A 57,671-nucleotide genomic window follows, 5' to 3' on the forward strand; every position below is an offset into this window, starting at 1 on the left:
CTCTCCATAATAGGTGAGTCGATTAGCTCGACTTTGTTGCTGGCGTCAAAAATTTGACGTTTATAATGAACGGTTAAGTTCAAGTTTGTTTTCAATACCAACAGGTGTCGGCGTAAGAAAACGTTTTGCTTCCGGCACCGAAGTGCGTTCCGCTTGTTAGTTGACGTTTTGCTGTTCAGTTTTCAAGGTTCATTTTGTGTCGCGTGTTTTGGCGACTCACTTATAATAACAATTCCCCAGACTACTGTCAACTGTATTTCAATGAAAAACTCGATTTCTTTTCTTAAATCATAATTGGAAACTATACAAATATAAACTTCTTCTATATATAGTAGCAATTATAGATAATCGACCTTTCTTTCATCTATATACAGAATGTCAGCGGGATTATTATTTTTAAGATTTTTACCGTAAAGTACAGCTTACTAGTCATTACTAATTTAAAAGACTCTTAATTCATTTTTCCAACTATCCAGACAATTCATTGAAGGGTAGTATGAATTCAGAAAGAGGGGTTAGAATGCGAGACAAATTTTCATTTCATCCTGTTGTATGGACTTTGTTAATAGGAACAGTATTTGCAAGAGGGGCTAGTTTTATGGCTTTACCGTTCCTTGCTTTATATTTATCAAACACACACGGGATTCATCCAATATGGATTGGTGTAACAATTGGACTTTCTCCATTGACTGGCACACTTGGAGGATTCATTGGAGGCTATTTTTCAGATCGCTATGGTCGTAAAAAAGTAATTCTGTGGACCATATTCGTTTGGGGATTGGTCTACTTTGGATTTTCCCTAGCTACTCATATCGGAACGTTTATGGTTTTAAATGCGTTGAATGGTCTTTGTCGCTCGTTTTTTGAGCCATCCTCCCAAGCCATGATGGCTGATTTAACTTCAGTTGATAAAAGGAAACGCGTTTTTTCATTACGTTATACAGCAATTAATATTGGTGCTTCTCTTGGCCCACTTCTTGGGGTTTACGTAGCTCAGTTTTCTACTTCACTTCCTTTTTTATTGACAGGGATCATGTACCTTCTATATGGAGTAACTTTATTCATCATGTTACATCGTTACTCAATCACACATTCAATTCCTGTTCATCAACTTCCCATGTTGGATTCACTTATCGTGATCTGGAGGGATAAAACCTTACTTCTATTTATTATTGGTGGAGTATTGGTCAATGTCGGTTACTCACAAATTGATTCCAACTTACCTCAATACATACAAAATTCTTTTTCAGAAGGGGTAGCTCTTTTTGCTAAACTGATTGCATTAAATGCGATTCTGGTAATCATTTTGCAAATTCCTTTAAGTTTGGTATCAGAAAAGTGGCCAATTCTTCGGGTAATGATTTTAGGAAGTGTTTTGTTCGCAATTGGTTTTGCAAGTTTCGGTTATGTTACGACAATTTTTGGTTTGATGATAGCAATGGCTGTTGTCACGATTGGTGAAATTTTCATCTTCCCTTCCACGAGTGTGTTTATTGATCAAATTGCACCTGATAATCGAAAGGGTACTTACTTTGGAGCTGGTCAATTTCGATCAATCGGAAACTTTACCGGACCAGTACTTGGAGGATGGTTACTACAAGATTTCGGGGGTAAACTATTATTCTCGGTTATAGGAATCATTATTTTATGTAGCATTATCTTTTACTCACTCGGTTATAGCAACATACAAAAAAAGGACTAAGGCGCATTTGCACCTCAGTCCTTCTATTATTCTTCAGATGTTTCAGGATCAGTTGGTAAGCTTTCATTTACTTCAGTTGTTAACTCTGATTCTTCACCCTCAACAACTAAAGTAGTTCCTTCTTCACCATCTTCATCAAACTCTTCTTCATCTTCAGCTTTTTCTACTTTTGCGACAGTCGCCACAAGTTCTTCTTTTCCTAAACGAATTAAGCGAACCCCTTGTGTGCTACGTCCTGTAATTGAAATGCTGTTAACATCCATTCGAATTAACATCCCATTAATCGTAATGAGCATTAAATCTTCTGAACCATCAACCGCTTTCACAGCTGATAATGGACCCGTTTTATCGGTGATTTGGCTTGTTTTAATACCAACACCACCACGAGATTGTAAACGATATTCTTCTTCAGAAGTACGTTTACCGTAACCATTTTCAGTTACAACTAATACTTCTTGACCTGGTTCCAAAATTTCCATACCAACTACATAATCATCTTTTCTCAAACGAATTCCTCGAACTCCAGAAGCTGTACGTCCCATTGAACGAATATCAGTCTCTTCAAATCGTACGAGCATTCCTTTTCGAGTACCAATAATAATGTGTTTTTTGCCATCAGTTAATCTGACGGAAATTAGCTCATCGTCATCTCTTAATGAGATAGAAATAAGACCATTTGCACGTATGTTAGCAAATCCACTTACTGGAGTACGTTTTGTAACTCCTTGAAGCGTCGTGAAGATAAAGTATGCATCTTCTTCAAATGATGCCATTTGAATCATCGCTGTTACTTTTTCTTCTTTATCGACACCAAGCAAGTTCACAAGCGGCAGTCCTTTAGCTGTACGGCCATACTCTGGAATTTCATAGCCTTTTGCACGGTATACTTTACCTGTATTCGTAAAGAACAAAATCGTATCATGCGTTGAGGTATAGAGTAAATGTTCAACGAAGTCGTTTTCATTTGTCCCCATTCCTTGTACGCCTCGACCACCACGTTTTTGGCTGCGGTATGTATTGACTGGCAAACGTTTGATATAGCCGTTATGCGTTAATGTCAGTACAGAATTTTCACGTGGAATTAAGTCTTCATCTTCCATCATTTCAGCTCCACCAGCTGTGATTTCAGTTCGACGTTTATCGTTAAAGCGCTCTTTAATTTCATTCAACTCTTCACGAATAATCTGTATAACTTTAAATTCATCAGCAAGAATAGCTTTCAATTCAATAATCAGCTTTTGTAATTCCTGATACTCGGCTTCAATCTTGTCGCGTTCTAAACCTGTTAAGCGTTGAAGTCGCATATCAAGAATAGCTTGAGCTTGTCGATCAGATAAATTAAATTGATCAATCAAACCATTTTTTGCTTCGTCACCAGTTTGTGATCTACGGATTAGTGCAATAATTTCGTCAATATTATCAAGTGCTATACGAAGACCTTCTAAAATATGTGCACGATCTTCTGCTTTGTTTAATTCAAATTGAGTACGGCGTTTGATAACCACTTTTTGATGCTCTAAGTAATGGTATAAAATTTCTTTTAATCCAAGTACTTTTGGTTGACCATCTACGAGAGCAAGCATATTCACACCGAAGCTTGATTGAAGAGACGTTTGTTTATATAAGTTATTAAGTAATACATTAGCATTTGCATCTTTACGAACTTCAATAACGATACGCATACCATTACGGTCTGATTCATCGCGAAGATCGGTAATTCCATCAATCTTTTTATCACGAACTAGTTCAGCAATTTTTTCGATAAGACGAGCTTTATTTACTTGGTAAGGTAGTTCATGAACCAAAATTACTTCTTTACCACTCGATTTTTGTTCTATTTCAACTTTTCCTCGAATGATGACAGAGCCTCTACCAGTTTCATAAGCACGGCGAATCCCGCTTCTCCCTAGAATGATACCGCCTGTAGGGAAGTCAGGACCAGGAATAATTTCCATCAATTCTTCAGTAGTTATTGCTGAGTTTTCTGCAAGAGCCAATACACCATCAATCGTTTCTCCTAATTGGTGAGGCGGAATGTTTGTCGCCATCCCTACCGCAATACCAGAAGCACCGTTAACTAATAAGTTAGGGAATCGGCTTGGTAGTACAACCGGTTCTTGTTCTTGACCATCATAGTTATCTTTGAAATCAATTGTATCTTTATTAATATCTCGAAGTAATTCCATCGCAATTTTAGACATGCGTGATTCAGTATAACGCATTGCTGCTGCTGCATCTCCGTCTACCGATCCAAAGTTTCCGTGACCATCAACTAGCATGTAACGGTAACTCCAATGTTGTGCCATACGTACCATTGCGTCATAAATTGAACTATCACCATGGGGATGGTATTTACCCATGGCATCTCCAACAATACGAGCTGATTTCTTATGTGGTTTGTCTGATGTGTTCCCCATACCTTGCATCGCATATAAAATACGACGATGAACGGGTTTCAATCCATCACGTACGTCAGGAAGTGCTCGTGAAACAATAACACTCATTGCATAATCAAGAAATGATGTTTTTATTTCAGTGCTGATATTAATCCCTTTTACTCCACTGTTCGGAATATCTGTCATGCAGGTAACCTCCCTTCACTTGGTCTAAATATCTAAGTTTTTCACGTAAATTGCATTTTCTTCAATAAATAGACGACGAGGTTCTACTTCATCTCCCATTAATCGACTAAATGTATCATCAGCATCAATTGCATCCTCTAAATTCACTTGTAACAATGTACGAACTGAAGGATCCATCGTTGTATCCCATAATTGAGTGGCATCCATTTCCCCTAGACCTTTGTAACGCTGAATACCAGGTTTCGGATGTTTAGGAAGTCTTTCTAAGATTACTTGAAGTTGTTTATCAGAATAACAATATTCAACATTTTTACCTTGTTTAATTTGGAATAAAGGTGGTTGAGCAATATATACGTAACCCGCTTCAATTAAGGGACGCATAAAACGGAAAAAGAACGTTAATAGTAATGTACGGATATGAGCACCATCAACATCGGCATCGGTCATAATAACAACTTTATGATAACGAGCTTTTTCAAGTGTAAATTCTTCTCCGATTCCTGTTCCCAGGGCCGTAATCATGGCACGAATTTCTGCATTTCCTAATATACGGTCAAGACGTGCTTTTTCAACGTTTAATATTTTCCCTCGAAGTGGAAGAATTGCTTGGAAGTGACGATCACGTCCAGATTTTGCAGAACCTCCGGCCGAGTCACCCTCAACAATGTACAATTCGCTTTCTGCTGGAACTCGTGATGAACAGTCTGCTAATTTACCAGGAAGACTTGATACTTCTAAAGCAGATTTGCGACGTGTAAATTCACGTGCCTTTTTCGCAGCAACACGTGCACGAGCTGCCATTAAGCCTTTTTCAATGACTTTACGAGCAATTACAGGGTTTTCCAACATAAAACGCTCAAATCCGTCAGAAAATAAAGAGTTAGTAATCGTGCTAACTTCAGAATTTCCTAATTTCGTTTTCGTTTGTCCTTCAAATTGTGGATTCGGGTGTTTAATTGACACAATCGCAACTAAACCTTCACGCACATCGTCACCAGATAAGTTAGTATCGGCGTCTTTTAACATATTGTTTTTACGACCGTAATCATTGATTTCGCGAGTTAACGCCATTTTAAAGCCAGATTCGTGCGTTCCGCCTTCATAGGTATTGATGTTATTCGCAAATGAGAAAATATTTGATGAGTAACCATTGTTATATTGCATGGCAATCTCAATAGATATTCCATCTTTTTCGCCTTCAATGAAAATAGGTTCATGTATAGGCTCTTTGGATTTATTTAAATGTTCAACGTACGACTTAATACCACCTTCATAGTGATAATTGTTTGTACGAACATCATCTTCTCTTTCATCGGTAATTTTAATACGTAATCCTCGGTTTAAGTATGCTAATTCACGTAAACGATTAGCCAAAATATCATATTCATAAACAGTGGTTTCCGTAAATATCTCTGAATCTGCTTTAAAACGAATCGTTGAACCTGTTTTATCAGTTTCGCCAATTACAGATAATTCTTGCGTTACGTCTCCACGCCCAAATTTGATGTAATGAAGTTTGCCATCACGATGAACATAAACTTCTGTTACTTCAGAAAGTGCATTAACAACAGAAGAACCTACACCATGAAGTCCACCTGATACTTTGTAACCGCCACCGCCAAATTTACCGCCAGCATGCAACACCGTCATAATAACTTCAACAGCAGGACGTCCCATTTTCTTTTCAATATCGACAGGAATCCCACGACCATTATCTTCAACTTTAATCCAATTGTCTTTTTCAATTGTGATATTAATTTCATCACAATAACCAGCTAATGCTTCATCAATGGCATTATCCACAATTTCCCACACAAGATGGTGAAGACCTTTTGAACTCGTAGAACCAATGTACATTCCTGGACGTTTACGTACCGCTTCTAGACCTTCTAATACCTGTATTTGATCAGCATCATAAGATTGCAGTTCTTTTTCTTCCATCGCCATTAAGCTCACCTGCTCTTTCCTACTGTTTTCTAGCTATTGTTTGAAGGGATTGTCCCTGGAATAAGATTAATTTTTTTTATAATGTTCTGCGGACTCAGAGGTGATGCATATATTAGAAAAGGCGTGATGATTAAAGACTTTACACGAGTTGTGTCGGTTAAGACTCGTGTTCGTGAATGTCGAAGCCACGCGTTACGCTCTGCCTCATCCTTTATCTCACGAAAATCTAAAATCGTGAGGATTTCGCTGTACTTGACGACAATTGATTTGCCGATAACCACATACAAAAAACTCACGCTCCCTCATCAACATGTCCTTGAGTCACATTATAAATTGCTGCTTGTGTAATTGTGTCGTGATTTATACCATCCACACTAGTTGTCGTAACAAACGTTTGAACTTCGCCTTGAATGGTATTTAATAAATGTGACTGCCTATAATCATCAAGTTCAGACAATACATCGTCTAACAGTAGCACGGGTGATTCCCCGACTTCTTGTTTGATTAATTCAATCTCTGCAAGCTTAAGTGACAGTGCGGTTGTTCGTTGTTGTCCCTGCGATCCGTAAGTTTGCACATCATAGCCATTGACAAAAAATTGTAAGTCATCACGATGTGGACCTGTTAAAGTCACACCTCTTGCTAACTCTTGGGATTTACTGGCTTGTAGTTTTTGACGTAAATAATCAGCCATTTGTTCGAACGTTTTATTTTGATCAAGACCACTGACAGGATTATAGCGAACTTCTAATTTTTCAAGTCCACGAGAAATTCCGAAATGAATCGGTTCAGCCCATTTTTGAAGAAGTTCCATAAATTGGAATCTTTTTCGAATAACACTGACAGCAGCTTGAATATATTGATCTGTATACACATCAAACATCACATCATTTAGAGATGATTTCCCTTGATGCATTTTCAATAAATGATTGCGCTGTTTTAATAATTTTTGAAAAGTTAGTAAATCGTGTAAATAAACAGGCGAAATTTGCCCAATTTCCATGTCCAAAAAACGTCTGCGTACTTGAGGACTGCCTTTTACTAAATGCAAATCTTCAGGTGCAAACATCACCACATTTAATTGGCCTATATAATCGCTTAAGCGACTTTGCTCTAAATGATTCACTTTTGCTTTTTTCCCTTTTTTTGACAAAGTTAATTCAAGCGGTAAGCGACCATATTTTTTATGAACATCACCTTTTATTTTACCATATTCTTCAGACCAACGTATCAATTCTTTATCATTTGAAGTCCTGTGTGATTTTGCCATTGAAAGCACATAAATCGATTCCATAATGTTTGTTTTGCCTTGTGCGTTTTCGCCAATCAATACATTGATCGTTTTTGAAAAAGTTAACGCTAACGATTCATAGTTTCGATAGTTCGTTAATTCGAGCCGTTCAATGAACATGTTATTGTCCGCTCGTTTGTTCCACTATACGGAATTGACCCACTCCTGGAATGTTTACACGATCGCCATCGCGAAGTTTACGTCCACGTCTTACCTCAGCTTCATCATTCACTAATACTTCATTTTCTGATAAAAACCATTTCGACATTCCGCCTGAGCTGATTGCATCTGTCATTTTTAGCATTTGGCCAAGTGTTACATATTCCGTTCCAATTTGTAGATTTTTCAAAGTAAATCCATCCTTCGTTTTTTAGTCTATCCCTTCATTTTACTCCATTTTCACTAAGAAGTAAAAAAAGCTTTACAGGTCACTCTAGCTATACTCCGATGGTGGATGAAATGAATTGAAATCCTGTTGCCGAATGAGCATCTGAAGTGGAGGTTCGAGTTGTCTTTTAAAGCTGAAAATAAAAAAAGGACAGCCCTGTAAAGGCTATCCTTTTCATATTTTTATTTTTAATATGTGCGAACCGGTAAAATTAATTGCAAAATTGCATCGTCATGAACTGATTTTAAAATGAACGGGCGCATGGCACCTGTAAATTGAACCATTACATCTTGGCCATCCACAGCTTTTAAAGCATCCATCATATATTTTGCACTAAAAGAAATCTTCAACTCTTCTCCTTCAATCGATGTTGCTTGAATCTCTTCTTCTACTTTCCCAACTTCAGGAGAGCTTGATGAAATTTCAACAACGTTTCCAGCTAAAGAGCTAAAACGAACAATATTATTACGCTCTTCGCGTGCCAATAAAGAAGCACGGTCAATTGCTTGAAGTAAAGCTTTTCCGTTTACAGTTACGGTTGTTTTATATTCATTTGGAATTAATCGAGATGTATCTGGATAATTCCCTTCAAGTAAACGTGAATAAAATAATACATCAGAAGTTTTAAATAATACTTGTTGTTGTGTCATCACAATATGAACGGGTTCTGACGAGTCTCCAATAATTTTGCTTAATTCGTTTAAGCTCTTTCCTGGAATAACTACGCTGTATTCCCCTTCTGGCATTTGATCTAATGTCGTTTTACGACGAGCAAGTCGGTGACTGTCTGTTGCGACACAAACAAGTTCTCCATTTTTTACTGTCCAGTGAACTCCAGTTAATACAGGACGACTTTCAGAAGTCGATACAGCAAAAACAGTTTCACGAATAATTGATTTTAATAAGTCAGCTGGAATTACAAATTGACGATCATCTTGAATTTCTGGAAGTAATGGATATTCAGACGCATCTAGTCCAATTAAATGAAACTCAGACTTACCTGAACGAATATGCGTTTGATAATTCTCATTAATTTCAATTTCTACATCGTTAGTTGGTAACTTACGAACGATTTCATTAAACATACGCGCTTGAACAACTATTGTTCCTTCTTCAATTACACGGATAACTTGTTCTCCATTTTCTTCTGCTTTTATAAATGTTTGAATCGTGATATCAGAATCACTACCTGTTAAGTGTAATCCCTCTTCTGTAACTTCAAGTTTAATTCCTGTCAAAATTGGAATTGTTGTTTTTGAACTAACTGCTTTCATTACATCATTTAATCCATCTAATAACCTGTCTCGCATGATTTCAAATTTCATCTTTTATACCTCGCTTATATATTTATTAATGTTTAAAAGAATAATAGATATAGTAATAGGGCCTGTGGATTTGTTGATAAGTCCACTTTTTCGAATGCTATCAATCTATCCACATGTTGATAACCTGTCCATAAACTAAGCTGCTCAATGTGGGGTTATCCACAGCTGTTAAGATTTGTTTAATAAACTCTTAATTTGTTTTAGGTCTTGTTGAAGAGCCTGATCCTCTTTTAATAGAGTAGAAATTTTTTCGTGTGCATGGATAACAGTTGTATGATCTCGTCCTCCAAATTCCTCTCCAATCTTAGGTAATGAGAAATTTGTCAACTCACGAGATAAATACATGGCAATTTGTCTAGGAAAAGCAATTGATTTTGTTCGCTTCTTCGCTTTGAAATCTTCTAAACGCATGTGGTAGTGCTCACCCACAGTTTTTTGAATATCCAAAATCGTAATTTTACGTGGTTTGGCATTTGGCATAATATCTTTTAATGCTTCAGCAGCTAAATCAGCATTCATGTCCTTATTTACTAGAGAAGAATAGGCCACGACACGGATTAAAGCACCTTCTAACTCACGGATATTGGAATCGATTTGATTGGCAATGTACATCATGACTTCATTAGGAATATCCAGTCCATCCGCTTTTGCTTTTTTCCTTAATATCGCGATACGTGTTTCTAAGTCTGGTGGCGTAATGTCTGTGATTAAGCCCCATTCAAAGCGCGAACGTAAGCGATCTTCTAATGTTGGAATTTCTTTTGGCGGTCTGTCACTGGAAATGACAATTTGTTTAGATTCCTCATGCAATGTATTAAATGTATGGAAAAATTCTTCTTGTGTTTGTTCTTTTCCAGCTAAAAACTGAATATCATCTATTAAAAGAACATCTACACTACGATATTTGTTGCGGAAATCGACTGTTTTATTATCTCGAATTGAGTTAATAAATTCATTCGTAAATTTTTCTGATGACAAATAAACCACTTTAGCATTTGGGTTATGTTCTTGGACATAATGACCAATAGCGTGCATTAAGTGGGTTTTTCCTAACCCAACACCACCATATATAAACAGTGGATTATAGGCTTTCGCAGGTGCTTCAGCTACTGCAAGTGAGGCTGCGTGAGCGAAACGATTACCCGAGCCAATAACAAATGTATCAAACGTATATTTTGAATTTAACATGCCAGGAGAAAACTCTGGTTGCTCGTGGTCTTTCATAGGAAGAATGGGTTTAGGGAGTGAAAAATCTTCTATATTTTGATCTTTCGGAACAACAAATCTTATCGATAAGCCTTCTCCAGTTAATTCCGTTAAAATTCCTGCGATTAAGTGAACATAATGCGTATCGAGCCAATCTCGTGCAAATGAGTTTGGAGCAGCGATCGTCACAGTGTCTCCTTGATAAGTCAGCATTTTTGTGGATTTGAGCCACGTTTCAAAGCTAGGTTTCGAGATTTTTTTCTCTACTTGAGCGAGAACACTCGACCATAGTTCTTCTAAATGTTCCAAAAACGTACCTCCTTTTTTCAAAATCTTTTTTATAGGCAATCTTACACATCAATATGTATAGTCATACACAAAACCACAAGCTGTGGATAAAGGTTAATAAGAGCCTTGGGATAAGCTATCCACAGATTATCAACAGTTGTGGATAACATTGAATAGTCATTTTTGTTTTTGAAGAGTAAAACACAAACATCGTATCAAAAAAAACGAGAAATTACAAGAGTTCTTGAAGGTTATCCACAAAATGAATATTCATGCACAACGCTGTTGTCCACAGCCAGTTAGTTTGTGAAAAACCTGTAGATAACGGTTGTGGATAGAAAAATAAGTCGAAAACGGTTATCCACAAGGCTTAATGAAATGTAATTCATATATGTGGACAACTATAAAGCATGTAGAGTTACACTGAAGGACAAGCATATTTCGAATTGCTATTGACATTTAGGGGTTAAACTATATATAATATCCAAGACTGTCTGTAGTAGATAAATCGACTTTCAATTTTTCAGGAGGTGTCACATAGATGAAACGCACATACCAACCAAATAAACGTAAACATAGCAAAGTACACGGGTTTCGCTCACGTATGAGTTCAAAAAACGGCCGTCGCGTATTAGCAGCACGTCGTCGTAAAGGAAGAAAAGTATTATCAGCTTAAGTCCACTGATCCGCATCAGTGGTCTTTTTTTTCTTTTCCTATAAGAAATGAATAATCAGGTGGAGAAAATCACTTTACGAAGAAAGTGATTAACATCGACGCAGGCGAATGCCGAGGAAGATGTCCAATCAAAACTTTACGAAGTAGTGATTAACATCAACGCTGGTGAATGCCGAGGAAGATGTCCAATTGCTGCTTTTCGAAGAAGGTGATGGATATCAACACTGGGCGAGAGTCGAAGTAGATGTTTACTCTTTCTTTTAAGAGTGCGTAAAGGTGAAGCAGGTGAATCGTGAATAAACGTCAACGTGTAAAGAAGAATGCAGAGTTTCAAAAAATATTTAAACGCGGTAAATCCTTTGCGAATCGCCAATTTGTCTTATACCTATTACCAATAGAAAGACAAGAAGAGTTTCGCATTGGCTTATCTGTGAGTAAAAAAGTCGGAAATGCAGTCGTCCGCAATAGAATAAAACGATATATAAGACAATCTTTCTTGGAACTGAAAGATGAAATCAACCCGAAGATGGATTATGTCATTATCGCCAGAAACCAGGCGGCCAATTTAGATTTTCATGAATCAAAGAGTAGTTTGCAACATGTGCTCAAAGTCGCCAAAATGATTCAAAAGATTAAGTAAAAAAGACAAGAAGTTTTAGATGTATGTATATATAGAAGAAATGGAATGTCGTTTTAGGGGGAAGAAGGGTGAACAAACGCTTAGCTTTAGTCCTCACGCTTGTTTCTGTCACGCTATTACTGAGTGGATGTACAGAATATAATCAACCGATCTATGAGGACAGTAAAGGATTTTGGAATGAGTTCATTGTTTGGCCTCTCGTTGCTTTAATCACTTATTTTAAGGAATTACTTGGAACTTACGGATTAGGAATTGTTCTCGTAACGATTATTATCCGATTAGCGATCCTGCCATTAATGATAAAGCAAACAAAGAGTGCAAAAAAAATGCAAGAAGTTCAACCCGAACTTGCTAAACTTAAGCAAAAATACAGTTCAAAAGATGGCGCAACTCAACAGAAGTATCAACAAGAAATGATGGCAATGTTTAAAGAAAAAGGCGTGAATCCAGCTGCAGGTTGTTTACCAGTTGTCATTCAAATGCCAATTTTAATTGGATTCTATCACGCGATTAGTCGTATGAATTCAACGCCAGAAATTAACTTGGGCAGCTTCTTATGGTTCCCACTTGCTGAACCAAGTATTATACTTGCCATTTTAGCCGGTATTATGCAGTTCTTGGTACTACGAACAGGACCAGCAATGGATAACCCTCAAATGAAAATGATGATGTATTTCATGCCTGTAATGATTGTAGGGTTCGGTATTTTCTTACCGTCTGCTTTAACTCTCTACTGGGTAATCGGAAATGTCATTTCATTAATTCAAAATATGATTATTTACAAACCATGGGAAAAACGCACACTTCTTCAACCTGCTAAAACTGGAGGGGCTAAAAGGTGAATCAGATTACGCAAACGGGTACAACAACTGAAAAAGCGATATCTGCAGCATTAGTTAAACTGGGGACAACGATTGAAAAAGTCACCGTAAACGTTTTAACTGAAGGCAAAAAAGGATTTTTAGGATTTGGCTCTAGACTTGCAGAAGTGCAAGTCACGTTAAAAGATGAAAAACCTATTGAACAAGTGGATCAAGTCGTCTCGGCTGAACCTGAATCTGAACCTGAATCTGAACCTGAACCTGAACCCTCAGAAGCACAAGCTGAAGGTGAAGTAGCTCCCATACAAGAAAAAATTGTTTTAGAAAACAGCGAGTCCACTCGAGGACTCGCTGTCGAAGAAACAAAAACGTATTTGAAACAAATTGCGAAAGATATGAAAATTGATGACTTAACGATTGAAACGGTGCGAGACGGTAAATATGTCACACTACGTCTTGAAAGTAAAAAAGCTGCCGTTCTGATCGGAAAAAGAGGTCAGACATTAAATGCATTACAGCAATTGTCTCAACTAGTAGCAAATAAATATTCTAACCAATTTTTGATGATTCAACTCGATGTTGAAAATTACCGCGAGCGTCGTCAAGAATCTTTGGAACAATTAGCAGATCGAATGGCTGATAAAGCAATTCGAACAGGTAAAAAAGTAGAGTTTGAACCAATGCCTTCTTATGAAAGAAAAGTGATACACCATGCTCTATCGCGTCGTTTGGATATTGAAACTGTATCAGTTGGAACAGACCCTAATCGTTATCTGGTTATTGAACCTTTGAAGTAAATAACAACGGACCTTACGTCAACAGACGAAAAGGTCCGTTTTCTTATGGTTCTAAATGACGTTTCCTACTTTCGATTTTAGTGATTTTATGCTATTGTTATACGTTAGAGAATCATGACCGTTTTTAGTTATCCACATGTGGATAAAGAAGGAAAAGGAGGTGGACGATCATGGAATTCGATACTATTGCTGCGATATCCACACCTATGGGTGAAGGAGCAATTGCGATTGTGCGATTAAGTGGATCAGAAGCAATTTCAATAGCTGATCAAATTTTTCGTTCACCGGGAGCAAAAGCATTAAGTAATCAACTTTCACACACGATCCATTATGGACATTTAATAGAGCCTAAAACAGGCGATGTAGTAGAAGAAGTCATGCTGTCTTTGATGAAGGGTCCAAAAACCTTTACTAGAGAAGACGTTGTAGAAATAAATTGTCATGGAGGCATCGTAACAGTTAATCATGTCCTGCAACTTGTATTAAGACATGGTGCCAGACTTGCAGAGCCTGGAGAGTTTACGAAGCGAGCATTTTTAAATGGGCGTATCGATTTATCTCAAGCAGAAGCTGTTATGGATTTAATTCGAGCGAAGACCGACCGAGCCATGAATGTAGCGCTTGGTCAAATGGATGGGAAATTATCAAGATTGATTGCCACGCTGCGTCAATCACTATTAGAAATATTGGCACAAGTAGAAGTGAATATAGATTACCCAGAATACGATGATGTTGAAGAAATGACACTGCCGATGATTATTGAAAAATCGACGTGGGTTAGAAAAGAAATAGAAAAATTACTACAAACATCGGTACAAGGGAAAATTTTAAGAGAAGGTTTGTCTACAGTAATTGTAGGTCGACCAAATGTAGGGAAATCATCATTATTAAATAGCTTAGTTCAAGAAAATAAAGCGATTGTAACAGAAGTAGCTGGAACAACACGCGATATTATAGAAGAATATGTGAATGTTCGAGGAGTACCATTAAAACTTGTCGACACAGCCGGAATTCGTGAAACGGAAGACATAGTGGAACGTATCGGTGTAGAACGCTCTAGAAAAGTGCTTAAACAAGCGGACTTGATTCTTTTGGTACTAAACCATTCGGAAGAGCTATCGATTGAAGACGAGCGGTTATTTGAAGCAATTCATGGTATGGACTTTATTGTCGTTATTAATAAAACCGATTTAGAGAAGAAAATTGATATTCAACGCGTTCAAGAAATAGCGGGGAATCGAAAAATTGTTACCACTTCCTTACTGCAAGAAGAAGGCGTGGACCAATTAGAAGAAGCGATTTCCTCTTTATTTTTTGAAGGATCTTTAGACAGCAGCGATTTGACCTATGTATCCAATGCTCGTCATATAGCGTTATTACATCAAGCTAAACATACCATTGAAGATGCAATAAGTGCAGCACATGCTGAAGTGCCAATCGATATGATTCAAATCGATGTCACCAGAACGTGGGAAATTTTAGGCGAAATAACGGGTGATACAGTCGAAGAAAGTCTACTTGATCAACTGTTTTCACAATTTTGTTTAGGAAAATAAGCGGAACGAAGGCTAAGTTCGCCGCACTCTTGCGGCAACATCTTCATGACCGAGGTCCCAAGAGGAAAGAGCCTATCTAGCTCAACACCGGTTTTGAGGTTTAGGTGCAAGTTGGAGCTAGACATAAATTGAACCGCACTATAAAAGAAAATATATGAAGACGAAAGGAATGAACGAACATGCAGAATTTTGAAGCGGGCTCGTTCGATGTAATTGTAATTGGAGCAGGGCACGCCGGCGCTGAAGCGGCTTTAGCAGCAGCGGGAATGGGTGCAAAAACACTAGTTCTAACAATCAATTTAGATATGATTGCATTTATGCCGTGTAATCCATCCATCGGAGGCCCAGCCAAAGGAATTGTCGTCCGTGAAATCGACGCAATGGGTGGCGCAATGGGGAAAGTAATCGACAAAACACATATTCAAATGAGAATGTTAAATACAGGAAAAGGACCAGCTGTACGTGCCTTACGTGCACAAGCTGATAAAGTCTTATACCAAGCAGAAATGAAACGTTTAATGGAAGAACAAGATAATTTGTCTATTCATCAAGCCATGGTTGAAGAATTAATCGTTGAAAACAATGAAATTCAAGGGGTAATTACACAAGTTGGTGCCATTTACCGTGCGAAAACAGTCATTGTTACGACGGGAACATTCTTAAGAGGTGAAATTATTATCGGCAACTTGAAATATTCAAGCGGCCCTAATAACCAACAACCTTCATTAAAATTGGCAGATAATCTTCGGGATTTAGGTTTTGATTTAGTTCGATTTAAAACAGGAACGCCTCCACGCGTAAACAGTAAAACAATCGATTACAGCAAAACAGAAATTCAACCGGGAGACGAAGTTCCACGTGCGTTTAGCTATGAAACATCTGAATTTATCACGGATCAATTACCTTGTTGGTTAACATATACCAATGAACGTACACATCAAGTGATTGATGATAATTTACACTTATCACCGATGTATTCAGGCATGATTAAAGGGACGGGTCCACGTTACTGTCCATCTATTGAAGATAAAGTGGTACGTTTTAATGACAAACCGCGTCACCAAATTTTCTTAGAGCCAGAAGGACGTAATACACGTGAAGTGTATGTCCAAGGTCTTTCTACAAGCTTACCTGAACATGTACAGCGTAAATTGCTTGAAAGTATTCCAGGCTTAGAAAAAGCTGAAATGATGCGAGCTGGTTATGCGATTGAGTATGATGCAATGGTTCCTACTCAGTTATGGCCAACACTAGAAACGAAAAAAATTCAAAATTTATATACAGCTGGTCAAATTAATGGCACATCTGGTTATGAAGAAGCGGCTGGTCAAGGACTAATGGCTGGAATGAATGCTGCTGCTCGTGCCTTAAATAAAGATGAAATTATTTTAAGTCGTTCAGATGCATACATCGGCGTGCTAATTGATGACTTAGTGACAAAAGGAACAAACGAACCTTATCGTTTACTAACATCAAGAGCAGAATATCGTTTGTTGTTGCGTCATGATAATGCCGATTTAAGATTAACAAAAATTGGCTTTACTGCTGGATTAATTCCTGAAGAGCGTTATGAACGTTTCGAGGCTAAAAAGAAATTAATCGAAGAAGAAATCGTTCGATTACGTAAAACCATCATTAAACCGAATGAAGAAACACAAAGTCTTATTCGTTCAAAAGGTGGTACAGAATTAAAAGACGGCATTAAAGGGCAAGATTTATTGAAACGTCCCGAAATGGCGTATGAGGATATTGCAAAGTTGTCACCATCAACCATTCAATTAACGGATGAGATGAAAGAACAAATCGAGATTCAGATTAAATATGAAGGTTATATTGAAAAATCGCTTCTACAAGTTGAAAAACTTAAAAAAATGGAAAATAAAAAAATTCCAGATTTAATTGATTATGATGCCATTTCTGGTATAGCTACTGAAGCTAAGCAGAAAATGAAAGAAGTTAGACCTTTATCAATTGCTCAAGCATCTAGAATTTCAGGGGTGAATCCTGCTGACATATCCATCCTATTGGTGTATATTGAACAAGGAAGAATAGCCAAAATATCCGGATAAGTTATAAAAGTGTCTATGCGCTAATTTCTGCAAATAGACTCTCTTAATATATATGGAAGGGGTCCCATATGAACCAAGAACAATTTGTTGAAGCACTTAAAGAAAAAGGGATCGATTTAACCCCTGAACAACTGCAACAATTTAATAAATATTTCGAAGTGCTAGTTGAGTGGAATGAAAAAATGAACTTAACAGCAATTACAGACCAACCATCTGTTTATTTAAAACATTTTTATGACTCAATCAGCATGGCATTTTATGTGGATTTTTCAAAAAATATATCGATTTGTGATGTAGGTGCCGGAGCTGGGTTCCCAAGTATTCCTTTAAAGATTTGTTTCCCGCAATTGGAAGTTACAATTGTTGATTCATTAAATAAACGAATACTGTTTCTTACACATCTAAGTGAACAATTGAAATTATCTAATGTTCAATTTGTTCATGCTAGAGCAGAAGAATTTGGGCAAAACCCTACTTACAGAGAAAAATATGATCTTGTAACGGCGCGAGCGGTGGCAAGATTATCTGTATTATCGGAGCTTTGTATTCCATTAGTAAAAGTAGGTGGACAGTTTGTGGCAATGAAAGCTGCAGCTGCTCAAGACGAATTAAGCGACGCGAAAAAGGCGTTAACAATTTTGGGTGCAGAAAAAGTTCAAGAATATTCTTTCACTTTACCTGTTGAAAATAGTGAACGGTCATTGTTTGTATTTAATAAAGTGAAAAGCACTCCTAAAAAATATCCAAGAAAACCTGGAGATCCTAATAAATCCCCATTGTAACTGTTGTGTTTCACGTGGAACATTAATAAAGGATTGACGAGATTTGTCGCGAATAAGTACAAGTAGTGAGTTTCTTAAAGGTGGTGCCTCGGGGATGAAAAGTCCTTTTTCACGTTTTTTTGGAAGTAGCGAGAAAGAAATCGCTGCTACAAAGCAAACAGCCGAACAATTTGAAGAAGTTTTAAAAATCCCTTTAAATTTAATTGTCCCGAATCGTTTCCAACCTCGGACAGTTTTTGATGAGTCTAAAATTGAAGAATTAGCTCGCACAATTCACACTCATGGTGTAATTCAACCTATCGTTGTACGCAAAATGGATGACGATCGATATGAGATCATTGCTGGAGAACGTCGATTCCGGGCTATGACCAAACTTGAGTGGGAGTTAGTTCCTGCAATTGTACGAAATTTAAGTGATAAAGAAACAGCATCAATCGCACTGATTGAAAATCTACAACGTGAAGAGTTAACAGCAATTGAGGAAGCTTTAGCTTATCAAAAATTGTTAGAACTACATGAACTAACTCAAGAAGCTTTAGCTCAACGTTTAGGTAAGGGACAGTCAACTGTAGCCAATAAATTAAGATTGCTTAAATTACCACAAATAATTCAAGATGGTATTTTACGACGTGATATATCTGAACGTCATGCTCGAGCGTTAATGCCCATTAAAGAAGAAGAAAAACAAATTGATTTGTTCCATGAAATTATAGCTCAGCAATACAATGTAAAGCAGCTTGAAAAGAAAGTGGATGAATGGTTGAATCCACCAGCTGTTGAAGGTAAAAAAGAAAAACCAAAGAGAAAAACGATTAGTCGTGATGTCAGAATTGCGTTAAATACACTTAGACAGTCATTTGCGATGGTAGCTAAAACAGGAATAAAGATGGAAACCGAAGAAGAAGAACTCGAAGATTTCTATCAAATTACTGTGAGGATACCGAAAAAGAAATCCTAATATTGCGAAGCTGTGAACTCTTGCTATGTACTTGGCAAGAGTTTTTTGATTTGTAATCATAATATAATCCTTTTTTTATGGAAATTTTGTTAGAATGAAATGATAAGAGAATAATATAGCTTTCTCAAGTGATTATTCAGAACAATCCAACTCTTTTTTGACTAAGAGATATCGTGTGATTAATGAATGAAAACATGAAGAAGAATTACAGCTAGAATGGATTAGAAGAAAGCAGGTGCAAGCGTGGGGAGAATTATTGCGATCGCCAACCAAAAAGGCGGCGTAGGTAAAACGACAACATCTGTAAGTTTAAGCGCATGTCTTGCTTACTTAGGGAAAAAAGTCTTGCTTATGGATACGGATCCACAAGGAAATGCAACAAGTGGAGTTGGTGTCAATAAAGGTGATGTACACCAATGTATTTACGACGTATTAATAGATGATATAGATATAAAAGATGTAATTTTAGAAACCAAAGTAGAAAATCTGCATGTAGTACCTGCAACAATTTCATTAGCAGGAGCTGAAATTGAACTCGTTACCACCATTTCTCGAGAAGTTCGCTTAAAACGTGCACTCCAAGAAATAAAAGAAGACTATGACTACATTATTATTGACTGCCCACCATCACTTGGATTGTTAACAATTAATGCATTAACGGCTTCTGACGCCATTTTAATTCCTGTTCAATGTGAATATTATGCGTTAGAAGGATTGAGCCAATTATTAAGCACAATTCGTTTAGTGCAAAAACACTTAAATCACCAACTAACCATTGACGGTGTGTTATTAACCATGTTTGATGCTCGAACAAACTTAGGTATTCAAGTAATTGAAGAAGTGAAAAAGTACTTCCAAGATAAAGTGTATAAAACAATTATCCCTCGTAATGTACGATTAAGTGAAGCGCCAAGTCATGGAGAACCTATTATTATTTATGATCCGAAATCTCGTGGAGCAGAAGTGTATCTAGAATTGGCGAAGGAAGTGATTCGTAATGTCTAAAGGTTTAGGTAAGGGGATTAATGCAATTTTTCCAGGAGAGTCAATTAATCAAATGGAAACAGTTGAAAAGGTTTCTGTAAATCAAATCAAAGTTAATCCTTTTCAACCACGTAAAATATTTGATGAAACAGCACTTGCTGAACTATCAGAATCAATTAAAGAACATGGAGTACTTCAACCAATCATTTTAAGAAAAAAAGGAAAATTGTTTGAAATTGTTGTAGGGGAACGCCGTTTTAGAGCATCTAAAGCTGCTGGTTTAAGAGAGATTCCTGCTGTAATTCGTGGGTTTTCTGATCAACAAATGATGGAAATTGCAATACTTGAGAACTTGCAACGTGAAGATTTGACGCCGATTGAAGAAGCAGAAGCATATCAAAACTTGATGGAAAATCTAAGTCTAACGCAAGAACAATTAGCTTTCCGATTGGGGAAAAGTCGCCCTCATATTGCCAACCACATTCGTTTATTATCTTTACCAGAAGTGGTTAGAGAGAAGATTTCTTCAAATAAAATTTCAATGGGTCACGGCCGTGCATTACTTGGATTAAAGCAAAAAAAATTGATTCCTTCTATTTCTGATAAAGTAATCAAGGAGAGCTTGAATGTTCGTCAACTTGAAGCCCTTGTCCAACGCATTAACGAAAATGTTTCACGTGAAACATCTAAAACGACAAATAAAGATATTTTTATTGTGGAAAAAGAATCTCAACTTCGTGAATATTTTGGTACTACAGTTTCAATTAAGAAAACAAAGAATAAAGGGAAAATCGAAATTGAATTTTTCTCTGAAGATGATTTGGAACGAATCTTAGAGTTATTAGAAGATTAAATTGCCTATTCCCTTAAAGAACTTATCCTTAAGGGGATAGGTTCTATTTTTAAATGCAAGGCTATGTTGATATTGATGGGAAAACAAAAGAGTACATTTGCGGCTAGCGCAAATGTACGATAAACAACAATATAGTGTAAGTGAGCCAATTGTAAAATAGAAAAACAACTAGAACATGACTTTTCTAAGGTGAGATGAGGAAATAAAATGGTGTTATTAGGGACATTAATTAACGCTCTTCTCATAATTGTTGGAACAATTATAGGAAGATTGTTGAAAAACATTCCAGAAAATATGAAGCAAACAGTGATGTATGCCATTGGACTTGCGGTAACTGTAATTGGGCTTCAAATGGGGTTTGAGAGCGGTCAGTTTTTAATTGTTATTATCAGTTTAGTAGTAGGTGCTGTTATAGGTGAATGGATTGATTTAGATCTTCAGCTTAATCGTTTTGGTCAATGGCTTGAATCAAAAGTAGGAAAGAACAAAAAAGGAGAAACCATTAGCATTGCACAAGGGTTTGTTTCTGCGACGTTAATTTTTGTTATTGGATCAATGGCGATTATAGGGTCTCTCGATAGTGGCTTGCGTAATGATCATGACTTACTAATTGTAAAAGGCTTAATCGATGGGTTCACATCGATTATTTTAGCTACTACACTTGGTATTGGCGTTCTATTATCTGCCGTCCCTGTCGTATTGTATCAAGGGACGATTGCGCTTTTTGCTACTCAAATTAGTCGTGTCATTCCAGAAGAAGCGCTTGCACTGTTTATTCGAGAAATGACCGCGACTGGTGGAATCATGATTGTGGCGATTGGTTTAAATATGATTGGTTTGACTAAAATAAGAGTAGCCAACCTACTGCCAGGCATTTTGGTGGTTGCTGTCGTCGTGGCTATTGCGTATCAATTTCATTTGGTGCCGCTGCCAAGCGAGTAACAGTCCACGGGATAAAATTTTCCCCATGTCATAGGGCAATTGTAGTCGGGTGTTTTGTAAAACGGTATACTCTTGAAAGCCACCAATATTTACAATACCTTTTATGGAAAGATCTCCGATAGAAGGTAATTCTTTTTTCACTGCTTTCCCAGGAAAAAGAGGGCCTTTTTCAATAACGATGTGTCCGATTTTCTCGACTTTTCCTAAACAAGCATCTATTGCAATTACATAAGGCTTAATTGTTCTTGCTTGTAGTGTCTCAATGTTTTGTTGTAAATTCAAAGCGTGCAAAGGTTGTTGTAGAGTACCGATAACTTCATATGGAAAAGAAGGATGTTCACTTAGCCACGTGCCCACTAAAGGACCTAGCGCATCTCCAGTGGAACGATCGGTGCCAATACAACAAAAAGTGAGATTTGATTTTTCGAAAGGAACAATTTGAAGAAAAAGCGAGCTTAGGCGCCAAGCAACGCCGGAATCTTGATAGAAATATTCTTCTGGTTGTAGCTGAGACGAATATGCAAACATAGGATAGCTCACTCTCTTTTTTTCATAGTATACGTATTAGAAATGGGCTTTATTCAAAAAGGTGGTAGACAAATTGAAGTTTGAAGAAATGATTGAAAACATTAAAAGTTCTCTGTTAAACGAAAAATTATGGATTGACTCAGGTCTTGTCATATTAAAAGTCTTCTTTATTATGTTTCTGGCTGGAATCGTAGTAAAAGTAGGCAAAATTGTCATTCGTAAAGTGTTTGAAGTACGGATGAAAGCACCTTTACGTTATACAGAACGTAGACAAAACACATTGCTTAAATTACTTCAGAATGGACTTGCCTATGTGGTGTATTTTGCTGCTATTTTAGCTGTTTTATCAGCTTTAACTATTAATGTAACTGGATTACTCGCTGGAGCCGGGGTACTTGGTTTAGCCATTGGTTTTGGGGCACAGAACTTAGTCCGTGATGTTATTACAGGGTTCTTTATTATTTTTGAAGATCAATTTTCTGTAGGAGATTATGTGCGAATCGGTGCAGCTGAAGGAACCGTTGAAGAAATTGGTTTACGCACGACAAAACTTAGTGGATTAAATGGAGAAATTCATATATTCCCAAACGGTACGATTGTTGAAGTCGTAAACTACTCCTTAAACAACTCCATTGCCATCGTAGATGTGAGCGTAGCGTATGAAGTAGATATTCCAAAGGCAGAAGAACTCATTCGGGAGTTTTTGTTGGAACTTCCAGAAAAATACGAACAATTAGTTAAATTGCCGGAATTACTCGGGGTTCAAAATTTAGCGGCGTCGGAAGTTGTTATGCGTATTACTGCTGAAACAAAACCAATGCAACATTTTGCTATTGCACGAATCATTCGTCGAGACTTGAAGATTTTTATGGATGCAAATGGTATTGAGATACCTTATCCAAAAATGGTTATGTATCAGAAGAAAACAGGATCTGTGGATTCAGGCACAGGCGACCCTGTAAAGAATGAAGATAAGGGGAAAGTCTAATGAACGGTAAAATCTTTGAACTTGGTGACGTTGTTGAAATGAAAAAACAACACCCTTGTGGGACAAACGAGTGGAAAGTCATTCGTATGGGGGCTGATGTAAGGATTAAGTGTGAAGGATGTCAACACAGCGTCATGATTCCACGGAGGGAATTCGAAAAGAAAATGAAAAAGATCGTGAAGAAAGCAGAACTCGCTTCAGAAGAATAGACAACAACCTGACAAGAACCTATAATATATAAGTTACAAGAAATTCATAGAACGTCATTCGAGATAAATTCGGACGTTCGGTGTGAGACAATAATAAAAAGTGAAAAGCTAGTGTTTATATATAGAAGAGCTAGTAATTATGAAAGGTTGGGAAACCACATGGCGTTAACGGCAGGAATTGTAGGATTACCAAACGTTGGTAAATCAACTTTATTTAATGCAATTACAAAAGCAGGTGCTGAAGCAGCAAACTACCCATTCTGTACAATTGATCCAAACGTCGGAATTGTAGAAGTGCCAGATGAGCGTCTTGATAAATTAACGGAACTTGTTGTTCCAAAGAAAACAGTTCCAACAGCTTTTGAGTTTACTGATATTGCAGGTATCGTAAAAGGCGCAAGCAAAGGCGAAGGGCTAGGAAATAAATTCTTAGCACATATTCGTGAAGTGGATGCAATTTGCCAAGTAGTGCGTTGTTTTGTTGATGAAAACGTAACGCATGTTGCAGGAAAAGTAGATCCAATTTCCGATATAGAAGTCATTAATTTAGAGTTAATTTTAGCTGACTTAGAAAGCGTTGAAAAACGTTCACAACGAGTAGGCAAAATGGCAAAACAGAGAGACAAAGATGCAATAGTTGAAGAGCCGATATTAGCAAAACTTTTGGAAGCCTTTGAACAAGAAAAACCAGCGCGTTCTGTAGAATTTTCAGAAGAAGAATTGCGAATCGTTAAAGGCCTCAATTTATTAACATCTAAACCTATGCTATATGTAGCTAATGTTGCAGAAGACGAAATCGCAAATGCTGAAGAAAACGAATACGTTCAAAAAGTTCGTGAATTCGCTAAAGCAGAAAATGCTCAGGTAATTGTCATTTGTGCGAAGATAGAAGAAGAAATGGCTGAACTTGATGATGAAGAGAAAGCTATGTTTATCGAAGAGTTAGGCATTAAAGAAGCAGGATTAGATCAACTAGTCAAAGCTTCATATCAATTATTGGGTCTTGCAACTTACTTTACTGCTGGTGTACAAGAAGTTCGTGCTTGGACATTCCGTAAAGGCATGAAGGCTCCTCAATGTGCTGGCGTTATCCATACTGACTTTGAACGCGGCTTTATTCGCGCAGAGACAGTATCTTATGATGACTTAGTGGCTAACGGGTCAATGGCTTCGGCAAAAGAAGCAGGTAGAGTAAGATTAGAAGGTAAAGAATATATCGTTCAAGACGGCGACGTTATGTTGTTCCGCTTCAACGTATAATATCCTAGTAGGTTAGTCGAAACTTCGGCTAACCTATTTTTTGAAAAGATAAGAAAGTATATAATTTTAGTTCCATAAATCCAGTGTTTCAGGGACAAAAGATTGATTCATTAATATTGTTGATTTCCGTTTCAACGCCCTTTCATGTTTCGAAGCTAGCGTAGCGATGCAGAAACAGGCGGACGCTTTCCGCGGGGGAGTCGCCGCCTTCCACTACAATCCATGAAGTGTGTAGTAATCAACAAGGAATCTATCAATTGCTTATTGCGAAGACACGAATAAATGATTCTAAGTTAAGTTAGAGATAGAACCAACCTATAATCGAAGTTGCCATCTATATTAGTTGATTGAAGCGCAGGTGGCGACTTCTGCGGGAATAGCATGAGCTGAAGACTCCGCAGGAACGCAGTGACGAGGAGACTGAAGCCATGCCCGCGAAAAGCGTCCACCGTAGCGGAAATCAACAGACTACTATGGTTACTCTTCTTAAAAGGACCCGGCGCACTTTGCCCGGGTTTTCTTAATTCTATGCAAAAGGTGGATTTAACATGAAGTTGTTTGTATACGGGACGTTGTTACGTGGAGAGCCTAATCATCGTGTCCTCGAGGGAGCTACACTTTTATATACAGGTTCAAAGATTCAAGCAAAAATGTATGATACGGGAAGTGGCTATCCCGCAGTTGAACTTGGGATGGGGTCCACTATTGTCGGTGACATATACGAGATTCATGATCAGATGTGGTCAAATCTTGATGATTTAGAAGGATATACCGGCAATCCGACAACTGATCTATATTCAAAAGAAATCGTCCATGTTCAAACCCCTGATGGTCAAATAGAGGCATTCATCTATACCATTTGTGATGAATCGATGAAACTATATGAAATTCCGTCTGGAGACTGGAAGGTCTATCGACAATCTCTTAAATAGAAGAAACAAAGAGCCGCTCCCTTAAACCGGGAAGCCGCTCTATTTTTGTTCAAAAATATATAGTTTAGGCAGTTCTGGATCATCTTTTATCCAAGCATCATCATCCACCGAACGAAGCTCTTTTATCATCGAAAAATCTCCGACAGCACCAGCTAATAGCCATGCCGATAGTAAAGCTAGAAGGGGACTATTAATCGAAATAGCAATAACCGCTGGAAGAACTCCTGTTGTCCAAAATGGTAGAATCAATACTTTTCTCATGGCTTTGTTTTGAACAGCTTCACTAGTTGTCGCGTAAGCCACTCCTAATTGCATATTAATCCCGTAGTCAAGTGAGCGCCATGGGACTTTGGCAAAGAGGACAAAACCGATTAAGTGGCTCGCTTCATGTAAGACGATTAAGACGATGTATCCAACTAAGAAGAGCGTCAGGCCAAGCCAGGAAAAATTAAATGAGAAATCTTGATGTATAGCACTGTTTAGGATTAACAGCACCAAGCTTAAGACAATCGTCAAAATCAAACTTGTCTTAGCAATTTGTTGAATGTTTAAGTCTATGATTTTGGTTGGATTGGTCCAATCCTGCATAATCATCACCTCTATATAAATAGTATAGCGAAAAAGCTGCTAAACTGTCCTTTTAAAAGGCGGTTGCGTGAGCGCAGGGTTTGTGATACAATCAGTTGATGTGAGTAATAAACGTTACTTGCTCCTTGCCTACTGTTACAGTCAGGCCCAAGTCCATAAGGAGGTGCAAAAAAGATGAAAAAATACGAATTAATGTACATCATTCGCCCAACGATTGAAGATGATGCGAAAAAAGCTCTAGTAGCTCGTTTCGACGATATCTTGACTTCGAACGGTGCTGAAATCATCGAGTCAAAAGAGTGGGGCAAACGCCGCTTAGCTTATGAAATCAATGACTTCCGCGAAGGTTTCTACCAAATCGTGAAAGCAAACGCTGATTCAAGAGCAATCGATGAATACATCCGTCTTGCTAACATCAACGAAGATATTATTCGTTTTGTAGCTGTCAAAGCACAAGTTAAGTAAATATATAAAATCGAGTTTACTCGAAACAACTTGCAGACGAGGGAGGTTGTATTCTGATGATTAACCGAGTGGTTTTAGTCGGAAGACTGACAAAAGATCCGGAGCTTCGTTATACACCAAGTGGAGTTGCAGTTGCACGTTTTACACTAGCTGTAAATCGTTCATTCTCTAACCAACAAGGTGAAAAAGAAGCGGATTTTATTAACTGTACTGTTTGGAGAAAACCAGCTGAAAACACAGCGAACTTTTTGAAAAAGGGAAGTTTAGCCGGTGTCGAAGGGCGTATTCAAACTGGGAGCTATGAAGGCACAGATGGAAAGCGTGTTTACACGACTGAAGTTGTAGCTGATAGTGTTCAATTCCTTGAACCACGTAATAGTTCAGGTGGAGATCGTCCTCAACAAGGACAACCTTATGGTGGCGGTTCAAACCAAAACAATCAATATACATCTACTCAACAGAATCAATCACCAAATCAGCAAAACTATACACGTGTTGATGAAGATCCATTCTCTAGTGGAAGTGGCCCAATCGAAGTTTCAGACGACGATTTACCATTCTAAGTCAAAAAGTGAAAAGCGCCACTCAAGCTCGACTTTGACGGTGGAAAGACCTTATGCGAAAACTTGTTTTCGCATAAGGTCTTGAAGCGGCATGGCGAGCTGGCGCTTGGAACCAGACTATCCATTAAGCAGAATACCTTTAAAAACACACCCCAATAAAACCAAATACTAAGGAGGCGAAACAATATGGCACCACGTCGCGGAGGCAAAAGACGTAAAAAGGTTTGTTATTTTAACTCAAACAATATTACGCATATTGACTATAAAGATGTTGATTTGCTTAAAAAATTCGTATCAGAACGCGGAAAAATTCTTCCACGTCGAGTTACGGGAACAAGCGCTAAATATCAACGTAAATTAACTTCAGCAATCAAATTATCACGTATCATGGCTTTACTTCCATTCTCTACTGAAGAGAGATAAGAATAGAACATGAACTCTTAAAAGACCGGGAAACCGGTCTTTTTTTATTGTCTGGATTTTTACTGGTTTTGAACTTTTGTTGCATCTTGTTCGACATGTTACAATAGGTAGGTAAAGTTGTCCCTTCAAAGGGTAATATAAACCCCAAAGAATTAGTTACAACTAGATGGGTGAGAGTTGTAGGTGCTCTCCTTATTAAACTAAAAGAGAATTACGAAACTTATTAATGAATACATGTTTTTTAAGTTAGGAAGGTTTTTAAATGCCGAATGAACAAACGAGACAGCTAACCTTAGGTGCAATGACAATTGTACTGTTTTCCATTTTGTTGGCTGTTTCTTTATATGTGCCAATTGTGAACTTGATTACCTCGTTTTTAATCGCTGTTCCAATTGCTTGGTATAGTGCAAAGTTCAATAGAAAAGCGTCTATTCTCGTTACTATAGTTAGTATCGGGATATCTTATTTTATTGGAGGATTGTTGGCCGTTCCTTTCGCCATGATTCATGCACTATTGGGACTTGTTATTGGAGATGCCATTCGGATGAAGAAAAGTAAGCTATTTATGTTACTGTCCACAGCCATTGTATTACTGGTGAGTATTGTCATTCAATATGTGGTTGTTGTGTTGACGTTCAATTTTAATCCGGTGAAAGCATTATTAACGATTGCGTCAAATCAATATGATCAAATGGGTGCTTTTTTAGAACGTTTTGATGCATTGCCGAATAACTATGATAAAACTATAGCCGAAGTCTTATTCATGTTTGAGACGGTTATGCCATCCATCTTGATAATTTCCCTTTTTCTGTTGGTCATTGTGTTCATCAATATCCTACTACCTGTATTAAAAAGGTTAGGATTAGATGTACCGAAGTTCCCTGCATATAGAAACATGAAATTCCCTAAATCTGTATTATGGTACTACATGGTAGTGTTAGTAGTCACTTTATTTGTGGAATTAGAGAAAGGTACCTTTGCATTTATGGTTTTTGCAAATGCTGCCTTATTGCTTCGGTTATTACTTGTTTTACAAGGTATTTCGTTCATTCACTTCTACATACATCAACAGAGATGGCCAAAATGGATTGCCTTTGTCGCAACCATTTTAGCGTTCCCATTACAGTCAATAACATTACTACTCGGAATTTTTGATTTGGGCTTCAACGTTCGTTCGTATGTCAAAGAGAAGAACAGAAAATAAGGAGCTGGAAAAATGTCAGCATTTTTTAGAAAAAGACCCATTCGTGTTCCTTTATTTTTTCTATCATTGCTCGGCTTAATAAGCGCTCTTTTACTCCTGTTCTGGCATGTTTGGATAGGTATAATTGTTGCTATTCTTTTTGCCACAGTGTTATTAATAGGTTGGCAACTAGAGAAGCGTTTATATGAAGAGACAGAAAAACATATCGAGACTTTGTCTTACCGGATGAAACGTGTAGGCGAAGAAGCTCTACTCGAAATGCCAATTGGTATTTTATTGGTAAATGAACATTGGACAATTGAATGGGCAAATCCATACATGGCAAGAGAGCTCGAATTTGATTCAATTATTGGAGAAAATTTATTTTCATTGTCTGAAGAATTCCATTCACTTGTTAAGCAAGAGGATAATAAAGAGCAAACCATTAGTTTGTCAGGAAAGAAATTTAAAATCTATTATAAGCAACAAGAAAAACTCTTGTATTTCTTTGATATTACGGAGCAAACAGAGATTGAGACGTTGTATCATGCTGATCGTAGTGTCATAGGCGTGTTGTTTATTGATAATTACGATGAACTAGCTCAAGGAATGGAAGACCAAACACGCAGTCAGTTAAATAGCATGGTTACGTCACTGGTCAATAACTGGGGAGCGGGATATGGAATTTATGTCAAACGAATTTCATCAGACCGGTTCATTGCAGTATTGAGTGAATCCATTTTACACGAATTAGAAAAAACGAAATTTGCGATTTTAGATGATATACGAGAAACTACCTCTAAATTAAATTTAGCTTTGACGCTCAGTATCGGAGTCGGTGCAGGATCATCTTCATTAGTTGAGCTTGGTCAACTTGCACAGTCGGGTTTGGATTTAGTATTAGGCCGTGGTGGAGACCAAGTGGCCATTAAACAGCCAAGTGGAAAAGTGAAGTTCTATGGCGGGAAAACAAATCCTGCTGAAAAGCGTACACGGGTTAGAGCTCGCGTCATTTCACATGCCTTGCGCGATTTAATTCAAGATAGTGACCAAGTTTTCGTAATGGGGCATCAATTGCCTGATATGGACGCAATTGGTGCATCTGTCGGTGTTCGTAAAATGGCAGAGATGAATCAAATTAATGGTTATGTTGTCATTGATTTTGATGAACTCGACCAAAGCGTGACTCGCTTAATGGAAGAAGTGAAGAGCAAGCCAGACTTGTTCGAACGCTTTATTACACCTGAAGAAGCTTTGTCAAAATTAACGGATCACACATTACTTGTGGTCGTAGATACACATAAACCAAGTATGGTTATTGATGAGAAGCTATTAAATCGAGCTGAAAAAGTAGTGGTTATTGACCATCACCGTCGTGGTGAAGAGTTTATTTCAAATACGATGCTTGTTTACATGGAGCCCTATGCATCATCAACAGCTGAACTCGTAACAGAGTTACTTGAATATCAACCGAAACATGATAAAATATCGATGTTAGAAGCAACTGCAATGCTAGCGGGAATTATTGTTGATACGAAGAGCTTTACACTTCGTACAGGCGCAAGAACATTTGAAGCAGCGTCGTATTTACGCACAAATGGCGCAGATACAGTGTTAGTCCAGCGCTTGCTAAAAGAAGATATTGCGACATATATCGAACGCTCAAAAATTGTTCAAACTGTAGAGTTTTTCCGCGAAGGTATTGCTATTGCCCACGGGGAAGAAATGAATCCGTACAGCCAAGTGCTCATTGCACAGACAGCAGATATTCTACTGACAATGAAGGGCGTATCAGCCTCATTTGTAGTAGCTAAAAAAGATAACGGAGATGTGGGCATTAGTGCACGTTCTCTGGGTGAAATTAATGTTCAAGTAATTATGGAAAAACTTGGTGGTGGTGGTCATTTAACCAATGCCGCATGTCAGATAAAAAATGGCATGATTGATATAGCGATTGAACAACTAAAATTAGCAATCATTGAAATTGTCGAAGGAGGCCAATCAACATGAAAGTAATTTTCTTAAAAGATGTTAAAGGCAAAGGAAAAAAAGGCGAAATTAAAAATGTAGCAGACGGCTATGCACAAAACTTTTTATTGAAAAACAACTTAGCAACAGAAGCTAATCAAGCAACAATTAGTGCATTAGATGGTCAAAAACGTAAACAAGATCAACAGGCAGAACAAGTGCATGAAGATGCTAAAAAGTTAAAAGAGAATTTAGAAGAAGTAACAGTTGAAATAAAAGCTAAATCTGGTGAAGGTGGCCGCCTGTTTGGTTCAATTACAACGAAACAAGTAGCGGAACAACTTCATAAAGCAACAGGAATTAAAATTGATAAACGTAAAATGGAGTTAGATGATGCCATTCGTGGACTCGGTTATACAAACATTCCCGTTAAGTTACATCAAGAAGTAACAGCTATATTGAAGGTACACGTAACAGAAGAAGCGTAAGGAGAGACGTCAATGAGCGAGCCCATGATGGATCGGATTCCCCCTCACAATCAAGAAGCTGAACAGTCCGTTATTGGGGCTATCTTTTTAGAGCCTCAAGCGCTCATTACGGCTGCAGAAATATTACAATATGAAGATTTTTATAGAGTAGCGCATCAAAAGATTTTCCAAACGATGAATCGTCTAAGTGATCAAGGTAAACCAATCGATGTTGTGACCGTGACAGAAGAATTATCATCGAAGAAAGAATTGGAAGATGTTGGTGGCCTTTCGTATTTAACAGAAATTGCGAATTCAGTTCCTACCGCAGCCAACATCGCACATTATGCACGTATAGTGGAAGAAAAGGCTTTGCTACGTCGTTTAATTCGTGTAGCCACCAATATCGTAGAAGATGGCTTCACACGTGAAGACGAAGTAGAAGCCTTGTTATCTGAAGCCGAAAAGAAAATGATGGAAGTTTCCAATCGAAAAAATGCGGGTGATTTCAGACACATTAAAGATGTGTTAGTGCAAACGTATGACAACATTGAGCTTCTTCATGCTCGTAAAGGTGATATAACGGGAGTGCCTACTGGATTCCGTGATTTAGACAAAATTACAGCCGGTTTCCAGCGCAATGACTTGATTATAGTTGCAGCCCGACCTTCTGTAGGTAAAACCGCTTTTGCGCTGAATGTGGCGCAGAACGTTGCAACCAAGACGGAAGAAAATGTAGCGATCTTTAGTCTTGAGATGGGTGCAGAACAACTTGTCATGCGTATGCTTTGTGCGGAAGGCAATATCGATGCCCAAGTATTACGAACTGGTGCATTAACTGCAGAAGACTGGCGCAAACTAACGATGGCTATGGGCAGTTTGTCTAACGCAGGAATTTTCATCGACGATACTCCAGGGATTCGTATTAATGAAATTCGTTCAAAGTGTCGTCGACTTAAACAAGAGTTTGGTCTTGGGATGATCATGATTGATTACTTGCAACTGATTGTTGGAAGCTCGAATGGTCAAGAAAATCGTCAACAAGAAGTATCGGAAATTTCAAGATCATTAAAATCACTTGCACGTGAGCTACAAGTGCCTGTTATTGCATTGTCCCAGCTTTCCCGTGGAGTAGAGCAACGTCAGGACAAGCGTCCAATGATGTCCGATTTACGTGAATCAGGAAGTATTGAGCAAGATGCCGATATCGTATCATTCTTATATCGTGAGGATTACTACGATAAGGAAACTGAAAATCAAAACATGATTGAAATTATTATAGCGAAACAACGTAACGGTCCTACAGGAACTGTAACCCTTGCCTTTGTTAAAGAGTTTAATAAGTTTGTCAATATTGATTGGAGTCAACATACACAACCCACACCAGACTACTAAAGTTCGAAGGCGTGCGAGTTGGCGCTTGAAGCTAGACATAAAGAAAAGCGTAAAGAGCTACTCTAGTGGAACGGGTCAATAGTCACTATTAAATTAATAGCCTGCTAGATAAAAACACGAACGAAAAATGTCTAATAACAATTTTTCGTTCGTGTTTTTTCTTGTTTTTGGTTGACTCAGAGCGTTTACGTTGGTACAATTACACTGTTTGATTCAGGACGCGTGAAAGCGTCTGACGGAGGTGCTGATTATGACATCGGTTGTAGTAGTAGGAACACAATGGGGAGACGAAGGTAAAGGGAAAATTACCGACTTCCTATCCGAGAATTCTGAAGTAATTGCTCGTTATCAAGGTGGGAATAATGCGGGACACACCATTATTTTTGGTGGAGAAACATACAAGCTTCACTTAATCCCATCAGGTATTTTTTATAAAGACAAAGTTTCAGTAATTGGTAACGGAATGGTTGTCGATCCAAAAGCATTAGTGCAAGAGTTAAAAGGATTACATGACCGTGGGGTAACGACTGAAAACTTACGTATTTCCAATCGTGCACACGTCATTTTACCTTACCACTTGAAGCAAGACGAAGTAGAAGAAACTCGTCGTGGTGCAAACAAAATTGGTACAACAGGTAAAGGCATTGGACCAGCTTACATGGACAAAGCAGCACGTATAGGTATTCGTATGGCTGACTTACTTGATAAAGAAGTATTTGAAGAAAAACTTGAGCGTAATTTAGAAGAGAAAAATCGTTTATTCGATAAGTTCTATGAAACAGAAGGCTTCACAAAAGAAGAAATTCTTGAAGAATACTACGGTTATGGTCAAGAAATTGCGAAGTATGTAACAGATACTTCTAAAGTATTAAATGATGCTTTAGATGATGGCCGTCGTGTATTATTTGAGGGTGCACAGGGTGTTATGTTAGATATTGACCAAGGTACTTATCCATTTGTGACTTCTTCTAACCCAGTAGCAGGTGGAGTAACAATTGGAGCGGGTGTAGGCCCAACGAAAATTAACCATGTTGTGGGTGTATGTAAAGCCTATACATCACGTGTAGGAGATGGTCCCTTCCCAACTGAATTGTTTGACGAAGTCGGCAATCAAATTCGTGAAGTGGGTAAAGAGTATGGTACAACAACAGGTCGTCCTCGACGCATCGGTTGGTTTGACAGCGTTGTTATTCGTCATGCACGTCGTGTGAGTGGATTAACTGATCTTACGGTTAACTCGATTGACGTGTTAACGGGATTAAAAACAGTGAAGATTTGTACAGCTTACAGCTATAAAGGTGAACTGATTACAGAGTACCCAGCAAACTTACGTATGTTAGCTGACTGCGAACCAGTTTACGAAGAACTACCAGGTTGGAGCGAAGATGTTACAGCTTGCAAATCGCTTGATGAACTTCCAGAAACAGCGCGTCACTACTTAGAACGTATTTCACAATTAAGTGGTGTACCAATTTCAATTTTCTCAGTAGGACCAGATCGCAATCAAACAAATATTATTACAAGCGTTTGGCGCTAAATAACTAAAAAAGAAAAAGCGAAGAAAGGAATCTTTCTTCGCTTTTTTTCGTATGTAAAAGTAAAGTATATTTTCTGACGATTGAGGAGGAAGTTGATGAAACGGTTATGGTTTTGGGGAGCTCTTTCGCTTATAGCTGTAGCATGGGTGATAAATATAGCCATTTACGAGACAGAGCAGTTAGATGGACCGATTGTTTTGGAACACTATATTGAACTACCAATGGAGCAGAATCATTTGTTCAAAATCTACTACTTAACCAACAAAAAAAATCCAACGATCCTTCAATCGATGGAAGTGAACGGCTTGTCGATTTCTACCACATCGCTTAACAATGACATGTGGATATATGACAACCAAAATTCGATACACAATACACCAAACATCGTGCAGGAGTTCAACCATCACCTTCTGCTAGAAGCTGATTTTGACGCTTCGATGCTATCTCTTGAAGGAGTTGAAGATAAATCCTTGACTACGAATGTTTTTCTGACGTTCAGCGATGGTACGGCAAAGGATTTTGATATCGGAGAAATTCATGTAACACCTTCAACGGTTAAACAAGAATCTAAATTGACCAGTATGTCTACTGGCGGAACATCTAACGGTCTCCATTCAAGCATTTATGTTGCACAAGAACAACTGCTGATAGACGAATTTGTCTTACCTCAAATCCTTTCTGAGAATGTGCAAGTGAAAGTGCATTACGAAGGGGAAAAAGCTCGAGTTTCTGATGCCATTTTTCAATCAGAAATCATGCCAAGCTGGAATGATGTGTCTCAACCTCTTGCGAAAGATATTGATTGGCCGATTGACTTGGAGCCACGAGCTAGTGTGGGTTTATACGTACAGATTGACCCATCATTCACCACGGCAATCGATGCACGGATAGAGTGGATGGGCGAAACGGCTGACGGGGAAAAGTTTATTGCTCCACTAACACTTCAGCATATCCCACAACTGACAGACGAAAGCTTACAAAAGATAATTAAGCTAGCGAGGGATGCATCATGAAAAGACTTGGATTTAAGTACATGATTATCGGTTTTCTATTCATTCTATTAGACATCCACATTTTAATTGATGTGCTACCAGATCCAGTTGGCTATATATTAATTGGCTCTGGCATTGTCAAGTTGGCAGCGGGTCAACCGAATGCCAAAAAAGCTGAAATCACTGCATATATCATGATGGTTCTGTCCATCCCTACATTCTTTTTGTCAGGAGAAGTACTTCAGCAAATGCAAAGTGAAAGCATAAGTTGGCAATCATATGGGTTTGCTGATTCAATAGTTCATTTGATTCTCGTATATTTTATATTTGGCATGCTGCTAACAGAAGTAGAGTATGTACTTCATGCAGAACTACTGCGGGGTCGTGTACGGAAAATGATGACCATTTATATGAGCATTGGCCTCAGCACAGCATTTTTACAGCCATTTTTATTAAACATAGATGCAAATATAGCGTTAGTATTAGGGATTGGAATTATAGTGCTTTCGCTCATTGTCCAACTTGCATTTCTGGTGCATCTTCGAGCGCTTCAGAAGACATTTCCACCAGCAACGGAATAACAAATACTGACCAATTGATCAATAACCTAAAGAAATGCGCTTCCCATAAAGGGAAAGCGCATTTTGATTTGATGTAAAATTAATGAATACTTCTTTTCTTGAAACGACCACCGCGCACTTCTGCTATGTTGCCAATTGCAACAAAGGCTAGAGGATCAATATCTTCTACAATAGTTTTCAATTTGGCTTCTTCTAAACGGGTAATTACGGTAAAAATAATTTTCTTTTTATCGCCAGTATAGGCGCCTTCACCGTGTAAATAAGTAACACCACGTCCTAGCCGGTCAATAATGGCTTCGCCGACTTCATCGACAAAGTCACTGATAATATACACTGACTTGGATTCGTCTAATCCTTGAATCACAATATCGATAGTTTTATAGGCGATAAAATAAGCTAAAACAGAATACATGGCTTGTTCCCAAGTGAACACAAACCCTGCAATTGTAAAAATCATAAGGTTGAAGAACATAATAATTTCTCCCACAGAAAAAGCTGTCTTGGTACTAAAAAGAATGGCTAAGATTTCAGTGCCATCTAAAGATCCACCATAACGAATGACCAGTCCAACACCTATACCGAGGACTATTCCACCAAAGACGGTTGCGAGAAGTAAATCATCTGTGAAACGTGCGACAGGATGTAGAAAATATGTACAAATTGAGAGGACTGTAATTCCTAATACTGTAGACAAAGCAAATGTTTTACCTATTTGTTTATAGCCAATAAAAAAGAAAGGGATATTTAATAGGAAAATAAAGAGTCCAATTTGAACACCTGTTAAATGAGATAAAATAATGGATATCCCGACGATGCCACCATCTAATAATTGATTTGGCACTAAGAACAATTCAATCCCCATGGCCATTAAAACAGCACCGGTGATAATCATTACTATACGTTTTGCAATAACGAGTTTAGATGCTCTTCTATGAGCATAGGGTGATTTTTTTAAAGCATTTCGCTGTTCTTGTTCATCAGTCAAATGAATGCCCCCTTTTTCACTCTTAATACATTAATTTTACCGTATTTCAGATGATTTACATAGGAAGTCAGCTTGTTATATGACAAATATAACAAAAAACAAGTGCTTAAAACAAAAAAATAGGTAAAAAGGCACTTAATAAACGGTTGAATATTTCGAATTAGAAGAATATAGACCTTTTTAATAGACAAAATAAACCATTTAAATGCAATTCATGGAATGAATGAGTCATTTTCTTTACAATGTGGGCTTTACTGAGCAATGAGGAAATAGGATATGGTAAATTAGATAAGTGTGAAATGTTTCACATAAAAAGAACCGTTCGTTTATCGGATGAGATTTTGAGAGGGGCTTTATCATGAATTTGAAATGGAATACTGGTGACAGGAAGAAGATTTCATCCGACCGCAAACCAAACAGCACATCAAATATAATGAAAAGAGCAGCCGTACTAGTAGTGCTTGCTTCAAGTCTTACATTTAATATCGGATTTGCAAAAGACAATGAAAGCAGTCAATTGCAGAAGATTTTTCATATATATGCTAGTGGTGAATATATAGGGGCAGTATCAAATGAAAATGTCGTAAAAGACCTTGTAGAAGAAAAAATAGCAGAGACAAGCTCCCAATACGATGATTTAAGACTCAATGATGAATTAAAAATATCCATCATTTCAGAACAAGTCTTTAACTTAGAAACAAACGATACGGAAACAATAGAAAAGCTAGGCGAACTAGTAACGGTCGCTGCTGATGCTTTTGCCTTGTCGGTCAATGACGAGATTGCAGTCTACGTCAAAGACCTAAAATCATATCATGAAGTTATTCGTAAACTAAAACTTCAATCTGTTTCTGAAAAAGAACTCACCGAATTGGAAGCTCGTAAAGGTTCTATAGATTCTTTACCACCATTAAAGGAAGATGAAACACGTATTTTGGATGTTGTGCTAAAAGAATCAGTTTCTGGAGTGACACAACAAGCCAAACCAGAAGAGATCATGACGGTTGATGAGGCAGTAAAGTATCTTCAAAAAGGCGTTATAGAAGAGAAAACTTACACGGTTCAAGTTGGAGACGTATTTAGTAAAATCGCTGAGCAACATAATTTAACTACGTCACAATTAACAAAGTTAAATAATGGCTTTGGAGAAAAGAGTGTCCTTCAAATTGGACAACAATTGAAAGTAACAGCCTCAACGCCTCTATTAAATATAGAAGTAGTTCGAGAGAAGAAAGCAACAGAAGAAGTTAAGTTTGAAAATCAAATAAAAAACTCAAATGAAATGCTCAAAGGTGATTCAAAGGTCCTTCAAGAAGGTAGTAATGGAGTCAAAGAGATAACATATAGAATTCGAGAACAAAATGGGATTGCAATTGGAAAATCCATTCAACAAGAAGAGATGATTAAAGAAGTGAAAAATAATATCGTCACAAAAGGAACAAAGGTCATTCCATCGCGAGGTTCAGGTAAATTTTCTTGGCCAGCTGAAGGTGGCTACATTTCAAGTAAAATGGGAAGTCGTTGGGGTTCAGTTCACCGCGGAATTGATATTGCGCGACCTAGCGGCTTTGCCATTAAAGCAGCTGATAATGGCGTTGTTATATCCTCTGGACAAGACGGCACTTACGGTAACAAAGTTGTAGTTGATCACAAAAATGGATTTCAGACGACCTATGCTCATTTAGCATCTATTCATGTAAAGAATGGACAAATCGTCTCTTCAGGTACGAAATTAGGTGTAATGGGTTCAACAGGAAGATCTACAGGAATTCATTTACACTTTGAAGTCCGTAAAAATGGCGCACTGGTCAATCCACTTAATTACTTAAACTAATAAAATGGTTGTAGGCGGTCAATTTAGCGAAATTGGCCGTCTTTTTATATACTAATTTGTCGAATTATTGCCCGGGAAATATTCAACATTGCCCATCTATTACCCGATAGATGCGAAACACCGTAAAGCGTGATAGAGTAGGAAGTATAATGAGGTCAAATTACTGTTCATATAGATAGATGGCAAGAGAGAGGATGGATTGTATGAGTAAAACTATTTTAGTAGTAGATGACGAAAAACCGATTGCGGATATTTTACAATTTAACTTAAAAAAAGAAGGCTATAATGTTGTTTGTGCATATGATGGGGATGAAGCTTTACGAAAAGTAGAAGAAATCAAACCTGACTTGATGTTACTTGATATTATGTTACCAAACCGAGATGGGATGGAAGTTTGCCGGGAAATTCGTAAAAAGTATGACTTTCCAATCATTATGTTAACTGCAAAAGATTCAGAAATTGATAAAGTACTTGGGTTAGAATTAGGTGCAGATGATTATGTAACGAAACCATTTAGCACGCGTGAATTAATTGCACGCGTGAAAGCGAATATGCGACGCCATCAAACCTTACAGTCTGAAGATGCTGAAGAAGCATCAAACGATATAACGGTAGGTTTGTTAATCATCCAGCCTGATGCCTATTTAGTGTTAAAGCGAGAAGAATCGATTGAATTAACCCATCGTGAATTTGAATTGCTGCATTATTTAGCAAAACATATAGGACAAGTTATGACACGTGAACATTTATTGCAAACAGTATGGGGCTATGATTATTTTGGAGATGTTCGTACTGTAGACGTAACGATTCGTCGCCTTCGTGAAAAAATTGAGGATAACCCAAGTCACCCTGCATGGATTGTGACACGTCGTGGCGTAGGGTATTATTTGCGTAATCCTGAACAGGAGTAGACAGAATGCAAAAGGTTGGTTTTTTTAAATCGATTCACGTTAAAATCGTCTTGATTTACATTTTGCTGATTCTATTGGCAATGCAAATCATCGGCCTTTATTTTGCACGTGAGTTAGAACATACACTTAAAGACAGCTTCACCAATTCCATTGAAGAACGGGTGGATCTGGTGGAGTTTAGTGTGCGTACAGAAATGCGCAAAAAGGAGCGGGGAGAAGCAGACCCAACCTTGGAGCAAAGTTTACGCACCATACTCTATAGCATTCGATCAGAAGACATTAATGAAATCCGTGTAATTGATAATAATTTCCGCATTTTAGCCACGTCTGAAACGAATAATCAATCCATTGTTGGACAACGATCGACGGAGCCTATTGTTCGTCAATCCATTTCTTCGGAAACACCGGCAAATAAGATTCGTCTAGACCCTCAACAAGAGGATCGTATTTGGGTTCTAGCTTCTCCTATCGTTTATCAAGGGGAAGTACTCGGTACGATTTATTTAGAATCAAATATTGAGACTGTTTTTGAACAAATGACTGAAATTAACCGAATTCTTGCTGGCGGAACAGCGATGTCACTGGCGATAACAGTGATTCTCGGTATCTTAATCGCTCAAACAATAACCCGTCCCATTTCCGATATGCGTAGACAAGCACAAGCTATGGCTAAAGGAAACTTTTCTCGTAAGGTACGTGTTTACGGAAATGATGAAATTGGACAGTTGGCGATTGCTTTTAACCATTTAACAAATCGACTTCAAGAGGCACAGTCAACTACTGAAGGAGAACGAAGGAAGTTAGCATCTGTTCTTTCCAATATGACTGATGGCGTGATTGCGACGGATCGAAAGGGACGTATCATATTAATAAATGATCCAGCGTTAAGACTCTTAAGGGTTCCGAGAGAATTAGTGTTGCATCGTCCGATTTCGTCTGCTCTTGGAATTGAATCACAATATGCATTTGAAGATTTAATTCATATGAAAGATTCGATAAACTTAGATTTTAGTTCGCCTGAACGTCCGTATATTTTACGTGCGAATTTCTCTGTTATTCAAAAGGAAACCGGTTTTGTGAACGGCTTAATAACCGTTTTACATGATAATACCGAACAAGAGAAGATTGATATGGAACGACGTGAATTTGTTGCCAACGTTTCGCACGAACTTCGTACACCATTAACAACCATGCGTAGCTATTTAGAGGCGCTTGCTGATGGTGCATGGCAAGATAAAGAATTAGCACCATCATTTTTAAACGTCACGCAAACCGAAACTGAACGTATGATTAGGTTAGTTAATGACTTGTTACAGTTATCGAAAATGGATAGCCGAGACTATGATTTAAATAAAGAGTTTGTTGAGTTTAATAAATTCTTTAATCGAATCATTGATCGTTTTGAGATGTCGAAATCGCAACAAGTTCAATTCGTACGCTTGTTACCAGAATCACAATTCTTTGTGGAAATAGATACCGATAAATTAACTCAAGTCATCGATAATATAATATCGAATGCTTTAAAATATTCGCCAGACGGCGGAAATATTCGTTTTGGTATTATTGCACAAGAAGGACTTTTAAAGGTTATGGTTTCTGATGATGGCATGGGTATTCCAAAAGAAAATGTAGAACGAATTTTCGATCGTTTCTATCGTGTAGATCGAGCACGTGCAAGATCAATGGGCGGATCAGGACTAGGTCTTGCTATTGCCCGGGAAATGATTGAATCACATGGTGGAGCTATATGGGCAGAAAGTGAAGAAGGAAATGGTACGACGATATTCTTCACGTTGCCATTCGAGTTAGATGAGGCAGGTGAATGGGATTGAAGTATATAGAACACGCGAAAACAATTTTCCTGACCTTGCTAATCGTTTTAAGTGTGACTTTAACGTTTACAATATGGACCTATACACCAACGTACGACACCATTGAACAAACACCAGTTGTAAATATACTAATCGCAGAAAGCAAGCGAGTAGACGATGTTATTAAGCCGTATAAAATGATTACAAGTCGGGAAAACAACATGGCAGGTTCGATGACACCATTTGATTTAGAACGTGTTGTCAATGTCATGAAGGGCTGGGAAATCAGTGATCTGACTTTGGAAGATAATGATTTAACTGACGATGAATTAAACGACTTGATCGGGACGCATCACCGATATACATTGTTTTTCCCAGATGATGTACCGTTTCCTGTATATGATAATATTTTACCGTTCTCCATCACCAATATTCCTGAGGATGGGTTTGATCGGTTAATTGTAAATTGGAATCGGTCTAATAATGATCAACTGAAAGTTTATTTTGCTAGTTCTAAAACGAACACATTGTATTCAGCGGTAGCAAGAGATGTTGATTGGGAATTATTTGAACAAAAAGTAGTAGGCCCAACAGTGGATTTCTCGAAGTTTACAGAAATTCAACGTAAAGGAAAGCTATCACTATATGTTTCTGCTCAAGATGTGGAGAGTATTCGATACACGTATTACTTAAAAGAAATTGATACGAGGCGTTTTCAAGATGCCTTGTTCAGTGATCCAAGTCTTGTGCGCCAAAGCCCAGTCGGAACAACGAATGAAGAATATTCGGATGGTACATCATTGATGAATGTGAATTTATTAGAGCGGACTTTAAGTTTTGTTAATCCATCAGCCGAAACTTCTGTACCAGCCATTCCTTCAAAATTAGTATTTGATAGTTTGTACTATGTAAATGAGCATGGTGGTTGGACGGACGAGTATCGATTTGCTAAAATAAACCCTGCCACTCAACAAATTGATTATCAATTATATTTGTTAGGATATCCCGTGTTTAGTACTGAAACTTCTACAAAAATCACTACATTCTGGGGAGATCCTGGTATTTACAATTATTTGAGACCGTATTATACACTTGATCTTTCTTTGCCATTTGATACAGTCATTTCGACTTTACCATCTGGTGAGAAAGCATCTCGAGTAATGCAAACGCTAAAAGAAATTGATTTTAATAATGTGGATGAACTGACGCCTGGATATCACTTAACTCGGGATAATGAAAAGCGTTTACTGATATTAGAGCCATCTTGGTTTTATTTATCGAATAATCAATGGATTCGCCTTTCCCCAGAAGATTTAGGAGGTGGGCAGTTTGGATTGGAATAAAACCAAAACTATCTTCATAATCGTTTTTGCGATTTTAAATGTCTTTTTATATTCCCTGTATTTAAATCGTTACAATGAAGCAAAAGATGTCGAAGTACTCGGTGAAACTTCTATTGAAGAGAGCTTACAAGCTGATAATATTCGCTATGAAAGTATTCCTGAAAATACGACGAAAGAAACGTATGTTTCAGGTAACATACGAGTCTATACAGCAGATGAAATGAAACCAATGGATAATCAATCATTTGAAATCCTTGAAAACAAAGAACTGGTATCAACATTCAAAAAGCCAGTTCCACTTGGCAGCCTAAGTGACACTACAAACTTAAGGGATTTTGTAGATGAACATGTTTTTGAGGGTTCATCCTATGAATTATTCACGGTTGATGTAGACGAGAAAAAAGCGATTTTTTTCCAAACGATCAATAATCGACAGATTTTCTTTAATCAAAACGCTCTCCTCACCATTTATTGGAACGATAAAAATGAAGTAAATAAATATGAACAAACGAGCTTTGTAGAACTTGAAGATAATTTTGATCAATCCGAAACCTTGTTACACTATGAGCGGGCTGTTGAAGTGTTGTATCAACGAAAAGTATTGAAACCTAATTCTAAGATTTTAGCGGTTAGTCTAGGCTACTCAACACTCGTGCAATTAACAGAAACCCAAGTATTTGCACCAACTTGGCGAGTTCGTGTAGAATTACAAGATGGTAAGAAAGAAGACTATTTTGTAAATGCGGTAGAAGGAAAGATTGTCGAATTTAACAAAGAGTCAGAGGAACCACAAGAAGAGTAAGGAGTTTTCGTCATGCGTTTTAGTGTTTTAGCAAGCGGTAGTAGCGGGAATGCCATTTACGTTGAAAACGAAGAACATGCATTTTTAGTAGATGCTGGACTAAGTGGACGTAAAATGGAGGAGTTGTTTGCCTCAGTTGACCGCAATATGAAAAAGTTAAGTGGTATTTTGGTTACGCATGAACATAGTGATCATATAAAAGGGCTAGGAATTCTAGCTCGTAAATATAAAGTTCCGATTTATGCCAACGCCAAAACGTGGATGGCTATGGAACATCTAGTTGGGAATATTCCAATCGAACAACGTTTTCATTTCGATATGGAGACTGTAAAATCATTTGGATCACTTGATATTCAGTCATTCGCAGTATCTCACGATGCAGCGGACCCAATGTTTTATGTCTTTCATGAGAATGGTCGTAAACTTGTATTAATTACAGATACAGGCTACGTCAGTGATCGAATGAAAGGCCATATTAAAGGAGCAGATTCCTTTGTCTTTGAAAGCAATCATGATGTGGGGATGTTGCAAATGTGTCGTTATCCGTGGTCTATTAAACGACGTATTTTAAGTGATGTTGGCCACGTTTCAAACGAAGATGCTGCTGTAGCAATGAGTGAAGTAGTTGAAGAGAAACCGACACGTATCTATCTCTCACATTTAAGTAAAGATAATAATATGAAAGATTTGGCGCGTATGAGCGTAACTCAGACACTTGAATCGTGCGGTATTGTAACAGGAGAATTTTTGAAACTTTATGATACCGATGCAAACATAGCAACTGAATTAGTCACTGTTTAAACCTCACTTTATGTGGGGTTTTTTTTGTTATAAGAAAGTTTATAATTTTAGTTCCATAAATCCAGTGTTTCATAGACAAAAAGATTGATTCAATAATATTGTTGATTTCCGTTTCAAGCGGACTCTTTCCACGGGGCGGGCGGTGAGCCTCCTCGGTCGCTTCGCGATCTGCGGGGTCTCACCTGTCCCGCTGATCCCGCCGGAGTCGCCGCCTTCCACTACAATCCATGAAGTGAGTAGTAACCAACAAGAAAATCTATCAATTGCTTATTGCTATACAAGAATAAATGATTCTAAGTTAAACCAACCTATAATCGTAGTTGCCATTTATATTAGTTGATTGAAACGCAGGTGGCGACTTCAGCGGGAATAGCAGATGTTTTCTGCACCGAAAGCGAAGCGGCAGGTGCATGAGCTGAAGACCCTGCAGGAGCACATGTTTTCGCAGTGACGAGGAGACTGAAGCCATGCCCGCGAAAGCCGTCCACCGTAGCGAAAATCAACAGGCTACTATGGTTTCTCTTCTAAAAAGGAAAGGGTGTCCAGGTTTCTCTTAACTAATAGTATGGATTAAATAATAATATGAAGTTAAGTAAGAATAGTCGGGGTTTACAAAGGAATAATAAGAATGGCCATATGAAAATAATGGTGTGCTTAGTAAACGCCATGAATATATATAAACCATTTTGATCAAGTTTTAAAGCCGTTTTCATCTAATTTTAATGTTGGCCGGGTAAAGTAAAGATAACGAATAACAGAGAGGGAGATAATCTATGGGATATTATGATGAACAACCACCAAAATCACCAGAGCCAGAAGACCGTCCACTACAACAAGAACCAAGAGAGACAATAGAACGACAAGAGCGAAGGGAACCAGCGACTCGAATTGTTAAGAAGGGAAGTAAAGGTGGCTACTTTTTTAGCGGCTTATTAGGTGTCATGATTGGTGCATTAATTGTATGGCTAATGTTACCTTCACTCGTTGGTATGATGCCTGGTAGCGAAACATTAAGCGACAATGATTCAAATCTATCGTCAAATAAATCTCAACAATTATCTGCAGACATAACAACGGATGTCACAACTGCAGTAGAAAAGGCAGCAAATTCAGTTGTGGGAGTGACAAACATTCAAGCAACATCCGATTTTTTAAGCCCTTCGAGTGAAGGACAAGAAGCAGGTTCAGGATCTGGTGTGATTTATAAAAAGTCTGGTAATAAAGCATATGTCATAACAAATAATCATGTCATTGAAGGTGCTAACCAAATTGAAGTGACATTATCAGATGGTTCGAAAGTAGAAGCGAAATTACTGGGGACAGATATTTGGACAGATTTAGCTGTTCTTGAAATGGATGCCTCAAAAGTAACAACAATTGCTGAATTTGGAGATTCGGATGCATTAAAACAAGGGGAAACAGTGATTGCAATTGGTAATCCACTTGGTTTAGATTTCTCAGGATCTGTAACAACAGGTGTAGTATCTGGTAAAGACCGAGCGATTCCTGTTGATTTAAATGGTGATAACCAAGTCGATTGGCAAGCCGAGGTATTACAAACGGATGCAGCTATTAATCCAGGTAATAGTGGAGGTGCTCTCGTAAACTTAGCTGGGCAATTAATAGGAATAAATTCGATGAAAATTTCCCAAGCGACAGTTGAAGGAATAGGACTTGCGATTCCCGTTAATTCAGTCATTCCTGTTATCGAAGATTTAGAAGAGTTTGGTGAAGTGAAACGTCCTTCGATGGGTGTTACACTAGTAGACGTTACAAACGTTTCTGCATTCCACCAACGCGACACGCTACGTTTACCAGAAGAAGTCTCAACTGGTGTTGTCATTGACAAAGTCGTAGATGGTTCAGCGTCAGATGAAGCAGGATTAAAGCAATATGATGTGGTCGTTGAAATGGATGGAGAAAAAATTGAAAATATGATCGATTTACGTAAACACCTATATAATGAAAAAGAAATAGGTAACAAGATGACCATGAAAGTTTATCGTGAAGGTCAACTCATGGAAGTCACTTTAACATTAAAAGATAATTCAGCATTATAAAGACTTAAATGGGGTTGTGGATGACAAGAACAAATTGTGGATAACCCTTTTCAATTTACAAAAGATTTACACAGCGAGTAGAACGTGCAAAGGCGCACCTTCCCTACTCGCTTTTAGTTTGTTAAAATAGATTGTGGATAAAGTAAGACGAATTGTGCATAACTTAGTGGATTATTCGTAAATCGAAAGGATGAAGAAAAATGAAAATTAACTGCTGTCAAACCCATATAGAACATGCACTTGACATGTTCGTGGCTGAGCAAAATACCTTCCCGATTTTAACAGAACTTTCAGATGAAAAAAAGTTATCCACAAAATGCGATTACTGTGATGTCGCAGCAATATATTTAGTGGCGAACAAATGATTGCATACTATATATAGATTACCTTGTGGATATGTGTATAACTTCTGTGGATAACGTGTTTGTAAATAAAGTGTAAAGGTGGATAACCTGTGAATATCTCAATAATTTCCGTAGGGAAGTTAAAAGAAAAATATTTAAAAATGGGAATTGAAGAATACACAAAACGATTGGGAAGTTATGCAAAAATCGATTTAGTAGAAGTAGCTGATGAAAAAGCGCCAGAAAACTTAAGTGATGCAGACATGGAAATCGTTAAGAAAAAAGAAGGCGAACGAATTTTAGCAAAAATTGGAGCGGACACTTATGTCATCGCCCTGGCAATTGAAGGGAAAATGAAATCGTCCGAACAGTTAGCGGAAGATTTGCAATCACTGATGACCTATGGCCGCAGCAAAGTGGCGTTTGTTATCGGAGGATCACTCGGATTACACGAAGACGTGATGAAACGTTCAGATGAAAAGTTATCATTTTCAAAAATGACACTGCCACACCAATTGATGAAGTTGGTGCTGATCGAACAAGTGTATCGGGCATTTAGAATTATGAAAAATGAACCGTACCATAAGTAACTGAGGTTTTTTTTAATATAGTAATAGTAGAGGGACTTCAAAAAGGATACAGAAGTGACTAGTGAGTTGTCGGCGATTGCAAAGTGGAAAAAGAAATAAATCGCGTTTACATATAGTATGGAGATATAATCCAATCTCTTTCCCGTGTATTGTGAGAATCCCTCGAAAGACGATATAACCTTTCTGAAAAATGGTTATATCGTCTTTTAATCATTGTCTCAAATAAGTTAGTTGCCCAATATTCACTGCTTTAGTTAAAGACAAGACCGGATTGGATTAACTTTCATTACTTTTCCGACATAAATGCAGGTTTGAAATAAAGTGGTACCGTTTAAAAAAGATGTACCCTTTGCAACAAAATTAAACTGTTTATAATAAAGTTGCACCGTTCCCCCCCCTAAAGTCACATGAATTTTCATTTACAAAATCCCTAATAAATTTAGCACCATAGAAATAGTACTTGTCACGAAACTGTCCCCTGTCTCGAATAAATCAGTTTGTCCGAACCTTCTAAGTAATTGTATTTCTAGTCAAAAGTCTTTTTAGTTCAGCAATACTTAAATAGTTGCCATCCTTTTTTTTATGTAGCATGGCATGACAATTTGGGCAAACAGGGGTTAAATCTTGCTCATAATTAACTTTATATTCACGTCCAATCAGTTGTAAGGGAACGATATGATGCACATGTATGAAATTTTTCCCTAAATCTCCGTAAACGTCTTTAAAATTCATCTCACAAACTGTACAGTTATATCCGTATTTTTCAACACATTTTTTCCTTGCGATAGAACTCCTTTCATATTTGTTCACGGTTATTGTTCTTATATGTCCTTCGTAAATATCATTTTCTTCAATATCATTGAAAACCCCTTCAGAGTAGTAGTCATTGAAGTTATCAGCTATGTATTGAGAAAGTTGCGCTTCACGAATTTTTATAGGTCCCTGTGGTGCCCCTTTTAATCCGTGTTCTTTCAAACGTTCTAAAGTTAAAGCTTCAGAATCAACACGATCTAATAGTTTTAAACGGACGTACTTACCCTCTAGGGATTTTTCATATTCATCAATATTTATCCAATATTTTTTATCATCTATTATCTCATTAGAACCAATGTTTACTTTTTCTACTTCAGTTTTAAACATTACACGTTGAGACGGTTTTGTTGCGTAGATATATACAATGTCACCGACTTGATAGTTAGCCTTTTGTCGCCAATCAATGCAACTAAATTCATCAAAAGCACTAATATGATCGTACATCTTATTATTAGCTGAAATCATCCATTCCATTTTTTTTCTCCTCTCTAGTTTACAACGCGTGATATTCCGTATTACTAGTTAGATTAATTACGTTAGCGTTGTAAAATATGGTAATAAAATAGTTTATTACCAATTATATAAGTAATCTATTAATAATTGCAAAGTGAATATTCAAGTTATTGTTCAAGCTGTTGATCTTTTGATAATTATAGATTATAATACTAATGTAAGAGAAAGGATGTTCGCTTTATGAGTAATCAATTAAATGTAGTTGAGTTGTTTGCTGGTGTAGGTGGATTCCGTTTAGGATTAGAAAAAGCAGATGCTAGCTTCTTTAAAACAGTCTGGGCTAATCAGTGGGAACCAGGAAAAAAAGTACAGCATGCATATGATTGCTACGCTAGTCATTTTAAAACAGATGATAACAATCTAGATGATATAAATAATGAAGATATCAGTACAATTGAAAATTCAGTTTTTGAACGGTTAAATATAGATTTATTAGTTGGTGGATTCCCTTGCCAAGACTATTCGGTTGCTCGAACTTTATCTGGGGAACAAGGTATTAAAGGTAAAAAAGGGGTTTTATTTTGGGAGATAAAACGGATTATTGAAAATAGTCATCCTCAATATGTATTGCTTGAAAATGTTGACCGTTTAATCAAGTCACCTGCAAAGCAACGAGGCCGCGATTTTGCTGTTATGCTTGCAGTGTTCCGCGATTTAGACTATATCGTTGAATGGCGTGTAATTAACGCAAGTGAATACGGAAATGCCCAGCGTAGAAGACGTGTTTTCATCTTTGCTTACAAGAAGAATCTTGACTACGCGGAACAACAAATGAGCCTTCCGACAGATGATTTATTATTTAAAGATGGATTCTTTGCACGTACATTTCCGGTAAAAGAGACAGCATTCAAAGGACGTAATGAAAAAGATCAGAAGTTGCCAGAGGATGTAGTTGAAATCTCTGACCACTACTCTTTTCAATTTCATACGGCGGGCATTATGATTGATGGAGTTTTTCATACCGTACAACCTGAAGCAAAAGAACCCGCGCCAATTGCATTAAAAAACAAATTATTACCAGAAGAAAAAGTAGAAGAAGAATATTATTTAAAAGAAGCAGAAATAGAGAAATTTGATTATTTACGCGGTTCAAAGAAAATAGAAAGAATTTCTAAAGATGGCCATAAATATATCTATGCAGAAGGAGGCATGTCTCCAGTAGATGATGTAGATTTACCAGGGAGAACGATGTTAACTAGCGAAGGGTCTATTAATAGAAGCACGCACGTAGTAGAAGTAGACGGGCGTAAACGTTATTTAACACCAATTGAATGTGAGCGTTTAAATGGATTTAGTGACAACTGGACATTTGGCATGCCGAAACGTATGCGATACTTCTGTATGGGAAATGCTCTTGTTGTAGATTTAATAAAGGATATGGGAGAGAGAATAAAAGAAATTGCATTAGTTGAAAAAAAAAAACCATGCAATTAAAATTCCCTATTTAAAAAGGAGTATCTTAATAAATGAAAATGAATGTTTATGTTCTGAACTTTAATACAGATACTTTTAAAGTAGAGGCAGATGTAGTGGAACTTACTTACGCTTCTTTAGACGAGCAGTACAATCAATTAATCAATTTACTAGATGCAACTGGACTTGATGTTATAGATTATAACGATGATATTGCTATACTAGTTGACGATGTAGGTTTTGAGAAGACAGATAACCCTATTTATAATTTGGTGGCAGAAGACGGTCTTACGTATAAATTGACAGGTAAGTTATTGTTTGTTCGTAATGATTATAATGAAGAGAGTACAGATTTTGGAGGTATAACCTATGAAGATATTTTTCATTTAAGAAGGTTATTAGATATTCAAATAATTGGTGCGGTCAAATAAAAGAGAAGGTTTATACCATATGCAACATAGTGATAAGGAAAAAGATAAAAAAGTGTCAGAATATAAGAGGGCACTGCAAAAGGTGCCTAGATATAGATTTCTTCTTGAAAATAATCATCTATTTTTCAAAAAAGAAGATTATTTTCAAAACATCAAAAAAATACAGCCTTTCCTTCACTTAGGAGAGGCTGTATTTTTTATGAAATAGGTTTTTGTGTTACTACCTTATTTATAACATCCATCTTTCATTGGACAAGTTTTACAAATTGAGGTATCAAAATATAAGCTGTTAAATTGATTACGTCCAATATCCTTTTCGCCTTGTCTAGCTTTACGTATACTCCAGTGTACTACTGTAAGGGAGTTTGTCGTAAAGTTTTTGATGTTCCTTTCTAACGGTTCTTCTAAGTCTAGAGACTGCTTTACTAAGAACCACCATTGGCTTTTTTCTTTCTAGGATTTTCAAGTATAGAGTAAATTACACTGTATAGTATAATTTATGTATAATATTTGATAATAAAGAAGGAATCAAGGGGGTGTTTGTTTTGGCAGGACATATTTTTTCCAAAAAACAACTAGAAAATATTTTTAATAATGTTATTGGTAAAACACTAGGGGAAGTAGATCGAAATAATGTTTTTGATAGAGCAAAAACAAACCCAAAAATTACAGGTATCGCAGGAGATGTTATTGAACAGTCTGTACTGGGGTATCGACCGGATTCTATTCAAAGTCCGGATCTATTTGTTGATGGTAAGGATATAGAGTTAAAAACTACAGGTATTAGAAAACCCAAAAAGAAAAGTAACCATCAATTTGAAGCGAAAGAGCCTATGTCTATTACTGCAGTTTCTACCAAAAAAATTGCAAAGGAAAATTTCGAGACATCTAAGTTTTGGCATAAATTAGAAAGGTCGTTGCTGGTTTATTATCACTATGATTCTAATGTAACTGTAAAAGCTATAGATTATGCTAATTTTGTTATTAAGGCTTATCAATTTCATGAGTTTTCCGAGGAAGATAAAGAAATCTTGAAGAATGACTGGACTATCGTTAGGGATTTTATTAAAAATTTACAAAAGGAATATGACATTCCAGAAAATGAGTATCATAGAATTTCTTCTGAATTAAGAAAAGACTTAATGTTCATTGATATTGCTCCTAAATGGCCTAATAGACCGAGATTTCGTTTAAAAAGAACAACTGTTTCAAATATTGTCCAAAAACACTTCGGTGAAAAGTTTGAAGAATTAAGTACTAATTATTCTACATTTAGAGAATTAGATGAAAAATTGCATCTTTTAACAGAATTGCATCATGGAAAAACTATTAAACAACTAATGTTAGAGTTTAGTATCCCGATATTGACAGATAATACAAGGGATTTACATAAGTCTATTTCTGAGCAAATAGTTGTTAGAATGTTTGGCGCTAAAGCAAAAAAAATAAGTAAGATTGAATTATTTAATAAAATTGGAATTATCCCGAAAACTGTAACTCAAACAAAAAGTGGAACTAAAACGGAGGATACGAAATTATGTCCAATAGATTTTACTGAATGGACAAATGATAGTATTGATTTTGAAGAATCTTCGGTTTTTAATTATTTTAACAATCAACAATTTTTGTGCATTCTATTTGAAGAACCATCTTTTTCTTCAAAATTGCAAGAAAATAAATTTTTAGGATTTAAAAGATTAATTTTTCAAGATAGTTTAATAAAAAACGATGTAAGAAATGTCTGGAACGACGTTAGAGAGTTAATTAATAAAAATCAATTAAAAGAATCCATAGTATACAAAAAAGATGGTGAACCAACCATAAATAAAACAGGAGAATTGAAGACTTCTATTAATTTTCCAAAATCAAGAAATAATACTTTTTTCATTAGAGGTTCAGGTATAGATTCTGCTAAAAAAACATTAATTATTAATGGTATAAGTATGTATCAACAAAATATATGGGTTAAAGGGAAAACATTAGTAGCAATGCTAAAAGAAATAGATTTTATTTGATAATTTGAAATTGTTGGAGACGATAATCCGGTATCTGCTTAACGTAGATATTTATTTAATGTACTTCATACTGACATAATATATATAAAAGGACCTTTAAAAAAACGAGGTGAATTTAATGATAAAATTCAAAGACTTACGAAATTCAGATTTGATACCAGGGGAAATATATGAAGCAGGTCATACAGGGGGCTTTTTTGCTGGTGAAGTAATAAGTAATATATTTAAATTTGATAACTTGAGAGGTATTGGTAATCAAGGAGGAATCCGTAGATCAATGATTGAAAACAATCCCTCTCTCAGTAATGAAGAAGCTTTTGTCATTCTATTAGACACAAAAGGAGATCCTGACTGGCCAAATAAATATAATAATTCAACCAAAATTTTAAAATACTATGGTGATAACAAAGATCCGAAGAAACAATATTTAGATACAAAACAAAGAGGAAATGAAGCATTTGAAAAATATTATCGCCGAGCATATAGTAAAACGAATGAAAATATTGCTCCCTTCTTTTACTTTGAACGTATAAATGGAAAGGATGTACGATTTATTGGAATTGCAGTGCCCTTTGTTGAAGGAACAACGATAGGTGAGGCTTTAAATTTAGATAAGTTTACAAAAAAAGGCGAAGGTGATTACGAAAATTATGTAGCTCGTTTTACGATTCTAGAAACTCCTGTACCTCGCCAGTGGCTATACGATTTGAAAATCGCACAAAATAAAAGTGAATATTTTCCTACCGTTTGGTACAACTTTTTGCAATCAAGAGAATTACCATCCAAAAATAAAAATTATGTGTTAATTCCAGATACAACTAATCATCCTGAAAATACCGGTTATCGTATGACTGCATATCGTAAAACACAATCAAAATTTCGCAGTCGACTCTTAGATCGTGAATCTGGATGCCAATTATGCAATCTATCCATCCCTTCATTATTGGTAGCTAGCCATATCGTACCTTGGGCTATTGCAGATGAATCTCAGAAAGTGAATCTTAATAACGGTCTACTTTTGTGTATCTCACATGATGCTTTATTTGATAAATGTTTTATAAGCTTTAATGAAGATGGTCAAATTCTCATATCAGATGAATTACCATCGTCAGAGTTTGAGCGACTTCATATTAATGAACAAATGATTATCGATTTACTACCTGAACAAGAACAATTTATGCGGATTCATCGAGCTGCAATCCGAACTTAATAACTTAAATAGTACTGTCCCTATGTGTTAAGCTCTTAATAATTTAACTCTTAGAGTCAATTGATTTCACTTGTAGAGCTGCATAAAAGAATGGGTCGGATTAATTAGTTTTAAATCAAATAATTCTGAGAGAGAGCTGATGAACATGAAAAGAGATTTATTACTAGCTACTTTGAATTATGGAATTGAACAAGTAGAAATGAGTGATATTTCTATTATGGACTTTGGTGAAGAGCAGCCAGCAGCAAATTTGCTGAGTCTGGACGAACAGTTACAAAGTCTAAAAGAAATGCGCGATACATTTGTATCCAGTACCACTGCTAAGTTGCTATTGCTGATTACTGATTGTACGTTGAATAAAGAAGCGATGCAGAATGCTGCGCCCAATTTAATACAAGAACTAGCTTACGAGTTATTGTTAAAAGAAAATATTGATGAGAAGAGTGCCGATAGTATATCAGATGCGGTTTTTGTACTGACATCGAGACTAGTTGCAGAAGCTGGTTTTTATAAATAACGAAGAAACTTAAATGCATGCCCTTCCTAAACGTTTATTTGAGGAGGAATTAGAGAGAACTATTACAAATCATTAGATACAAAGCAATTAGAGCTATTAGAAGGAGGATTAAAAATCCTTAAAGACGGCGGACCATATACATTAAGAAATATAGAGAAAGAATGGATCGAGAGGGCATTGAAAATTTCTTGAAGATTCAAGATGAGACCGTCCCGTGTGTATGTTCATTCTCATAACTTGAAGCCGCATTTAAACAAAGTGGAGAGTAGAAAGAAGCCTTTAGGTGAAAATTCAGGTTAATAAATTTAAGGTAATATTTGTATTAAATGTAAATATAAACTAATATTATAAACATGATACGATTAATATAAGCCGTAATTCCATTCGTGGAATTACGGCTTTTTCTATTTGAGGAGGAGTAATTTATGAAATGTTACAAAGTGCAACTAGCTAATCAATTGGAGCTACTAGAAGGAGGAATTGAAATGAAGCAACAACCCCGAAAAAGAATTAATATTGTCAGCGTTAAATTAGTAAAGGAATCGAGCCTACTCTACAAAGAAAGAAACATCCGATCACCACAAGATGCTTACAAGTTGATGAAACACTTTTTAGGGGACCTAGATCGTGAAGCTTTCATTGTTATTAATTTGGACGTGAAGAACTCTCCTGTCTCCATTAATATTTGCCACATAGGTAGTCTTAATGCAAGCATCGTTCATCCGAGGGAGGTAATGAAGACTGCTATTCTCTCAAATGCTGCTTCAATCATGGTAGGGCATAACCATCGTGTGACATGTTCGTAACTGAAAAGGTTACGCACGCTGTCTGAAAGTCAAAAGACTGGAAGAGAGTCGTGAACTCTTCACTCGATAGGTAGAATGATAGGGTAACGCCTTGAAATGCCTACTCTGATACTCCGACATGCGATATCCGAATGTGTATAAAAAATATCGTGTGAAGCTCGGTAAAGTCGGCTGAAGGTTGCCGTAATGCCATTATTTTGGTAATCGAAATCCAACCAGAGATGGCTGGTGCAACTGATAGGTCGGGAGTCGTAAAAAGCTTAATATGGTGAGAATGTGGTAACACACTGACGAACTAGCGAATGAAATGTCTGTGATTGGCGAGCACTTAGAAATGAGTGAGCTTGATGAAAGAGTCAAGCACGTTCCGTGGGCGAGTACCTATGGTGGTTTCGAAAGCTCCATGCACCGTTAAAGGCGGTGGAGAGGACGTCAGGCAAGAGCTAGCACCTACGTTAAGATATAAAGATAGAGTGAAGGGAACGTGGAAAGCTATCGACATGGAGAGTACACACTCGACGAAATGGTAGGAAGGAAAGGATCAATCTATAACTTCCTTTAACGATAGTGAGAGTAGAGGCATGAGCGTTGAAGTTTCTGTAATGGAAATGGAGCAACAGCCTCAAGTCGAATGTCTATTATTATTTCAACTCAATCAACTCAAGGATTCTCGTAGGATTAAAAAGGTCACGACCCATGATTGGAGCGTGATAGACCTTGAAAGAAAATTATAAGAAAATCCCAAGAATGAAAAACACAATATATCTTGATTTCTGAATTTAAATGAAGAACAGTTGAAAAAGCTGAATAATCTCCGTCTATTAGTTGGAAATGAAGTAATCATGCAAGGGGATAAAAATAATTGGACAGATTGAGGAAAATGAAATAAATAGACAATCGATGGAACGCCGTGTGCGATGAAAGTTGCACGCACGGTGTGGAGCAGGGGAAAAGGTGGAGATACCTTCAAAGCCTTACCTATTGCTATCGAGCGGCAACAGTTCTCCGTCATCCGAAGATATTGAGGTAACGAAGCGACTGGTTGAAGCAGGAAAGATCATTGGTATCGAGTTACTCGACCATATTATTGTTGGAGATGACAACTTTGTTTCGCTTAAAGAGAAGGGATACATCTGAAAGGGGGAAGTAAGAATGGAAGAATTGAATTGGTTTGTTGATACGTTAGAGAATGAGTTTCAAGTAAAAATGGATAGAAGACAAATAAGTTATGAAGGTAATGAACTTTATCTTGATGAGATCGATGAATCACTCATACCGTCAGAAATGTTTGATAGCCTACCTGAGTCTCTCCTATTTGAAACGATGCTTTATGAAGATGATATAAAAACGGAGTGGCTTGGAGTCATTGCATTACATCCGAAAACAAACGAATGGTGCTTACAAGTTATCTTAAAAGACGGAGTAGTCGTACTCAGGAAAAAAGCAGATTAGGAATGTTTCTATGTTCCGATTGCAACTCATCGTATTTAAAATCTCAAATGAAATAATCAAATGGTCTTAGTTATTAAAAGATAGTGCAATTGAAAAATAGAAGGGAAAGGGATATGCATGCTACTAACGAATTTAGCAGTAAAAACATTTGGAGGGAATATTTTTTGGAAAACAATTGATTCAAAGAGTGGATGGAAGCTACAACAAAACGTTTTTACAGAACATTTTAGGATTCTTGATACAGAAAATGTGCGGCAAGCGTGGAGTTGGGATTGGATAGTGATAAATACTGCTTTTAGAAAGTTTACCCGTCTCACTTTAATAGAAGGATAAATGCCATTCATGTAATTTATCATGAATGGCTATTTTTCTATTTAAAGTTATAGAGTTAACATCTTTAAAAATTTCATTAAGAAAGAATTGGAGGCAGTTCCATGTTTGAAGATCAAGTAAGGCGTTTTGTTACAGATAGAATATATAAAGAGATCCCGCCAAGAATCATCGATCATTTGTGGTGGGTAATAGATGGATTAGTACAGGCAAATGAGGAACTAAGCTGTATTCAAATATTTAAATTAAAGGGTGAAGAGGATAGACAAAATATTATTCATCAACAGCTAAACGTTCCGTTCTTTAAAGAATCGACTATCCATATAGTTGATGGTGAACCCCTTCCAGAAAGCGTTATCTGGGCAGTTGATACAGGCGAATTTCAGACCCTACTCTTTCCAGAAGAAATGTATTAAATCCTTACCAGTAAATACGGAATTCATAGCAAAAAACTCATATGAATAACTTAATGAGTGAGTTAATAACACATATAAAAACTAAGAATAGTCTCTTTAAAAAGCGGGAATTGTTATCGTACTAAGGGTTTTAGCCAGTTTTCAATGTATATAGTTCATGATTTTATTTAAAGAATGTCGAGAGTAGAAATTAAGACTACTTGTATGGTGGTGAAAAAGAATGTGGGTAAAAATTGTTGTTCCAATACTAGTTGCAGTGGCAGTCGAAGTTGTTCGGGAAATCACGAAAGAAAAATAGGAGTCATGAATGCTAAGAAAAGCGTTCATGGCTCTTTTTTATTTGGAGGCATGCAGGAATGAGTGTACTAAGAGATTTTCAACAAAGGC

At 37.1% G+C, this 57,671-nt stretch carries 53 protein-coding genes and 2 pseudogenes; 45 read left to right on the forward strand and 10 right to left on the reverse strand.

Translation table 11 applies throughout. The annotated features are described in order from the left end of the window. Nucleotides 1-520: 520 nt before the first annotated feature. A complete protein-coding gene (locus ACFPYN_RS13665; RefSeq protein ID WP_377734964.1) occupies nt 521-1,702 on the forward strand; it encodes an MDR family MFS transporter in 1,182 nt (393 codons plus the stop codon). Between the two features lie 26 nt (nt 1,703-1,728). Here the strand turns inward: ACFPYN_RS13665 and gyrA are convergent, their stop codons facing one another. The 6 genes from gyrA to dnaA all read right to left on the reverse strand — a co-directional run bounded on the left by gyrA (nt 1,729) and on the right by dnaA (nt 10,750). Next, complete coding sequence (gene gyrA / locus ACFPYN_RS13670; protein ID WP_377734965.1) at nt 1,729-4,284, reverse strand: DNA gyrase subunit A; 2,556 nt, start codon at nt 4,282-4,284, stop codon at nt 1,729-1,731. 24 nt (nt 4,285-4,308) lie between these two features. After that, nucleotides 4,309-6,231 carry a DNA topoisomerase (ATP-hydrolyzing) subunit B gene (gyrB, locus tag ACFPYN_RS13675; protein WP_377734967.1) on the reverse strand — a complete coding sequence of 641 codons (1,923 nt, stop codon included), beginning with the start codon at nt 6,229-6,231 and terminating at the stop codon, nt 4,309-4,311. Nucleotides 6,232-6,523: 292 nt separating this feature from the next. Next, the gene (gene recF, locus ACFPYN_RS13680) at nt 6,524-7,642 is read right to left on the reverse strand and encodes a DNA replication/repair protein RecF (RefSeq protein ID WP_377734968.1); all 1,119 of its coding nucleotides are present in this window, start codon (nt 7,640-7,642) and stop codon (nt 6,524-6,526) included. Nucleotide 7,643: 1 nt separating this feature from the next. Then, on the reverse strand, nt 7,644-7,871 hold the full coding sequence (yaaA, locus tag ACFPYN_RS13685; protein ID WP_377734969.1) for a S4 domain-containing protein YaaA: 228 nt from the start codon (nt 7,869-7,871) through the stop codon (nt 7,644-7,646). Nucleotides 7,872-8,098: 227 nt separating this feature from the next. After that, complete coding sequence (gene dnaN, locus ACFPYN_RS13690; RefSeq protein WP_377734970.1) at nt 8,099-9,235, reverse strand: DNA polymerase III subunit beta; 1,137 nt, start codon at nt 9,233-9,235, stop codon at nt 8,099-8,101. A gap of 168 nt (nt 9,236-9,403) precedes the next feature. Continuing rightward, a complete protein-coding gene (gene dnaA, locus ACFPYN_RS13695) occupies nt 9,404-10,750 on the reverse strand; it encodes a chromosomal replication initiator protein DnaA (RefSeq protein ID WP_377734972.1) in 1,347 nt (448 codons plus the stop codon). A 520-nt stretch (nt 10,751-11,270) separates the two neighbouring features. Here dnaA and rpmH point away from each other — a divergent pair. The 11 genes from rpmH to ACFPYN_RS13750 all read left to right on the forward strand — a co-directional run bounded on the left by rpmH (nt 11,271) and on the right by ACFPYN_RS13750 (nt 21,807). Then, the gene (gene rpmH / locus ACFPYN_RS13700) at nt 11,271-11,405 is read left to right on the forward strand and encodes a 50S ribosomal protein L34 (RefSeq protein ID WP_016428940.1); all 135 of its coding nucleotides are present in this window, start codon (nt 11,271-11,273) and stop codon (nt 11,403-11,405) included. 292 nt (nt 11,406-11,697) lie between these two features. Continuing rightward, the gene (rnpA, locus tag ACFPYN_RS13705; RefSeq protein ID WP_377734973.1) at nt 11,698-12,045 is read left to right on the forward strand and encodes a ribonuclease P protein component; all 348 of its coding nucleotides are present in this window, start codon (nt 11,698-11,700) and stop codon (nt 12,043-12,045) included. Between the two features lie 68 nt (nt 12,046-12,113). Then, entirely contained in the window at nt 12,114-12,887 is a 774-nt protein-coding gene (gene yidC / locus ACFPYN_RS13710; RefSeq protein WP_377734974.1) for a membrane protein insertase YidC, read from the forward strand. Beyond that, nucleotides 12,884-13,663 carry an RNA-binding cell elongation regulator Jag/EloR gene (gene jag, locus ACFPYN_RS13715; protein WP_377734975.1) on the forward strand — a complete coding sequence of 260 codons (780 nt, stop codon included), beginning with the start codon at nt 12,884-12,886 and terminating at the stop codon, nt 13,661-13,663. The genes yidC and jag overlap by 4 nt, the downstream gene beginning before the upstream one ends. 170 nt (nt 13,664-13,833) lie before the next feature. After that, nucleotides 13,834-15,219 carry a tRNA uridine-5-carboxymethylaminomethyl(34) synthesis GTPase MnmE gene (gene mnmE / locus ACFPYN_RS13720; RefSeq protein ID WP_377734976.1) on the forward strand — a complete coding sequence of 462 codons (1,386 nt, stop codon included), beginning with the start codon at nt 13,834-13,836 and terminating at the stop codon, nt 15,217-15,219. Between the two features lie 179 nt (nt 15,220-15,398). Beyond that, a complete protein-coding gene (gene mnmG, locus ACFPYN_RS13725) occupies nt 15,399-17,288 on the forward strand; it encodes a tRNA uridine-5-carboxymethylaminomethyl(34) synthesis enzyme MnmG (RefSeq protein ID WP_377734977.1) in 1,890 nt (629 codons plus the stop codon). 68 nt (nt 17,289-17,356) lie between these two features. Then, nucleotides 17,357-18,070, forward strand: coding sequence for a 16S rRNA (guanine(527)-N(7))-methyltransferase RsmG (gene rsmG / locus ACFPYN_RS13730; protein WP_377734978.1), 714 nt, complete (start codon nt 17,357-17,359; stop codon nt 18,068-18,070). A gap of 94 nt (nt 18,071-18,164) precedes the next feature. Next, entirely contained in the window at nt 18,165-19,028 is an 864-nt protein-coding gene (noc, locus tag ACFPYN_RS13735; RefSeq protein ID WP_377734980.1) for a nucleoid occlusion protein, read from the forward strand. Nucleotides 19,029-19,271: 243 nt separating this feature from the next. Beyond that, entirely contained in the window at nt 19,272-20,033 is a 762-nt protein-coding gene (locus ACFPYN_RS13740; RefSeq protein ID WP_377734982.1) for a ParA family protein, read from the forward strand. Next, a complete protein-coding gene (locus ACFPYN_RS13745; RefSeq protein ID WP_377734983.1) occupies nt 20,026-20,865 on the forward strand; it encodes a ParB/RepB/Spo0J family partition protein in 840 nt (279 codons plus the stop codon). The genes ACFPYN_RS13740 and ACFPYN_RS13745 overlap by 8 nt, the downstream gene beginning before the upstream one ends. Nucleotides 20,866-21,072: 207 nt before the next feature. Next, the gene (locus ACFPYN_RS13750; protein WP_377734984.1) at nt 21,073-21,807 is read left to right on the forward strand and encodes a DUF554 domain-containing protein; all 735 of its coding nucleotides are present in this window, start codon (nt 21,073-21,075) and stop codon (nt 21,805-21,807) included. Here the strand turns inward: ACFPYN_RS13750 and yyaC are convergent. Then, nucleotides 21,727-22,335, reverse strand: a complete 609-nt coding sequence (gene yyaC, locus ACFPYN_RS13755) for a spore protease YyaC (RefSeq protein WP_377734986.1) — start codon at nt 22,333-22,335, stop codon at nt 21,727-21,729. The two genes, ACFPYN_RS13750 and yyaC, sit on opposite strands and share 81 nt — an antisense overlap. An 88-nt stretch (nt 22,336-22,423) precedes the next feature. Between yyaC and ACFPYN_RS13760 the strand changes: the two genes are divergently transcribed. From ACFPYN_RS13760 to ACFPYN_RS13775, 4 genes are all read left to right on the forward strand, one after another. Continuing rightward, nucleotides 22,424-23,323, forward strand: a complete 900-nt coding sequence (locus ACFPYN_RS13760; RefSeq protein ID WP_377735856.1) for a mechanosensitive ion channel family protein — start codon at nt 22,424-22,426, stop codon at nt 23,321-23,323. After that, on the forward strand, nt 23,323-23,532 hold the full coding sequence (locus ACFPYN_RS13765; RefSeq protein WP_377734988.1) for a DUF951 domain-containing protein: 210 nt from the start codon (nt 23,323-23,325) through the stop codon (nt 23,530-23,532). The genes ACFPYN_RS13760 and ACFPYN_RS13765 overlap by 1 nt, the downstream gene beginning before the upstream one ends. Before the next feature lie 159 nt (nt 23,533-23,691). After that, on the forward strand, nt 23,692-24,792 hold the full coding sequence (gene ychF, locus ACFPYN_RS13770) for a redox-regulated ATPase YchF (protein WP_377734989.1): 1,101 nt from the start codon (nt 23,692-23,694) through the stop codon (nt 24,790-24,792). A 548-nt stretch (nt 24,793-25,340) separates the two neighbouring features. After that, a complete protein-coding gene (locus tag ACFPYN_RS13775; RefSeq protein ID WP_377734990.1) occupies nt 25,341-25,724 on the forward strand; it encodes a gamma-glutamylcyclotransferase family protein in 384 nt (127 codons plus the stop codon). Nucleotides 25,725-25,763: 39 nt separating this feature from the next. On the opposite strand, the gene ACFPYN_RS13780 is transcribed toward ACFPYN_RS13775, so the two are convergent. Further along, complete coding sequence (locus tag ACFPYN_RS13780; protein ID WP_377734991.1) at nt 25,764-26,312, reverse strand: DUF3267 domain-containing protein; 549 nt, start codon at nt 26,310-26,312, stop codon at nt 25,764-25,766. Nucleotides 26,313-26,486: 174 nt separating this feature from the next. Between ACFPYN_RS13780 and rpsF the strand changes: the two genes are divergently transcribed. The 10 genes from rpsF (at nt 26,487) to ACFPYN_RS13830 (ending at nt 35,887) form a co-directional block, all read left to right on the forward strand. Beyond that, nucleotides 26,487-26,777 carry a 30S ribosomal protein S6 gene (gene rpsF / locus ACFPYN_RS13785; protein WP_377734992.1) on the forward strand — a complete coding sequence of 97 codons (291 nt, stop codon included), beginning with the start codon at nt 26,487-26,489 and terminating at the stop codon, nt 26,775-26,777. 56 nt (nt 26,778-26,833) lie between these two features. Then, the gene (gene ssb / locus ACFPYN_RS13790; RefSeq protein WP_377734993.1) at nt 26,834-27,340 is read left to right on the forward strand and encodes a single-stranded DNA-binding protein; all 507 of its coding nucleotides are present in this window, start codon (nt 26,834-26,836) and stop codon (nt 27,338-27,340) included. A gap of 186 nt (nt 27,341-27,526) precedes the next feature. Beyond that, nucleotides 27,527-27,763: a 30S ribosomal protein S18 gene (rpsR, locus tag ACFPYN_RS13795; RefSeq protein ID WP_017378776.1), complete on the forward strand. Its 237-nt coding sequence runs from the start codon at nt 27,527-27,529 to the stop codon at nt 27,761-27,763. A gap of 262 nt (nt 27,764-28,025) precedes the next feature. Beyond that, nucleotides 28,026-28,967, forward strand: coding sequence for a YybS family protein (locus tag ACFPYN_RS13800; protein ID WP_377734995.1), 942 nt, complete (start codon nt 28,026-28,028; stop codon nt 28,965-28,967). A gap of 12 nt (nt 28,968-28,979) precedes the next feature. Continuing rightward, nucleotides 28,980-30,956, forward strand: coding sequence for a DHH family phosphoesterase (locus ACFPYN_RS13805; RefSeq protein WP_377734997.1), 1,977 nt, complete (start codon nt 28,980-28,982; stop codon nt 30,954-30,956). Then, on the forward strand, nt 30,953-31,402 hold the full coding sequence (gene rplI / locus ACFPYN_RS13810) for a 50S ribosomal protein L9 (RefSeq protein WP_377734998.1): 450 nt from the start codon (nt 30,953-30,955) through the stop codon (nt 31,400-31,402). The genes ACFPYN_RS13805 and rplI overlap by 4 nt, the downstream gene beginning before the upstream one ends. 12 nt (nt 31,403-31,414) lie before the next feature. Further along, complete coding sequence (dnaB, locus tag ACFPYN_RS13815; RefSeq protein ID WP_024536268.1) at nt 31,415-32,776, forward strand: replicative DNA helicase; 1,362 nt, start codon at nt 31,415-31,417, stop codon at nt 32,774-32,776. Between the two features lie 250 nt (nt 32,777-33,026). Further along, entirely contained in the window at nt 33,027-34,313 is a 1,287-nt protein-coding gene (locus tag ACFPYN_RS13820) for an adenylosuccinate synthase (protein WP_377734999.1), read from the forward strand. A 96-nt stretch (nt 34,314-34,409) separates the two neighbouring features. After that, nucleotides 34,410-35,327, forward strand: coding sequence for a hypothetical protein (locus ACFPYN_RS13825; RefSeq protein ID WP_377735000.1), 918 nt, complete (start codon nt 34,410-34,412; stop codon nt 35,325-35,327). Further along, nucleotides 35,324-35,887 (forward strand): hypothetical protein, encoded by a 564-nt coding sequence (locus ACFPYN_RS13830; RefSeq protein WP_377735001.1) that lies wholly within the window; start codon nt 35,324-35,326, stop codon nt 35,885-35,887. The genes ACFPYN_RS13825 and ACFPYN_RS13830 overlap by 4 nt, the downstream gene beginning before the upstream one ends. A gap of 79 nt (nt 35,888-35,966) precedes the next feature. On the opposite strand, the gene ACFPYN_RS13835 is transcribed toward ACFPYN_RS13830, so the two are convergent. Beyond that, complete coding sequence (locus ACFPYN_RS13835) at nt 35,967-36,779, reverse strand: YitT family protein (protein ID WP_449295462.1); 813 nt, start codon at nt 36,777-36,779, stop codon at nt 35,967-35,969. 451 nt (nt 36,780-37,230) lie between these two features. On the opposite strand from ACFPYN_RS13835, the gene ACFPYN_RS13840 reads away from it, so the two are divergent. From ACFPYN_RS13840 to rlmH, 9 genes are all read left to right on the forward strand, one after another. After that, nucleotides 37,231-38,706 carry a M23 family metallopeptidase gene (locus ACFPYN_RS13840; RefSeq protein ID WP_377735003.1) on the forward strand — a complete coding sequence of 492 codons (1,476 nt, stop codon included), beginning with the start codon at nt 37,231-37,233 and terminating at the stop codon, nt 38,704-38,706. Between the two features lie 203 nt (nt 38,707-38,909). Next, nucleotides 38,910-39,617 carry a response regulator YycF gene (yycF, locus tag ACFPYN_RS13845; protein ID WP_377735005.1) on the forward strand — a complete coding sequence of 236 codons (708 nt, stop codon included), beginning with the start codon at nt 38,910-38,912 and terminating at the stop codon, nt 39,615-39,617. A 5-nt stretch (nt 39,618-39,622) separates the two neighbouring features. Beyond that, entirely contained in the window at nt 39,623-41,449 is a 1,827-nt protein-coding gene (gene walK / locus ACFPYN_RS13850; RefSeq protein WP_377735006.1) for a cell wall metabolism sensor histidine kinase WalK, read from the forward strand. Next, nucleotides 41,440-42,771 (forward strand): YycH family regulatory protein, encoded by a 1,332-nt coding sequence (locus ACFPYN_RS13855; protein ID WP_377735007.1) that lies wholly within the window; start codon nt 41,440-41,442, stop codon nt 42,769-42,771. Before walK ends, ACFPYN_RS13855 begins: the two co-directional genes overlap by 10 nt. Beyond that, nucleotides 42,749-43,573 (forward strand): two-component system regulatory protein YycI, encoded by an 825-nt coding sequence (locus ACFPYN_RS13860; RefSeq protein ID WP_377735009.1) that lies wholly within the window; start codon nt 42,749-42,751, stop codon nt 43,571-43,573. Before ACFPYN_RS13855 ends, ACFPYN_RS13860 begins: the two co-directional genes overlap by 23 nt. Nucleotides 43,574-43,585: 12 nt before the next feature. After that, the gene (locus ACFPYN_RS13865) at nt 43,586-44,374 is read left to right on the forward strand and encodes an MBL fold metallo-hydrolase (protein ID WP_377735011.1); all 789 of its coding nucleotides are present in this window, start codon (nt 43,586-43,588) and stop codon (nt 44,372-44,374) included. A 773-nt stretch (nt 44,375-45,147) separates the two neighbouring features. Next, nucleotides 45,148-46,434, forward strand: a complete 1,287-nt coding sequence (locus ACFPYN_RS13870; RefSeq protein ID WP_377735012.1) for a S1C family serine protease — start codon at nt 45,148-45,150, stop codon at nt 46,432-46,434. A 200-nt stretch (nt 46,435-46,634) separates the two neighbouring features. Next, complete coding sequence (locus ACFPYN_RS13875; RefSeq protein ID WP_377735013.1) at nt 46,635-46,799, forward strand: CxxH/CxxC protein; 165 nt, start codon at nt 46,635-46,637, stop codon at nt 46,797-46,799. 89 nt (nt 46,800-46,888) lie between these two features. Next, entirely contained in the window at nt 46,889-47,368 is a 480-nt protein-coding gene (gene rlmH / locus ACFPYN_RS13880) for a 23S rRNA (pseudouridine(1915)-N(3))-methyltransferase RlmH (RefSeq protein ID WP_377735015.1), read from the forward strand. Between the two features lie 510 nt (nt 47,369-47,878). On the opposite strand, the gene ACFPYN_RS13885 is transcribed toward rlmH, so the two are convergent. Next, complete coding sequence (locus ACFPYN_RS13885) at nt 47,879-48,655, reverse strand: HNH endonuclease (RefSeq protein WP_377735016.1); 777 nt, start codon at nt 48,653-48,655, stop codon at nt 47,879-47,881. Nucleotides 48,656-48,874: 219 nt separating this feature from the next. Here ACFPYN_RS13885 and dcm point away from each other — a divergent pair, with 219 nt between their 5' ends. The 10 genes and pseudogenes from dcm (at nt 48,875) to ACFPYN_RS13935 (ending at nt 57,284) form a co-directional block, all read left to right on the forward strand. After that, a complete protein-coding gene (gene dcm / locus ACFPYN_RS13890) occupies nt 48,875-50,128 on the forward strand; it encodes a DNA (cytosine-5-)-methyltransferase (protein WP_377735017.1) in 1,254 nt (417 codons plus the stop codon). Between the two features lie 32 nt (nt 50,129-50,160). Beyond that, the gene (locus tag ACFPYN_RS13895) at nt 50,161-50,538 is read left to right on the forward strand and encodes a hypothetical protein (RefSeq protein ID WP_377735018.1); all 378 of its coding nucleotides are present in this window, start codon (nt 50,161-50,163) and stop codon (nt 50,536-50,538) included. Nucleotides 50,539-50,557: 19 nt separating this feature from the next. After that, on the forward strand, nt 50,558-50,746 hold the full coding sequence (locus ACFPYN_RS13900; RefSeq protein WP_377735019.1) for a hypothetical protein: 189 nt from the start codon (nt 50,558-50,560) through the stop codon (nt 50,744-50,746). A gap of 328 nt (nt 50,747-51,074) precedes the next feature. Then, entirely contained in the window at nt 51,075-52,553 is a 1,479-nt protein-coding gene (locus ACFPYN_RS13905) for a MutH/Sau3AI family endonuclease (protein ID WP_377735020.1), read from the forward strand. Nucleotides 52,554-52,671: 118 nt separating this feature from the next. Beyond that, nucleotides 52,672-53,763, forward strand: a complete 1,092-nt coding sequence (locus tag ACFPYN_RS13910) for an HNH endonuclease (protein WP_377735021.1) — start codon at nt 52,672-52,674, stop codon at nt 53,761-53,763. 145 nt (nt 53,764-53,908) lie between these two features. Continuing rightward, nucleotides 53,909-54,280 (forward strand): hypothetical protein, encoded by a 372-nt coding sequence (locus ACFPYN_RS13915; RefSeq protein WP_377735022.1) that lies wholly within the window; start codon nt 53,909-53,911, stop codon nt 54,278-54,280. A gap of 425 nt (nt 54,281-54,705) precedes the next feature. Then, nucleotides 54,706-55,068: pseudogene (locus ACFPYN_RS13920) on the forward strand (JAB domain-containing protein); the annotation flags it as partial. Nucleotides 55,069-56,076: 1,008 nt separating this feature from the next. Continuing rightward, a pseudogene (locus ACFPYN_RS13925) lies at nt 56,077-56,223 on the forward strand (JAB domain-containing protein); the annotation flags it as partial. Between the two features lie 15 nt (nt 56,224-56,238). Then, entirely contained in the window at nt 56,239-56,538 is a 300-nt protein-coding gene (locus tag ACFPYN_RS13930; RefSeq protein WP_377735023.1) for a hypothetical protein, read from the forward strand. Nucleotides 56,539-56,972: 434 nt separating this feature from the next. Beyond that, complete coding sequence (locus tag ACFPYN_RS13935; protein WP_377735025.1) at nt 56,973-57,284, forward strand: DUF960 family protein; 312 nt, start codon at nt 56,973-56,975, stop codon at nt 57,282-57,284. The last annotated feature ends 387 nt before the right edge of the window (nt 57,285-57,671 follow it).

Origin of the sequence: Paenisporosarcina macmurdoensis, from assembly GCF_042658845.1 — a bacterium.
Classification (GTDB): domain Bacteria; phylum Bacillota; class Bacilli; order Bacillales_A; family Planococcaceae; genus Paenisporosarcina; species Paenisporosarcina macmurdoensis.

Bases quoted from the DNA above. Each gene is read 5' to 3' on its own strand.
- ACFPYN_RS13875 (WP_377735013.1), top strand. From the start codon at position 46,635: ATGAAAATTAACTGCTGTCAAACCCATATAGAACATGCACTTGACATG.
- ACFPYN_RS13820 (WP_377734999.1), top strand. From the start codon at position 33,027: ATGACATCGGTTGTAGTAGTAGGAACACAATGGGGAGACGAAGGTAAA.
- ACFPYN_RS13935 (WP_377735025.1), top strand. From the start codon at position 56,973: ATGTTTGAAGATCAAGTAAGGCGTTTTGTTACAGATAGAATATATAAA.
- ACFPYN_RS13895 (WP_377735018.1), top strand. From the start codon at position 50,161: ATGAAAATGAATGTTTATGTTCTGAACTTTAATACAGATACTTTTAAA.
- ACFPYN_RS13750 (WP_377734984.1), top strand. From the start codon at position 21,073: ATGGTGTTATTAGGGACATTAATTAACGCTCTTCTCATAATTGTTGGA.
- rpmH (WP_016428940.1), top strand. From the start codon at position 11,271: ATGAAACGCACATACCAACCAAATAAACGTAAACATAGCAAAGTACAC.
- ACFPYN_RS13840 (WP_377735003.1), top strand. From the start codon at position 37,231: ATGAATTTGAAATGGAATACTGGTGACAGGAAGAAGATTTCATCCGAC.
- mnmG (WP_377734977.1), top strand. From the start codon at position 15,399: ATGCAGAATTTTGAAGCGGGCTCGTTCGATGTAATTGTAATTGGAGCA.
- ACFPYN_RS13870 (WP_377735012.1), top strand. From the start codon at position 45,148: ATGGGATATTATGATGAACAACCACCAAAATCACCAGAGCCAGAAGAC.
- ACFPYN_RS13865 (WP_377735011.1), top strand. From the start codon at position 43,586: ATGCGTTTTAGTGTTTTAGCAAGCGGTAGTAGCGGGAATGCCATTTAC.
- ACFPYN_RS13665 (WP_377734964.1), top strand. From the start codon at position 521: ATGCGAGACAAATTTTCATTTCATCCTGTTGTATGGACTTTGTTAATA.
- rplI (WP_377734998.1), top strand. From the start codon at position 30,953: ATGAAAGTAATTTTCTTAAAAGATGTTAAAGGCAAAGGAAAAAAAGGC.
- ACFPYN_RS13800 (WP_377734995.1), top strand. From the start codon at position 28,026: ATGCCGAATGAACAAACGAGACAGCTAACCTTAGGTGCAATGACAATT.
- walK (WP_377735006.1), top strand. From the start codon at position 39,623: ATGCAAAAGGTTGGTTTTTTTAAATCGATTCACGTTAAAATCGTCTTG.
- ACFPYN_RS13915 (WP_377735022.1), top strand. From the start codon at position 53,909: ATGAAAAGAGATTTATTACTAGCTACTTTGAATTATGGAATTGAACAA.
- yyaC (WP_377734986.1), bottom strand. From the start codon at position 22,335: ATGTTTGCATATTCGTCTCAGCTACAACCAGAAGAATATTTCTATCAA.
- ACFPYN_RS13775 (WP_377734990.1), top strand. From the start codon at position 25,341: ATGAAGTTGTTTGTATACGGGACGTTGTTACGTGGAGAGCCTAATCAT.
- ACFPYN_RS13760 (WP_377735856.1), top strand. From the start codon at position 22,424: ATGATTGAAAACATTAAAAGTTCTCTGTTAAACGAAAAATTATGGATT.
- ACFPYN_RS13900 (WP_377735019.1), top strand. From the start codon at position 50,558: ATGCAACATAGTGATAAGGAAAAAGATAAAAAAGTGTCAGAATATAAG.
- ACFPYN_RS13830 (WP_377735001.1), top strand. From the start codon at position 35,324: ATGAAAAGACTTGGATTTAAGTACATGATTATCGGTTTTCTATTCATT.
- ssb (WP_377734993.1), top strand. From the start codon at position 26,834: ATGATTAACCGAGTGGTTTTAGTCGGAAGACTGACAAAAGATCCGGAG.
- ACFPYN_RS13835 (WP_449295462.1), bottom strand. From the start codon at position 36,779: ATGATTATCACCGGTGCTGTTTTAATGGCCATGGGGATTGAATTGTTC.
- recF (WP_377734968.1), bottom strand. From the start codon at position 7,642: ATGTTCATTGAACGGCTCGAATTAACGAACTATCGAAACTATGAATCG.
- ACFPYN_RS13910 (WP_377735021.1), top strand. From the start codon at position 52,672: ATGATAAAATTCAAAGACTTACGAAATTCAGATTTGATACCAGGGGAA.
- rsmG (WP_377734978.1), top strand. From the start codon at position 17,357: ATGAACCAAGAACAATTTGTTGAAGCACTTAAAGAAAAAGGGATCGAT.
- ACFPYN_RS13930 (WP_377735023.1), top strand. From the start codon at position 56,239: ATGGAAGAATTGAATTGGTTTGTTGATACGTTAGAGAATGAGTTTCAA.
- gyrB (WP_377734967.1), bottom strand. From the start codon at position 6,231: ATGGCGATGGAAGAAAAAGAACTGCAATCTTATGATGCTGATCAAATA.
- noc (WP_377734980.1), top strand. From the start codon at position 18,165: ATGAAAAGTCCTTTTTCACGTTTTTTTGGAAGTAGCGAGAAAGAAATC.
- dnaB (WP_024536268.1), top strand. From the start codon at position 31,415: ATGAGCGAGCCCATGATGGATCGGATTCCCCCTCACAATCAAGAAGCT.
- ACFPYN_RS13780 (WP_377734991.1), bottom strand. From the start codon at position 26,312: ATGCAGGATTGGACCAATCCAACCAAAATCATAGACTTAAACATTCAA.
- gyrA (WP_377734965.1), bottom strand. From the start codon at position 4,284: ATGACAGATATTCCGAACAGTGGAGTAAAAGGGATTAATATCAGCACT.
- ACFPYN_RS13825 (WP_377735000.1), top strand. From the start codon at position 34,410: ATGAAACGGTTATGGTTTTGGGGAGCTCTTTCGCTTATAGCTGTAGCA.
- mnmE (WP_377734976.1), top strand. From the start codon at position 13,834: ATGGAATTCGATACTATTGCTGCGATATCCACACCTATGGGTGAAGGA.
- ACFPYN_RS13765 (WP_377734988.1), top strand. From the start codon at position 23,323: ATGAACGGTAAAATCTTTGAACTTGGTGACGTTGTTGAAATGAAAAAA.
- ACFPYN_RS13855 (WP_377735007.1), top strand. From the start codon at position 41,440: ATGGGATTGAAGTATATAGAACACGCGAAAACAATTTTCCTGACCTTG.
- rpsF (WP_377734992.1), top strand. From the start codon at position 26,487: ATGAAAAAATACGAATTAATGTACATCATTCGCCCAACGATTGAAGAT.
- dnaN (WP_377734970.1), bottom strand. From the start codon at position 9,235: ATGAAATTTGAAATCATGCGAGACAGGTTATTAGATGGATTAAATGAT.
- yycF (WP_377735005.1), top strand. From the start codon at position 38,910: ATGAGTAAAACTATTTTAGTAGTAGATGACGAAAAACCGATTGCGGAT.
- ychF (WP_377734989.1), top strand. From the start codon at position 23,692: ATGGCGTTAACGGCAGGAATTGTAGGATTACCAAACGTTGGTAAATCA.
- rpsR (WP_017378776.1), top strand. From the start codon at position 27,527: ATGGCACCACGTCGCGGAGGCAAAAGACGTAAAAAGGTTTGTTATTTT.
- dcm (WP_377735017.1), top strand. From the start codon at position 48,875: ATGAGTAATCAATTAAATGTAGTTGAGTTGTTTGCTGGTGTAGGTGGA.
- ACFPYN_RS13885 (WP_377735016.1), bottom strand. From the start codon at position 48,655: ATGGAATGGATGATTTCAGCTAATAATAAGATGTACGATCATATTAGT.
- ACFPYN_RS13805 (WP_377734997.1), top strand. From the start codon at position 28,980: ATGTCAGCATTTTTTAGAAAAAGACCCATTCGTGTTCCTTTATTTTTT.
- ACFPYN_RS13745 (WP_377734983.1), top strand. From the start codon at position 20,026: ATGTCTAAAGGTTTAGGTAAGGGGATTAATGCAATTTTTCCAGGAGAG.